This is a genomic window from Nocardioides pinisoli (genome assembly GCF_024199985.1).
Classification (GTDB): Bacteria; Actinomycetota; Actinomycetes; order Propionibacteriales; family Nocardioidaceae; genus Nocardioides; species Nocardioides pinisoli.
Map to the genome: position 1 here is coordinate 113751 of NZ_JANARS010000009.1, position 57671 is coordinate 171421.

The following is a 57671-nucleotide window of genomic DNA, read 5'->3' on the forward strand; positions in this document are numbered from 1 at the left end:
CGGGAAGGCGTAGAGCAGGTTGAAGGTGGCCGCCTTGCCGAGGAAGTGCACCGGCAGGGCGGAGAAGCCCCGCGTGCGCAGGAGCGGCACGAGGCCCCACAGGAAGAGGTCGCGCAGCGGCAGCGCGATGGCCACCCACCACGGGATGATGTCGCGCAGGTAGAGGCCGACCACGACCGCCAGGATGTAGAGCCGGTCGGCCACCGGGTCGAGGATCTCGCCCAGCGTGGAGTACTGGTCGAGCCGTCGCGCCAGCCACCCGTCGAGGAAGTCGGTGAAGCCGGCGACCATCAGCACCACGAGCGCGATGGCGTCGGCCTCCGGGCCGAGCACCAGCCAGAGGAAGAGGGGCACGCCGGCCAGCCGCACCACACTGATGATGTTGGGCACGGTCCAGACGCGAGAGGCTTCCTCGGACACGATCAGACCCTATCCAGCACTCAGTACGCCTCGGCGCCGGACACGTCGTGGTGCGCGGCGTCGCGGATCTCGCCGACGAGCTCCTCGAGCACGTCCTCGAGCGTCACCAGCCCGATGACGCTGCCGTCACGCTCCACCACCCGCGCCATGTGGGCGCCCTTGACCTGGAGGCTCTCCAGCGCGTCGTGGAGCAGGTCGTCGGGGTGGACCGACGCGAAGGGCCGGATCCACTTGTCCTCGATGACGCGCGAGCGCTTGTCGTCGTCTGACTCCAGGGCGTCCTTGATGTGGAGGTAGCCCAGCATCGTGCCGTCGTCGCCGGCGACCGGGAAGCGGCTGAAGCCGGTGGCGGCGCAGACTGCCTCGACGTCGGCGACGGTCGATCCCGGTGCCACCGTGGCGAGGGAGTCGGGCGTCATGACGATCGACGCCACCGATTTCTCGGTGAAGCCGAGAGCCCCCGCGAGCCTGTCGTACTCGTCGGCCTCGATCAGGCCCTCGCCGCGCGACTCCTCGACGAGGGCGGCGACCTCCTCGCGGGTGAAGCTCGAGTGGACCTCGTCCTTGGGCTCGATGCGCAGCAGCCGCAGCACGCCGTTGGCGGCCATGTTCATGCCGGCGATGACGGGTCGCAGCACGGTGACGATCGCCATCATCGGGGGGCTGAGGACCAGCGCGGCCCGGTCGGCACCGGCGAGCGCGATGTTCTTCGGCACCATCTCGCCGAGGACGACGTGCAGGTAGACCACGATCGACATCGCGACCACGAAGGACACCGGGTGCAGCAGGTCGTCGGGCATCCGGGCGGCGTGGAACACCGGCTCGAGCAGGTGGGCGACAGCGGGCTCGCCGATGGCACCCAGTCCGAGCGAGCAGACGGTGATGCCGAGCTGGGCGCCGGCCATGACGAGCGAGATGTTCTCCATCGCCCGCAGCGTGGTGCGGGCGGCTCGGGAACCCTCCTGCGCGCGCGGCTCGATCTGGCTGCGGCGGGCGGCGAGCAGGGCGAACTCCGAGCCGACGAAGAAGGCGTTGAGGGCCAGGAGCACGACGGCGAGGCCCACGCCGAAGAGGTCACTGTTCACGGTCGGCCTCCCCCACCAGCACCAGGTCGAGCCGGTCGATGCGCAGGCCGTCCATCCGCTGCACGGTCAGGGTGACGAGGCGCTCGCGCACCTCGTGGGGGTCGCTGCGGTCGGGAACCGGCAGCTCGACGCGGTCCCCGGGCTCGGGGATCTTGCCGAGCTCGCGCATGACGAGCCCGGCCACCGTGTCGTAGTCCTCGTGGTCAGGCAGCTCGATGTCGGTGACGTCCTCGACCTCGTCGGGTCGCAGGAGCCCCGACAGCGTCCAGCTGCCGTCGCGGCGCTGCCGGATCCGCGCGCCGAGCCGGTCGTGCTCGTCGGAGATGTCGCCGACGATCTCCTCGACGACGTCCTCGAGCGTGACGATGCCGGCGTGCCCGCCGTACTCGTCGAGCACGACGGCCATCTGGAAGCCGTCCTGGCGCAGCAGGGCCAGCAGCGGGTCGAGGCGCAGGCTGTCGGGTACGACGACGGGGCGGACCATGACGTGCTTGATGCGGGTCGTGGCGCGCTCGTGCACCGGCACGGCCACCGCGTGCTTGACGTGCACGGTGCCGACGACGGTGTCCTCGGCGTCGAGGACCGGGAAGCGCGAGTGCCCCGTCTGACGGGCCAGGTCGATCACCGCGGAGACGCGGTCACCGTCCTCGACGGTCGTGGTCCGCACACGGGGGGTCATGATCTCGCCGGCGGTGCGGGTGCCGAACTCGACCGAGCGCTCGACGAGCTCGGCGGTGTCGGCGTCGAGCGTGCCCTGGTCGGCCGACCGCTGGACGAGGGAGGACAGCTCCTGGGAGCTGCGGGCGGAGCGCAGCTCCTCCTGCGGCTCGATCCCGAGACGGCGCACGATCGCATTGGCCGAGCCGTTGAGCGCCCGGATCGGGCCCCGGGTGAGGGCGGTGAAGCCGCGCATGAAGCCCTGGGTGTTGCGCGCGGTCTGGAGCGGCCGGGCGATGGCGATGTTCTTCGGGACCATCTCGCCGAAGATCATCGTGACCACCGTGCCGAGCGCCAGGCCGAGCGCGAGGGAGAGCGGGGTCACGGCGCCGTCGGGCACGCCCGCGGACGCGAGGGGCCCGCTGATGAGGTCGGAGATCGCCGGCTCGGCGAGGAAGCCGATGGCGAGGTTGGTCACGGTGATGCCGACCTGGGCACCGGACAGCTGCGTCGACAGCGAGCGCAGCGCCAGCTGCACGCCGCGGGCGCCCTCGTCACCGGCGGCCGCGGCGCGCTCGACGCTGGGCCGGTCCACGGTGACGAAGGAGAACTCAGCGGCCACGAAGAGGCCGCAGGCGGCCACGAGGGCCACCGACACGAGCAGGAGCAGGAGGGGGGTCACGACGCGCACCCGAAGGTCAGTGCGGTCGTGCGGGGACTTTGACTCTCGTCCATGGTGGCTGCTGCGGGTTCCTTCGTCGGTGCGGTCGGGGCAGGCGCCGCGCCCCGTTGTGTCCGGCCGCGACGAGTCCACAGGGTAGCGGTCGGGTCCATTGTCACCCCAGTCGTCGTGTCGCCTTGGGGAGGAGGGTCCGGGCGCCCTACTCTTGCGCCGACACACGGGTGGACGAGCAGGACCCTCAGGGTCTCGGGCGAGGGGCAGCATGCGAGCGTGGGCACAGTCGATCACGGCTGCCCTCCTGGTCATCCTCGTCGCCACCCTGGCCACGGTCACCGCGACCAGCGGCACCGGTGAGGCCCGGGAGTCCGGTGCGGTGCGGATGGTGCAGGGCACGCAGTCCCCCGGCGCCGACGCCGACGAGCCGACCCGCCCCAACCTCGTGTTCGTCCTCACCGACGACATGCGCGACGACGACCTCGACCACATGCCGATCACCCGCCGCCTGCTGGCTGACCAGGGGGTCGAGTTCACCGATGCCATCTCGCCGCACCCGCTGTGCTGCCCGGCCCGCGCCCAGCTCGCCACCGGCCAGTACGCCCAGAACAACGGCGTCCAGCACAACCGTGGCGTCCACGGAGGCTTCGACGCGCTCGACCCGGCGCAGGAGGCGAGCGTCTGGTTCCGCGACGCCGGCTACCGCACCGCGTTCGCCGGCAAGTTCCTCAACGGCTACCACCCCGGCGACGTGCGCCCGGCCGGGTGGTCGCGCTGGGACGCCCTGACCCGCGGCGTCTACGACTACGTCGACTTCTCGATGACCGGCGACGGCGACCCGCGCCGCTACACCGACAGCTACGTCACCTCGGTGATCGAGGACCACACCAACGAGGCGGTCCGCGACTTCGCGCGCAGCGGCGAGCCGTTCGTCGTCTACGCGTGGCACCTCGCACCGCACTACCGGATCAGCCCCGAGGGCGGGCGCAGCCTCCCGCCCGCGGAGCCGCAGGATGAGAAGCTGTTCCTCGACCAGCGCCCGTCCGCCTTCGACGACCCCGCCTTCGACGAGGAGGACGTGTCGGACCAGCCCGTCTACCTCCGCCGCGGCGCACCGGTGTCCCGCGACGAGGTGGCCGCCGAGAACACGGCCCGCCTGCAGTCGCTGCAGTCCGTCGACCGTGCGGTCGGATCCCTGGTCGAGACCCTCGACGAGGAGGGTGTCCTCGACGACACCTACATCGTCTTCACGTCCGACAACGGCTACTCCCTCGGTGAGCACCGCTACGTCGGCAAGGACGTGCTCACCGACGAGGCCCTGCAGGTGCCGCTCCTCGTGCGGGGCCCCGACGTCGTCCGCGGCGCCACCTCGCCGCTCCCCGTCACGCTGGTCGACCTGCCCGTCACGTTCGCAGCGCTGGCCGGGGTCACCCCGCAGTGGCAGGTCGACGGCACCTCCCTGGCGCCGACCCTGCGCGGCGAGGACCAGCCGTTCCGCGACACGACCCTCATCCAGACCGGACGCACCCTCGGCGACGGCTGGTCGCACCGCGGGGTGCGCACCGAGCGCTACCTCTACGGCACCGACGGCGTCGACACCTTCCTCTACGACCGGCTGCTCGACCCCGACGAGATGGTCAACCTCGCCGACGACCCGGCCTACGCCGACGTGCTCTCCGCGCTCGAGACACGGCGCCGCGAGCTCGTCGACTGCGCGGGGTGGACCTGCAACCAGCAGTTCGGCCCCGTCCCCGAGCCGGCCACGGGCTCGGTCCGCGGGCCGTCCTCGTGACGACGTGAGCCAGGCCCTGGACGGCCTGCTCGACCCCGCCCTGGCGTCCGTCCTGGCCCAGGTGCTGCCCGTCGCGGTCTTCCTGCTCGCGATCACCGTCACCGCCGAGGTGGCACAGCTGGCCGGCGTCTTCGACGTGGCCGCCCACGCCCTCGCGCGCCGTGCCCGTCACCGCGTCCTGCTCCTGTGGCTGACGTTCGCCGCCCTGGCCGTGGCCTGCACGATCGTGCTGAGTCTCGACACCACCGCCGTCCTCCTCACGCCCGTCGGCCTCGCCATCGCGCGCCAGACCGGGGTCGCGCCGCTCCCCTTCGCGCTCACCACGCTCTGGATCGCCAACACCGGGTCGCTGCTGCTCCCCGTGTCCAACCTGACCAACCTGCTGGCCGTGCACCGCTTCGAGGACCTCGGGGCGGGCCACGGCGACTACGTGCGTACGGCGGCCGCGCCGGCCGTGACCGCGATCGTCCTCACCCTGGTCCTGATCGCCGTCCTCCAGCGGCGGGCGTTGCGTGGGACGTACGCCGTCGAGCCCCCGGCGGACCCGCACGACCGCGTGCTGCTCGTCCTCGGCTCCGTCGTGTGCGTCGTCATCGGGCCGCTGTTCGCCGTCGGCGTCGAACCCGCCGTCGTGGCGCTGGGGTCGGCGGCCGTCCTGCTCGCCGTCCTGGCGTGGCGGGCTCCGGGGCTGCTGCGCGAGGTACGTCCGCCGTGGCTGATGGCAGGCGGCTTCGTGCTCGTCGCCGGGCTGCTCCGCCTGGCGCAGGGCGAGGGCCTCCTCGACTGGCTGGCCCCCGCGGTCGGCTCCGGCACCCGCACGCTCGACCTGCTGCACCTCTCCGCCGCCTCCGCGGTCGCGGCCAACCTGGTCAACAACCTGCCGGCCTACCTCCTGGTGGAGCCTGCGGCGGCCGACGACGTACGACGCCTCGTCGCGACGCTCGTGGGGGTCAACGCCGGCGCCCTGGTCACCCCCTGGGCCTCGCTCGCCACGCTCCTGTGGCTGCAGCGCTGCCGGTCGGCGGGCCTGCGGGTCCCGCTGCTCCGGCTCGCCGCGTGGGGCGCGGTGTGCGCGACGTTGTGCGTGAGCGCCGCGACCCTCGCCATCCGCTGACCCACCACCGGCCTCACGGTCGACCAGACCGCCGTACGACGCAGCAGCGGCGCGGCCCCGGAGGGCCGCGCCGCTGTCCTGCGCGTTGTTCGGGTCGTCCCACCGACTCTGGGGGGATCCGTGCCTCGGCGGGAGGTCGGGGCACGGGTGAGCGGTGTTGGACCCGGCGGAACGCGGCCGCCTACTTGCTCAGCGCCGGGACGCTCCGGGGTGTTACGGGTCCACGCGACATTTTTCCGGCCCGGCTCGGACCGCTGCCACGCCCCTCGGTCGGCTCCTCAGTCGGACTCCCAGAACGGCCCCTTGCGGTAGGGGTCGCGCTCGATCGTCGTGACCGGCCGCCGGACGGTCCGCCACACGGTGCGCGGGGTGCCGTCCGCGTCGGTGACCGTCCGCGCGACGCGGAAGTTGACGTAGGTCGTGGTGTAGGCGTTGCGCGAGTTGCGCTTGTTCCGCCACTGGTAGTTGAAGTTCTTGACGTACTTCCGGGTCAGCTTCTTGCCACGGATCGTCATCCAGAGCTCGTCGTTGCCGGGGCTCAGGCTCGCCCAGTTGGAGGACCCCGTGACGGTCATGTGGGTGTCGGGGACACCGTTGTAGGTGCCCTGGATCGCGACGTACTTCTGGTGGCTGTAGACGCTGAGGATCAGGTCGTCCTTGCCGTCCTTGTTGAGGTCGTAGTCGTCGTACGGGTTGAAGTCGAGCCCGGTCGAGCGCAGCGGGATGCGCCCGCGGGCGGTCGGAGCACCGACGACGCGCTTGGTGTGGTAGCCGATGAGGCCGTACATCACTCGCACCTTGCACCCCTCGATCCACTTCTGCCGGATCGCCGACGCCAGGTAGTCGCCGCGCCTGCCGCGCATGGTGTGCATCGACACCGCGATGCGGCTTCGCTTCTGCCCGCCCGCGCCGTCGGGCGTCAGGCACTGCACCTTGCCGAGCAGGTCGAGGACGAGGTCGTTCTTCGGTCCCGACGGCTTGGGCCAGGCCCAGACCGTGTGCTTGTCGACGGAGTCGTCGCACGCGACGCCGTTGGCCGGGGTGCCGCAGAAGAACTGGGGCGGCTGGCGCGTGGCGTGGTCCTTGCGCATGTCGTTGAACAGCCGGACGAACTGGCGGAAGAGCCTGTGGTCGCCGGAGGTGAAGTAGAGGTCGTTCCACTGGTGCTTGTCCGCGTTGAGCATCAGGTTGGCCGACCCCACCGCCAGCACGTCCTTCGACCTGCCCGCCCGGGAGAACGAGTAGAACTTCGTGTGCATGTTGTTGTACTGGTTCTGCTTGCTCCGGCACCCGGCCGTGCACCGCGTGATGAAGCTCGAGCGGTAGCGCTTGGCCCCGATCTCCCGGCGGACCGCCCGCATCGCCTTCGTGTACTGGTGGTCGTTGAGGATCATCTGCACCTCGACGCCGCGCCGGTGGGCGGCGATGAGCGCCTTCGCGACGGGCATCCGGTCGAAGGAGTAGACGGCGATCCGGATCGTCGAGCCCCGGGGCGTGTGCTTGATCGTGTCGATGACCTTCCGCTCGATCCGGAACCAGCCCTTCTTGCGGCGCGGGTCGTTGAAGAACGGACCCTGTGGGGCCTTCCACCGCTTGCGATCGACTCGCGCCGTCCGGTCGGCGCCCACCGTCGCGACGCCCGTCGGGGCGACCGCCGAGGCGGCCACCGAGGTGGCGCCTCCGGCGACGGGTGGGGCGGCTGCGGTGGGTCCCGCCGCCAGTGGGGTGCCCACGACCAGGCACAGGGTGATGGCGACCAACAATCTCGGCACGAACTCGCCTTCCCGCCCCCACGCTCGGTGGGGACGTCACGCTCGGGCCCGTCCCGGCCCCCGGTGTCCCGGGTGCGGGCAGGCGTGTCGACCGGACCTGTGCGCACGACCGGTCCGGTCCCGTCCAAGAGGTGACGAGCCCCGGGCCGGCAAAGTTGTCGACCCCGGGGTCCGGATGCGGAGACGAGGCTCACACGAGCCCAGGTGCCGGTGCGATTGGCCGCGAGTGCTCGTCCCACACGTCGTCGAAGTGGTCGGCGTACGCGTCGTGGATGTCGTGCCGCGGGATCATCACCACCAGCTCGTCGTTGAGGAGGGACACGTCCGACCAGTTCTCCGAGCCGGTCCACACCGCTCGTGTGGCGGAGCCGCCCCAGGTGCCGTCGACCGACATCCACTTCTCGTGCAGGAAGTGCTCCCACCCCGAGTCCTCGAAGCCGGTGGCCACGTCGCCGTCGACGTCGAGGGATGCGCTCCGCACGCGGACGCCGGCGGCGACGAGGGTGGAGACGACGTCCGGGCCTGCGGCGCTCACCAGCGCCTGCACGCGACATCCGTCGCGGTGCAGCGCGGCCACCCGTCGGGCGAGGTCGGTTCCGCGCGCCCCGCGCCAGCCGTACATGCTGATCCGGACCACCGTCCGACCGCCCACGCCGCTGCCGGCCAGCGCGCGGCAGCCGACCCTCGCGAGCCGCTGGGCCACGGTGTCGTCATCGGCGGTCGCGGGCCGCCCGGGCGGCACGCTCGTCGTCACGTCCCCGTGGGCCAGGTCGACCGCCGGCACGGGCGAGAGGCGGTCGGCTGCGAGCTCGGCGAAGACCCGGCTGTAGTCGTCGTGGAGCGGCCGGTCGCCGGTGAGGGTGACCAGGTCGTTCCAGTGCACGCCCGCGGCGTACTCGGTGAGGTTGGCCGAGCCCAGCATGACGACCGTCTCGGCGCCGGCTCCCCCGGAGAACAGGTAGACCTTCATGTGCTGGTTGCCGCGGTCGCCGAGCCGGCAGCTGGCGTGGCAGACCTTGACGAAGCTCGGCTCGGTGCTGCTCCCCCGGGACTCGCCGCGCGCGTGGCAGGCGCCGCTGCTCGACGCCGCATCGCCACCGAGCAACCGCCGCAGGCGCCGCACGGGGGCGGAGACGTAGTTGTCGTTCAGGACGAGCTGCACCGTGACCTGTCGCTCGGTGCACGCGCGGCGGAGTGCGACCGCGATGTCGGGCCGGTCGAAGCTGTAGGCCGCCATGCGGATGGCGCCGTGTTCGGGAGTCGCCTCGATCGCCTGTCGGACGTGGTCGGCGATCCGGTCCTGGGCGGCCTCGTCCCCGGTGGGGTCGTTGAAGAGGACGTCGGCCGCGGGGGCCACGGATCCGACGTTCGAGAGCCGGGCAGTGCCGACAGCCGCGGCCGGCGACGGCGGTCCGCCCCCGGCTGCTGCGGTCAACGCGGGCGTCGCCATCGCCGTGGCCACGCCCAGCGCCACTGTCCCCACCAGGAGAGAGGTACGCATCTCGATCACCCGATCCCGTCCGGCGGGAGGGTTCCCGCCTCGTGGATCGACCGTCGCGCCGGCGACGTTCCGGGGGCACGGGCCGGTGATCTCGAGCCCGGCGGGACGCTCCGGACGACCCCGGGAAGGCGGTGCGCCGGGCAGTCGCGGGTGGCCGTGCGCGGTCCTCGCGTCCCGGTGTCCCGGTGACGACCGGGACTCCCGGCTCAGGCCGCGGGACTGGTGTCGCCGCCTGCTCATACGAATGGTCCAGACCACTGCGAGGAGACGCCGGGTGGGTACGTCCCCGGTCGACCGCGTGGACAGCGGACCGCTGTCCCTGGTCGGTCCAGAAGACCGCCGGCTGGAACTGAGGGGTCGTTCGCGCCCCCTGGGCTGCCCGCGGGGCCGGCTGGACAGGCCCCGCGGGCAGTTCCCGTCGCCTCGATGTCCCGTTCGACGGCGGCCCTGCGCCCGCAGCGATCGACGCTACGCCCGCGGCTCCCGGGTCGCCACGATGTCTAGCCCGCGACCCCTCCTCGCGTCCCACCCGTGACGCGGTGTCGGCACCGCTGCGCTCGTGGAAGTGTGGGAGTCATGGAGGACGCAGACTTCGACGCCCTGATGGAGCTGGTGGTCCACGGATTCGAGCTGGCCGGCGTCGTCGTCCTGGTGGTCGGGGCCCTGGCTGCCTTCGGGTACGCACTGGCGACGGCGAGACGCACCGGCATGACCGTGGCCTACGAACGGGTCCGACGTGGCGTGGGCCGGGCGATCCTCCTCGGCCTGGAGCTGCTGATCATCGCGGACATCGTGCTCACCATCACCGTCGACGCCACCCTGGAGAGCGCGCTGGCACTCGGGCTCATCGTCGTCGTACGCACGTTCCTCAGCTTCTCCCTCGAGGTCGAGCTGGAGGGCGCGCTGCCGTGGCGGCGCTCGCGGGAGGCCACGCGGGTCGACGGCTCGCACAGCGCTTGAGGCGCCTGTCGCCGGCGCGCCACCCGGCGTATCGTCGGTAGTCGGCAGGTGTCGCCCGAGCACGTCACGACGAGCTTCGAGCGCGGGGGGTGAGGATGTCACGCCGTGCGTCGGCTTGGACCCACCGCGCCAGCTTCGACGCGGACCCGTTCAGCGCGTCCCTCGCCCGATCCTTCATCACCGAGCGGCTCGTGCAGCACGAGCTGTCGCACCTCATCGACCCGGTGCGCCTGGTGACGAGCGAGCTCGCCACCAACGCCATCCTCCACGCCCGCACGACGTTCACCGTCACGCTGGAGCGCCTCGAGGACGTGCTCCTGCTGACGGTGAGCGACGAGTCACCCCGGGCACCGGTCCGCCGGACCACGGGAGCCACGGACCCCACCGGTCGCGGCCTGGACATCGTCGCCTCGGCGAGCCTGGACCGGGGCGTCGAGCTGGCCCGCGACGCCCCCAAGGCCGTGTGGGCGTCCTTCCCCGTCGACGGACGCACCTGGCCCGACGTCTAGACGTTCCCCAGCACCTCGACCCCGAGCACGTCCCGGAGGAGCGCCAACGACGCGGTCAGGTGCACCACCTGCACGTCCGCGCCGCCGCTCTCGGCGCGCGACGCGAAGTGCACGAGGGCACGTAGGCACGCCAGCCGGTCCGCACCACACACAGGTCACCCCAAAGGGTGGGATACTGCCGACTCGACGCCGCAGTCCGACCGTCAGGGCGATACTGACGCGATGGACGAGGGGGCGGGTCCCGAGACGACCACGTCCCGTGATGACGGCACAGCGGGCCACCCAGCGGCTCCTCGCGACCGGCTGCTCGTGGCAGCCATGCAGACGTCACCGGACGCCTTCGTCGTGCTCGACCACGAGGACCGGGTCGAGTGGTGGAACCGTGCGGCGGAGCGGCTCTTCGGTTGGTCCGTCGACGAGGCTGCCGGGCAGCTGCTCACCGACCTCGTCGTGCCCGAGCAGTACAAGGAGGCGCACCACGAGGGGCTCCGGCGCCGCGCGGCCGGGGGCACGGCGCATCTGGGAGCGGATCCGGTGCAGGTGGAGGCCCTGTGCCGCGACGGGAGCCGCATCCTCGTCGAGCTCAGCGTCGGCGAGCTGGAGTGGCAGGGGGGTCCACACTTCCACGCGTTCATCCGCGACGTCACCGACCGGGAGACCGCCCGCAGCGCGCTGGAGCTGAGCGAGAAGCGCGCCCGCACCGCATTCGAGAACGCGCCGGTCGGCATGCTCCTGACCGAGGTGGGCGACGGTGAGTTCGGTGCAGTGATCTCGGCCAACCCCGTCGCCGTCGACATGCTCGGCTGGTCCCTGGACGAGCTGCGGTCCATGTCCTGCAACGACATCACGCACCCCCACGACGCCCACCTGGACGCCGAGATGGTTCCGCGCCTCCTCAGCGGCGAGGTCGACAAGCTCCAGTACGAGAAGCGGTTCGTCAGGTCCGACGGCCGGCCCCTGTGGGTGGACTTCAGCGCGAGCGTCGTCGTGGACGTCGACGGCTCGTCCATGCACAGCATCCACCACCTCGTCGACATCACCGAGCGCCTCGCGGACGCCCAGCAGCTCGTCCGGCTCAACAGGGAGCTGCGGCAGGCCAACGATGAGCTTGCCGCGGCCAACGCCGAGCTCGACCGCTTCGCCGCCGCCGTCGCCCACGACCTGAAGTCGCCGCTCATGGCGATCCTGATGCACGCCGACCTGATGGCGGAGTCCTACGGCCCCGAGGACGTGCCCCGTGGCGCGGTGGCCATCTCCCGCGCCGCCAGGCGGCTGAACTCGCTCATCGAGGGCCTCCTCCTCTACTCGCGGGCCGAGAGTGCCGAGCTGCAGCGGGAGTGGGTCGACCTCGGCGTCATGGTCGACGACGTCGCGGAGGAGCTCGCCGTGGCGGCGGACCGTCCCGCCCGCGTCACCCACGACGGGTTGCCGTCGCTCCGCGTCGAGGCGGTCCTCTTCCGGCAGGTCGTCTCGAACCTGGTCGGCAACAGCCTCAAGTACGTCGCACCGGGGGTCGCCCCGCACGTGCACGTCACCGCCGAGCAGGATGCGGCCACCCGGGCGTGGACGCTCCACTTCACCGACAACGGGATCGGCATCCCACCGTCGTCGCGGGAGCGGGTCTTCGAGGTGTTCCACCGCGAGGCCACGGACTACCCCGGCAGCGGGATCGGTCTGGCGACCTGCCGGCGGATCGTCGAGCGTCACGGCGGGCGCATCTGGATCGAGGACGCGAACGACGGAGGCAGCGTCGTGTCGGTCCTGTTGCCCTGAGAAAGGCAGCTCTCGTCGACATGGGATCAGCACGTTCCTCCACGTGCCGGACCGTCATGGCTGCCCGCCCAAAGGGCGCGGTCCCGCGCAAGGCGCACCGGCGCGTCGCCCCGAGGAGTCGCGCCTGTCGCCCGGCGGGGACAGTGGGACGCACCTCCGCGTGCCTACCGTGCCGGCACGTCGGACCACGGCGGGCGCGCGCCACGTCGCGCTACGCATGACACGCGGTTTCGCGCCACGATAGGCACCGATGACGCTCGTTGCGGCCCCGGCACCCTGGGAGAGGAGAGCAGCGTGGAGACCCGACGCGGTGACCTCCTCCTCGCCGCCCTCGTGGCGGTCGTGCTGACCGCCGTCGTGACGGCCGCCGGCAGCACGTACGACGACGTCGAGCCCGCGGCCTACCTCTGGGCCGTCGGCTTCGGGCTGCTCATGCTCGTGCGCCGCGACCGCCCCCTCCTGGTGCTGGCGCTGACCACCGTCGGGTTCTTCTCCTACTACGCCTCCGGCTTCCCCCCGATCGGCGTGGGCGTGCCCATGGCGGCCGCGCTCTACTCCGCGGCGGAGGTGGGTGCCGTCCGGGCCGCGATCGCGACGGGCGTGGTCGTCCTGGGACTCTCCACCGCCTACCGGCTCGCGGTCGGGCAGGGGACCGCGTTCGTCCTGGGCTACGAGCTGGTCTACCACGCCTCGCTGATGGCGGCGGCCGTCGCGCTCGGGCACGTGGTCCGGGTGAGTCGCGCGCTCCGGCGCCGTACCGACCAGGTCACCGGCCTGCTGGTGCGCCAGGGCGAGCTCGACGCGTCGGCACGACTGCGGGAGGAGCGACTGAGCCTGGCCCGCGAGCTGCACGACTCGCTCGGGCACTCGCTCTCGGTGGCCGGTCTCTACGCCCAGGTCGCCCAGGAGGCCGGCAGCGACCGAACGGCCGGCACACAAGCGCTGGCGCTGGTGCGGGAGTCGGTGCTCGACGGCCTCGCCCACCTGCGCCGCACGGTCGCGGTACTGCGGAGCCCGCGCCCGGACGACGACCAGGCCCCCGGCCTGGCCGACGTCGCGGGCCTCATGACGGCGCCTCGGGCCGCGGGGTACGACACCACCGTCGAGGTCGCCGACGTCGACGTCCCGGAGTCGGTCGGTACGGCGGCCTACCGGGTCGTGCAGGAGGCCGTCACCAACGCGATCCGGCACTCCACCGGCAACCGCATCGAGGTGAGGGTCGCGGTCGACGGCGACGGGCCTCTCGAGGTGACCGTCCGCGACGACGGCCGCACCCCCGGGCGGCTCGAGGTCGAGCCGGGCCACGGGCTGGCCGGGATGCGCGAGCGGCTGCGGACACTGGGTGGCACCCTCGACGTGACGCCCGGCCACTCCGGCTGGACCGTGCGGGCCCGGATCCCACTACCCCGACCTGCCGACGTCAACACCGGAGGGGCATCGTGACCACCGTCCTGCTCGTCGACGACCAGACCCTGCTGCGGGCGGGCCTGAGGGCGATCCTGGAGAACTCCGAGGACCTGACCGTCGTGGGCGAGGCCGCGAACGGCCGGGAGGGGTTGCGCGAGGCGCGGCGGCTGCGGCCGTCCGTCATCCTGATGGACCTGCAGATGCCGGAGATGAACGGCGTCGAGGCGATCCGCGCCGTGCGGGCGGACCCGCTCCTGTCCCCCACGCCCGTGCTGGTCCTCACGACGTTCGACGACGCCGACGACGTGGTGGAGGCCTTGGCCGCCGGCGCGACGGGCTACCTGCTCAAGGACGTCGACGCCCCCGCCCTGCGGCAGTCCGTCCGCGAGGCCGCCGCCGGGAACGCGCAGATGTCGCCCGCGGTGCTGCGCCAGGTCATGGACCGCGTCGCCCAGCTGCCCACCGGGCGGGAGCGCCGGAAGGAGGTGGCTGGCCTCACCGAGCGGGAGCTGGAGATCCTCACCCACGTCGGGCGCGGGCTGACCAACGAGGAGATCGGACGGGCGCTCTTCCTCAGTCCCGAGACGGCCCGCACGTACGTCAGCCGGCTGCTCACCAAGCTCGACGCCCGCGACCGGGCGCAGCTCGTCGTGCTCGCCCACCGCGCCGGCCTCGTCGACTGAGACCACGGGTGAGCCGGCGGGTGTCGCCCGTCGCGGACCGCGTCGTCGCTCCCGGGCGCACGATCTCTCGCTCCTGACGGGACTCCTCGCGCGGCCAGCCCCGCCTAGCGTCGCGGCCGACCGGTGACGCCTGCCTGAGCGGAGAGACGACCATGAGAAGACTTGCCGAGACCTGCGCGCGGCTGAGGTACGTCGTCGTGGCGGCGTGGCTCGTCACGACGATCGGCCTCTCGGTGCTCGCGGGCGCCGTGGGCGGTCAGACCGAGGACGACTACTCGCTGCCGGGCTCGGAGAGCGAGCGGGCCAGCGAGATCCTCGCCGACGGCGGCTTCTCCTTCGGCGGCGGGACCCAGGCACAGCTCGTGCTCCAGCGCGACGGCGGGCTCGACGACCCCGAGACCCGCGCCGTGGTGGACGACCTCGTGGCGGAGGTGCAGGCGGCCGCCCCGGGGGCCCGCGTGACGAGCCCCTTCTCGCAGGAGGGCTCCTTCCAGATGTCCGAGGACGGCGAGATCGCCTACGTCGCGGTCGACCTGCCCGAGCAGGACCCCGAGGAGCTGGCCGACCTGTCCGAGGAGCTCGAGCAGACGCGCGAGCGCTACTCCGGCGACACGCTGACCGTCGAGCTGGGCGGCCTCGTCGTCGAGCAGGGCGAGTCCGGTCCACCCAGCGAGGTGATCGGCATCCTCGCCGCCGTGGTGATCCTGCTGTTCGCCTTCGGCTCGGTCTTCGCGATGGGGCTCCCCATCCTCGTCGGCGTCGTCGGCGCGGCCAGCGGCGTGGCGGTCGTGGGCCTCGGCGCCCGCTGGGTCGACATGCCCACCTTCGCCGCGCCCGTCGCGGCGATGATCGCCATCGGTGTCGGTATCGACTACGCCCTCCTGGTCGTCACCCGGTACCGCGAGGCGCTCGCGACGGGGTCCGCGACGAGGGAGGCGATCGTGGTCGCGCTGACGACGGCCGGCCGCTCGGTGCTCTTCGCCGGCGTCACGGTCGTCATCGCGTCGCTGGGCCTGGTGCTCATGGACCTCAAGCTGATCACCGGCGTCGCCCTGGGCATCGCCGGCTCGGTGCTCGTCACCATGCTCGCCGCGGTCACCCTGCTGCCCGCCCTGCTCGCCCTCGTCGGCCCGCGGATCGACCGGTTCTCGGTGCGCCGTCGGCACGAGGACCACGACGGCGGCCCGGCCCGGCGCTGGAGCCGGCAGGTACAGCGCCGTCCGCTGCCCTGGGCCGTCGCCGCCACCGCCGTCCTCGTCCTGCTCAGCCTCCCCGTGCTCGACATGCGGCTCGGGTTCTCCGACGCCGGCACCAAGCCGACGAGCGACACCTCGCGACGCGCGTACGACCTCCTCGCCGAGGGCTTCGGCGCGGGTACCAACGGCCCGCTCGTCGTCGCGGTCCGGGGCTCGGCCGACGCGGGCCCGGCGTACGAGGAGCTGGGCGACGCCCTCCGCGCGACCGACGGCGTCGCGCAGGTGAGCCCGCCCGTCGTGGCGCCCTCCGGGGACGTGGCCCTCCTGCAGGTCGTCCCGACCACCGGTCCGCGCGAGGAGGAGACGACCGACCTGGTGCACCGTCTGCGCGACGAGGTCCTCCCCGCCGCCGTGGAGGACCCGCTCACCGACGTCGCCGTGGGCGGCTCCACCGCTGCGGCGGTCGACTTCGCGGACTACAACGCCGAGCGGCTCCCCCTCTTCCTCACCGTGGTCCTCGGCCTGGCGCTGCTGCTCCTGATGGCCGTCTTCCGCGGCCTGCCGGTGGCGGTGCAGGCCGTGGTGGTCAACCTGCTGTCGATTGGCGCCTCCTTCGGAGCCACGGTGGCGGTCTTCCAGTGGGGCTGGGGCGTGGACCTGCTGGACCTCGGTGCCGCCGGGCCGTTCGAGGCGTGGGCGCCGATGATGCTCATCGCCATCGTCTTCGGCCTGTCGATGGACTACGAGGTGTTCCTGCTCTCGCGCATCCGCGAGGAGTACGAGCGCTCGGGCGACAACGCGGAGGCGGTCGCGGAGGGCCTGGCCCGCACCGCCCGGGTGATCACCGCCGCCGCTGCCATCATGGTGTGCGTGTTCGGCAGCTTCGTCCTCGGCACCAGCCGCGAGCTCCAGCTCTTCGGCTTCGGCCTGACGTTCGCCGTGCTGATCGACGCGACCGTGGTCCGGATGGTGCTGGTCCCGGCCGTCATGGAGCTCCTCGGCGACCGCAACTGGTGGCTGCCCCGGTGGCTGGACCGCTCGCTGCCGCACGTCACCATCGAGACGGCGCCCCGACCCGAGCCCGTCGATGCCTGAGGGGCTCGACCACGCGGGCCACGACCACGCAGTGACGGTCCGCGCCGACGGGACGGTGCTGCGCCGGCGCCGGCCCGGGTCCGGCAGCCTGGACGTGGCACGCGAGGCGACGCTGCTCGACGTCGTCGGGGCGTACGCCTCGCTGCCCGTGCCCCGGGTGCTGCGGACCTGGCCTGCCCGGGGACTCATGGAGATGGAGCGCGTCCCCGGCTCCGCGCTCCTCGAGCACCTGACCGGCCTCGGCCCACGTCGGACGCGCTCGCTCGCGGAGCGCCTGGGCGACTTCGTGGCGAGCGTGGCCGCGGTGCCGCCCGACCGGGTGGCCGGCCTCGTGCCGGAGGACGTGGCCCGCCCGGACCTGCTCCTGGCGGAGGCGGTCGAGGCCTGCGACCGGCCCGAGGTCCTGGCCCTGGTCCCGGCGGGCGCGCGCGAGGGGCTCGACGCCTTCCTCGCCGCCGACCCGCTCCTGGGACCCGCCCCGGGGCCTGCCCTGGTCCACGGCGATCTCGGCGCCGAGCACGTGTTCGTCGACGGCGACGAGATCACCGGAGTCATCGACTGGTCCGACGCCGTCCTCGGCGACCCAGCCCTCGACCTCGGCCTCGTGCTGCGCGACCTCGGCCCGGCCGCCGGCGAGGTAGCCGTGGCGCGTTTCGCCTCCCACGGGCTCGGGACGGAGGGGTTGCTGCCCCGGGCGTGGTTCTTCGGCCGCGTGCGCGCGCTGGAGGACCTGGCGTACGGCGTCGACGAGGGTCTGGCGCTCTACCGCGACAACGCCGTGCGCGCGGTCGCGCAGCTGTTCTGACGTGCGGGCTCAGTGACCCTCGTGGCCGGAGAGGTCGGCCGCGTCGCCGTCGTCCACCACGACGAACTGGCCCATCATGCCGTCGTCCTCGTGCAGCAGCAGGTGGCAGTGGAACATGTAGGGGTGCTCGGGGTCGGCGTGGTCGCCGAATCGCATGAGCAGGTCGTAGGAGACGTGCGGCTCGAGGTAGACGGTGTCCTTCAGCCCGGCCAGCAACGGCGGCGGCGGCGCGCCGTCCACGGCGACGACGCGGAACTGGACGTCGTGGACGTGGAAGTTGTGGGGGTAGGGATTGCGGCTGCGCACCGTCCACTGCTCCAGCGCGCCGGCGGTGACGGTGGCGTCGACCCGGTCCATGTCCATGCCCTGCCCGTTGATCTCGCGGCCCTCCAGCTCCCACTCCCGCCGCGCGTCGGCCGCGCTCGGGTCGAGCCGCTCGATGGAGGTGAGCACCTCCGGCACTGGCGGCGAGGGCTCCAGCCGGTCACGGGCCCGGATCTCCAGGACGTCGATGACGTCGTCCGCTCCGAAGACGGAGGGGATGACCACGTCGCCGAGCTCGGCGCCGTACGACACGAGCCGGACGCGTTCGGCCGGCGCGAGGCGTACGACGACCTCCGCCCGCTCGCCCGGCGACAGCCGGACGCGGGTGGTCGCGACCGGTCGCTCGAGCAGGCCGCCGTCGGTGGCGACGACGTCGAAGTCCCGGTCGTCGGAGAACCCGAGGCCGTAGGTCCGCGCGGTCGACCCGTTGAGCAACCGCAGCCGCAGCAGCTCGGTCGACGCCTCGACGTGACCGCCCCAGGTGCCGTTGGCCAGCACGCGGTCGCCGAGCAGGCCGATCTCCAGCCCCTGGTCGTCGAGGTCGAGCTCGCCGTCGTCGTCGAGGCGCTTGTCCTGGACCACCACCGGGACGTCGTCGACGCCGTAGCGGTGCGGGAGGCGGGTGTCGGGGCCCTCGTCGGGGTCGATCCAGAACATCCCCGCGAGGCCGCGGTAGACGTGCTCCTCCGTCGCTCCGTGCGGGTGCGGGTGGTACCACAGGCTCGCGGCCGGCTGGTCGATCGTCCAGACCGGCTCCCAGGTCCCGCCGGGCTCGATCATCTGGTGGGGGCCGCCGTCCATCACCGCCGGCAGGTGCATGCCGTGCCAGTGGACGGTCGTCTCCTCCGGCAGGTCGTTGGTGACCCGCACCCGAACGGTCTCGCCCGACCGGGCCCGCAGCGTGGGACCGAGGTGGTCGCCGTTGAATCCCCAGGTCGGGGTCGCGACACCGGTGCCCATGTCGTGGGTGCCCTCCCGGGCGGTGAGGGCGAACTCGCGGACGCCGGGCGAGACCATCGTGCCCTCGTCCAGGGGCGGCACGGCCAGTGGTGTGCTGAAGTCGTCGGGCGGCGTGACCGGCCTGCGGGCCCCGCCACCCGTTCCGGAGCAGGACGACATGGCGGGCACCGTCATGGTGGCCAGACCCGCGACGAGGAGGGTGCGGCGGGAGACGTGCCGGGAAGGGAGCATGGCACGGACGCTAGGCACTCCCGCGTCCCGTCACCGCCGCTCCAGGGCGCGACGGCTGTCTCCCCCGAGCGACGAGCAGCACTGCGCCGACGGCGCCGTCTCCGCACGTTCAGGACCGTTGGTCCACCTGTGGCACGCTCGTTCAGCTGGTGTGCCAGTGCTGAGCAATGTCCTCGCGTACCTTCGGACCAGAACCGCTCACGGACCCGAGACCGTGGGCGGTTCTGCTTCTCCCCCCGGGTACCTACCAAAGGGCGGTGTCGGTGGGTAACCTTTGGAGAAGGTCAGCAGGGCGGTCGCGACTTCCCGGTGGGCTAGGCCCGGAAGGTCCAGAAGGCGGCCTCCGGGCCGCCGCCCTCCTTGCCCCCAGCTACTGAGGCCTGTGTGGCTGGCGGCGACCCGGGTCTCCCCCGACTCCGACCCCTATGTCACTGCGATGCGCAGCTACCAGGCTCCTTCCTGGCTTTGCAGCTGGTTCGTCACGGTCCCGACTCTGTCTGGTGCATTGCTGCTTGCTGGCTGCTCAGCTACTGGCCGGCGAGAACAGCTGGGCGTACCGCTCCGAGGGCCCAAGCGTCAGTCCCGACTTCACGAACTTCGCCCAGTCGTCAGCCAGCACCTCGTCGAGACCCGACTCGACGGCGTCCAGTGCCGCAGCGGCCAAGGCCGTCGGGGAGATCTTCGGCGCCTCCATAGCCGCGGCCATGTCCGTGTCGACCAAGCCCATGTGCACGCCCACCACGTGCGTGCCCTGGCTCGCGAGCTCGAGTCGCGCGCTGTCGGTGAGGCTCCAGGCCGCCGTCTTCGAAGCGGCGTAGGCGCCAGCGCCCGGTGCGGTGAACCACGACAGCGCCGAGACGATGTTGACGATGGCACCCCCACCGTTGGCCTTGAGGATCGGAGCGAAAGCCCGCGTCAGGAGAAGCGGACCGAAGAAGTTCGTGTCCATCTCTCGCCTGATCTCGGCCACGTCACCGGACACCAGGGACGTGCCCGTGGAGATGCCTGCGTTGTTGATCAGGACCTGGACGTCGCTGGCCTGGGCGGCGACCTCCTGGATGCGTGCCGGGTCGGTGACGTCGAGCTGGATCGGCTCGACGCCGTCGAGATCGACGTAGCTCGCGCGGCGCGAAGCGGCATAGATCTTCGCCGCTCCGCGCTGCTTCAGCTCCTCGACGAAGGCGGCGCCGATCCCTCGGTTCGCTCCGGTGACGAGCACCACGGCGTTGTCGAGCTGCATGAGATTCCCCTTTTGTAGCGGTCGCTATGAATTCCTGCGGAACCGTAGCACATTCCATAGCGGTCACTACGCTATGATCTGAGCCGTGGTGGGCAGACCGAGGAGCTTCGACCGTGACACCGCGTTGGCTGCAGCAGTCGAGCAGTTCTGGCGCACCGGCTACGAAGAGACCAGCATCGCCATGCTGACGAAGGCGATGGGCGTGACGCCGCCCAGCCTGTACGCGGCATTCGGCGACAAGGAGAGGTTGTTCGAGGAAGTCTCTGACCTCTACTTCCGTCGGACGTGTGAGGCCGTCGACCAGGCGGCCACTCGCCCGACGGCCCGCGAAGCCATCGCCACCATGCTCGACGACACAGCCCGCGCACACACCAGCCCGGACACGCCGCTCGGCTGCCTGATGCTGACCGAGCCACGCCTGTCTGCACAACGGGGGGTCCTCCACGGCCGCCTTGCGAACCGGATCGCTCGAGGCGTCACCGATGGCGACCTACCCGCCACCGTTCAGCCGGACGAGCTGGCTTCGTTCCTGGTGGCTGTCATGCGCGGCATGTCGGGGCGCGCCAGGGACGGAGGCTCGACGCAAGAGCTCCTTGCCATCGCCAAGTCTGCTCTGGCCGCCATACCGTCACCGCCTCCCGCTCCCTGACGCCCCATCGCGATGTCGCACTGGGGGGATCGACCGGTCTGCCACTCCCCCGACGTCGCCGGATGACGCACCAGGGGTGCCGTGCCGTTCCAGGACGCGAGGTGGGCCTGACGACTGTGCAGGTCAATTGCCCCTGCAGGCCCGGTGGCACGAGCCCCATGCTGGAGTCGTGAGCGACAAGCCCGGCGTCACCGACAGGGTGCACATCCCGTGGGCACGCCTTCTGATCATCGCCGGCGCCGCGACCATGGTGATCTCCGCAGCGGTGGGCTATGCCTGGCTCAAGCGCATGCCGGAGCTGCAGCCAGTGGACTTCGGGCAGCAGGCGCAGATCCGCGCAACGGAGTCCACGTCAGCGACCATCTTCGCGTCCACAGGTTTGTCCCAGGCACCGTCATGCGCGGTGACCTCCGGAGGCGGCGATCCGGTCACCGTGGGCAACGCACAGCGCTATCACCAGGCGGAGGGCCTCGAGTCCGCCTTCAGCTTCCCAGTGACGGCGGGAACCAGGTACACGGTCACGTGCAGCGGTGCGTCCGAGGATGGGCGCTTCGCGGTCGCGCGGGATCCTGCTGTCCCCGAGGGCATCTTCATCGCGGCGGGATCACTGGGGCTCGTCATGTGCGTCGTGGGGGGTCTCCTCGCCTTCCGTCAGCGGCAACGGAGGTCGCCACCGAGGTCATCCGCACCCGCATCATCCCCACATCAGCGACCAACCACTCCGCATGAGTAGAGGCCCGGGCTGCGGACGTGTCCTCCTGGGGGGCGAACTCGCCACGCAGTCGGCGGTGAGGCACTGGGAGGCTGGGTCCTGCAGCACCGTGGTGCCGCTGGCGAGAAGCCTAGGGGTGCGCGACGGGCGTGTCTGGGGAACGCCGAACTGGGTCCGCCCTCGACAGGGCGACGTGGGCTGCCTGCGCCGGGGGTTCGGGGAGGTCGCCGGTGTCGACGACGTACTGGGCGATCCGGGCGACCTTTACGTTGTGGTGTGAGGACAAGCGCTTGAGGACGTCGAACGCACGGGCGGAGGTCAGATCGAATCGCTCGCGCAGCATTCCGGTGGCTTCGCCGATGACTTGGCGGTTGCGCATCGCCTGGTTCATCTGGTCGCGGTTGGTGGTGCCGGCCAGGGTGACGGCGGCCTGCGCGGCCACGGCGAGGCCGTCGACGACGTCGTCGTGGTCGAAGGAATCCGGCTTCCGGGCGTACAAGGTCATCGCGGCGAGCTGGTGGCCGTCGGTGAAGAGGTGGAAGGCGAGCGCAGAGCGGATGTCGAACTTCTGACCGATGGCCGGTCCCCACCTCCCCCAGCGGGTGTCGGTGGTGACGTCGCCGACGCGGATCACATCGGTCTCCCGCAGGGCGCTGAGGCACGGACCCTCGCCGAGCTCGTGCTGGAGCTGCTCGATGTGTCGCAGGTCCTCGTGGGTGGCGGCAGGCGTGTGCACTCCGCCGGGAGTAAACACTGACAAGCCGGCGAGGTCGGCGCTGCCGACGAGCTCGAGCGCCGTCTGCACCGCACGTTCGAGGGTGTCGTCGCTGTCGTTCGCCTCCGCGGTGGCGCGTGCGGCGTCGGCGAGCTGACGGTTGAACTCATAGCGGTCCACGCCGCAGCCTCCCTCGGTGGCCCCGCGCACAGCGTAGAAGGGTAGTCAGGGGTTGTACAGCCGACGACGGTTCGCGCCCAGCTGGGACTTTGTCGCGGTAGAGCGCCTCAAGTACGGCAGGCGGTTCGCTACTTGACGACCGCGTCGATGGTCTTCTTCAGAGCGCTCGGTGCGGCTGGGGTGCGTGGCGCCTTGGCTTTGGCCTCGGTCATCTCCGCACCGATCTCCTGGAGCTGCTTGCGTCCCAGGCCCTCACGTACTTGGGGAAACCACTCCTTCTCTTCCTCCTCGATGTGATGACGCACGTTCTCGATGAGCACCGTGGTCTTGGCGGTGAAGCGCTCGGCATCAGGCTTCATCGCGACCAGCTCCATGACAAGGACATCGGCGACGTGATGCTCCTCGTAGGACTCGAGCACATCGTCCTCGAGCTCGGGCAGCAGTTCCCGCACCCGGGGGTACATGACCTCGTTCTCGATGTACGTGTGGACGGTCAGGAGCTCGATCATGCGGCTGACCAACTGGCCCTTGCGAACATGCGCGTCCGGACCAAGCTTCTCGAAGTCCCTGAACGTCTTGAGAATTTCTTTGTGGTCGTTCTTCAACAGCACGATTGCGTCGGTGGACATGTGAGCCTCTCGAATCGGTCAGCAAGGCGGCTGCTCAGCCGGTTCCAGTGTCTCTGGACTTCGGATGTGCCGCCCCACCCGCAAGGACCACGGCGCGCTCGACTTACGAACAGACGGTGGTGATCGGGGCCGCGAGCGCCCGGCTGGCCGCCTGCTTCGGTCCTCGAGCAGCCGGTGTCGAGGCCCCCGTGACACTGAGGCGTTCTTGAGCGACGCCCCGTCACGGTGACCAGCGGGCCGCAGACCGGTAATGAGGCACACCAGAACAGCTGGTGGGCAGCCGCATGGAGAGCTGCCCGCCGACCACCTGGACCGAGTCTGGCCAGACATTCGGTCTATACGAATCATCCAATGGCTGCCTGTCGGCCCCGGCTCACGAGTTCTGCACGGGCCTCGCACCATCAGCACATCGGCCGGTCTTGGCAAGAGGCTGTTGCCAGCACGGTATGAACATGCGGCTCGCACAGGTGGGTACGACGGGTCAGGCCGCTTGGGCAGCCTGCAGGAACCTGAGCGGCCCAGGCCCGGGTGCTCAAGAAGCGGGCACCCGGGCCGGCACCCAGCGGCCTGCCGTGCCGACCAATCACCCTGCCGCAGCCCAGCACCGACCTCCCCGCGCCCGACGGATCGACTGCCAGCCCACGACTGCCACCACTGGGTGTGCGCTGCATCTTGCGCCTGCAACAAGCCACCGCAGCGTCGCGGCGGCGGGAGCGTGTCCCATGCCGCGCTAGACTGGCGCTACTACTGCAGGCGGTAGGCCGATGCCTCGGCTACGGGGCGCACGGGCACTGGCGCTTGTAGCGATGGCAGGTGGTGACGCGATGATCTCGCGCCCCAGCACGGCACTATCGCCCGCGTATTCAGGGCTTGCGTTCGCCTCTGGCCCGGTGTGATCTCGTTCGTGTGGTCGCCCGGTGAAGCGTTGCCGGCGGGCACCGGAGGCTCAGAGAACTTCACGGTCGGCCAGGTCCGCGAGCTGATCAGGCGCGGCGTGGACGCGCGCGTGGTGACGGTGGGTGCCGGGCTGTCCGACGGGCGCGACGAGTTCGACGATGTGCCGTTCCACTCCGTCGAGATCCTCGACGACCTGAGTCGCCTCGACGACACAGTGGTCTTCGTGAGCGAGGCCCCTCCCGTGCGTACGCAGCATCCCGCCTACCAGATCCTCCATGTTCCTCCGCCTCTGCGTGGACACGAACGGCTGGCCGTGACCGCCGGGACCCGCGATCGGACGCTGATCGCCACCAGCCGCTTCGCCGCGCGCCTGTGGTCGGACTTCCTCGACGTCAGCCTCGAGACCGTGCACGTGGTGTATCCGTTCGCCGAGCCGGCGTTCGCCGTCCAGTCCCGCCCGGAGCACACCGGCCCGACGAGGGTGCTCTACGCGGGCCGGCTGACGCCGGAGAAGGGGATCTTCACCCTGCTCTCCATGCTCCACACCGATCTGTTCGAGGGCCCCCAGATGTCGGTCACCGTCACGAGCGCGGGATCCGACAAGCCACACGGCGCGCTGATCGAGCGAATGCTCGCCACCAACCCGCGCCTCGACCTCGTCGCGGCACGACGTACGCCGGCCGGCATGGCTGCGCTCCTCGCAGAGCACGACGTCGTGGTCATGCCCTCCAACAGCCAGTACTGGCACGAGACCTTCGGCATCCTCTCCATCGAGGCCCAGCACGCCGGGTGCCGCGTCATCGCCTCCGACGACGGCGGACTACCCGAGACCGACTGCGGCGCACTCGCACTCATTGCCCCGGACGACGCCGAGGCGCTGGCCCGCGGCATCCTCGCCGCGCAACTCCTGGGACCGATTCCGCCTCATGTTCGGAAGCAGGCGACGCAATCGTTCACGGTCGCCGATTCAGTCGACAGCCTGCTCCAAGTCCTCCGCGCGACGCCCGCCTCCACCCCGTGGGCCGTCCTTCAGGACCTCGAAACCCTGGCGGCGCTGCCATCCCTCGCCCCTCCGCACGAACGATCGAGCCCTGACGACCTTCCGATGGGGGTCTAGCCCTGAACCCGCGCCTGCCCGTCCCATGAGCCTCCACCACCCCTAGGGAAGACACCATGCCCGAATCCCCTCCCGCGTCCAGCAACGCATCGACATCCCCCGGAAGCACCCCAGGAGACGCCCCCGGGACAGTCTCAGCGACGACCTCTGCCGTGGCTTCCTGGGTGAGGCGGCGCGATGGCAACGCGGCGGATGTCCACTACCTCGAGGAGGCGCGCGCCGCACTCGGGCCGATCATGGCCGCGAGCAGGGACATCGCCGCCTCCGGGCGCAGCCACCACGTGCGGGCACTAGGTCGACTGGCGCTTGCCGAGCAGGCTGACCAACTCGCCGCGATCGCGGCAGCACTGAGCGCGTGGGGGCAACTGGACGCCCGCAGCGCTTCCAGTTCCACGCCGTTCCCCGACGCGATTCCCGAGCGGCACAGCACGGATCAGGACCGGAACTTCGCCGACCACCTGGCAGCGCACGCCCACGCCTCGCTTGCATCGGCTCGCGCCGAGATGATCACCGGCGCCAGCCCCACGGCCCGGTCCATCGCTGAGCAGGCCATCCACGTACACGACCGGCGTCTGGCCGCGATCATCCTCCTCTTCCCGCCAACAACACCGCGACCCTGACCACACCCAATGAGTCGCACAGTCGCCACCTCACCGCGCGGCCCGGGCGAGCCGACCCTCCCGTCTCACACTTGGCAACTCGTGAAGATCGACGAACCTCGAAACGTGCGGGCAGGTCCATGGCAGAGACAGCTCGGAGCTTCGCGCCAGCTCGCCATTCCGGCGGGCCTCGACCCCCTCACCTGCATGTGCGACCTACCCGAGTTTCGCCACCGGCGCGATCCGATCAGAAGTCAGTCCAGTGGGCAGTGCGCGCTGGGCGCGATGTGACGAGGTGCCGCCCGCCTCCTGGTGGGGCTGCCCGCGCTGTAAGGGGCAACCAACCCAGACCGACCCCCGTGAGGCCAGCTGTACCGCCTCGGGACCTCGCGGGACATCCACCCGGGGGAACAGTGCACTCCCCAGGCCCACAGGGGCCTTCAGTGTCGTCATGGCGACCCAGTAACGATTCGCTGGCCAAGGCAGGCCAAATTGGAGCAACGTTCTTGAGGAGCCGGACCCGGCGCTCCGCCGTGGACGCCTGGATGACCAAGAAGCGTTCTGGTCCCAGGCCGAATTCGGACATGCCTGAGATCATCGACCTACTCCTCGCCACCGGATGCCGTATCGGGGAAGTACTTGCCCTCCGCTGGACAGACATCGACCTGTCTGCGACGCCCCCGACGGTCTCGATCAGCGGGACGATCAAGACGGAGACCGGGAAGGGCACCTTCCGGAAGGCGAAGCCCGAATCCGACGCTTCCAAGCGCACGATCGCCCTGCCGCCGTTCGCTGTCGCCGTACGCAGGGCTCGCCAGACCGAGGCAAAGCCGGTCATGCGACAGAGTTTTCGGGACATGAACGTGGCACGAGGCGATTCGGCTCGAAACGCAAGTAGCCCCTGACCAGCGTTTCCGCTGGTCAGGGGCTACTTCTCGGTCGGGCTGACAGGATTTGAACCTGCGACCCCTTGACCCCCAGTCAAGTGCGCTACCAAGCTGCGCCACAGCCCGAGTGCCTCCGGCGCGAGGCCTGCGAAGCGAGGGGAACACTACCGCAGCCCCTCCACCGCCACGGAATCGACCCGCCATCCAGGCCGTCGGCCGGCCTCGCACCGCTCATGTGCGGCAGGCCTCCTAGTCCGAGTGGGCCATTTGTGCCGAAACCCCCGAGCCCCTCCCGCCTGCCGTCCGACCATGGACCGTCGACCTGTGGGGGTTCCTGATGCCAGCACTGAAGCGTGCAGGCCTGCTGGTCGCCGCGATCGCGGCGGCTGTCGGGCTGGGTCTCGTCGCGCCCGCCCACGCGGCGCCCGAGACCGTCGTGCACCAGGACGCGCGCACGGCCGAGGCGGTCGCCGAGGCGATGGCGCTCGCCGAGCAGGTCGCGGAGCGCCAGCAGACGCTCGTGGCGCTCAACCGTCGCGCCGCCGCCCGCGACCGGGAGCTCATCGGTCACCGTGAGGTGCTGGCGACCTACGGCTACCACGGCGACCCCGACGCGGTGCGCGCCGTCCTGCCGCTGGCGTCGTACGACCTGTCGGCCGGCTTCGGGCTGACCGGCCCGCTCTGGGAGGCAGAGCACGGCGGCCAGGACTTCAGCGCCTACGCCGGTGAGCCGCTGGTCGCGGTCGCCGACGGCGTCGTCACCGAGGTGGCGTACGCCGGCCCCTACGGCCTGCGCACGATCCTCACGCTCCCCGACGGCACCGAGGTCTGGTACTGCCACCAGACCGACGCGACCGTCGTCGTCGGCCAGGAGGTCGCCCTCACGGACGTCATCGGCAGCGTCGGCTCCACCGGCAACTCCACCGGGCCGCACCTCCACCTCGAGGTGCGCCCGGCCGCGGGCAGCCCGGTCGACCCGATGGAGTGGCTGCGCGACCGGGGCCTCGAGCCCTGAGTCGAGCCGTCAGCGCTTGCGCTTCTCCCGCGGCTTCTGCTGGATGATGATCGGCGTGCCGACGAAGCCGAACTCCTCGCGCAGGCGTCGCTCGATGAACCGCTCGTAGGCGGCGTCGAGCTTGCCGCTGGTGAAGAGCACGAACGTCGGCGGGGCCACGGACGGCTGGGTCGCGAAGAGGATCTTGGGCTGCTTGCCGCTGCGCACGGGGTGGGGGTGCTCGGCGACGAGGCGACCCAGGAACGTGTTGAGGGCGCCAGTTCCGATGCGCGTCTCCCACCCCTCGAGGGCCTTGTCGATCGCCGGGACGAGGCGGTCGACGTGCCAGCCGGTGCGCGCGGTGAAGTTGATCCGCGGCGCCCACTTCAGCTGCACGAGGTCGCGCTCGATCTCGCGCTCGAGGTAGTAGCGACGCTCCTCGTCGACGAGGTCCCACTTGTTGAAGGCGATCACCATGGCTCGGCCCGCGTCGCGGATCGTCTGGATGATGCGCATGTCCTGCTCGGAGACGGTCTCGCTGGCGTCGAGCACCAGGACCGCCACCTCGGCGCGGTCGATCGCGGTCGTGGTGCGCAGGGAGGCGTAGTACTCGTGGCCCGACGCCTGGTTGACCCGCTTGCGGATGCCGGCGGTGTCGATGAAGCGCCAGGTGCGGTCGCCGAGCTGGATCAGCTCGTCGACCGGGTCGACGGTGGTGCCGGCCGCGTTGTCGACGACGACGCGGTCCTCCTTCGCGAGCATGTTGAGCAGGGAAGATTTGCCGACGTTGGGCTTGCCGACGATGGCGATGCGGCGCGGACCGCCGACCTCCTCGAAGCTCTCCTGCGGCGTCTCGGGCAGGGCCGCCAGGATCGCGTCGAGCATGTCGCCGGAGCCGCGCCCGTGCAGCGCGGAGACGGCGAAGGGCTCGCCGAGGCCGAGGTTCCACAGGCCGTAGGCCTCGGCCTCGGTGCGGGCGTCGTCGACCTTGTTGGCCGCCAGCACGACCGGCTTGCCCGACTTGCGCAGGATGCGGACGACCGCCTCGTCGGCGTCGGTGATCCCGACGGTGGCGTCGACGACGAACAGCACGGCGTCGGCCAGCGTGACGGCCACCTCGGCCTGCCCGGCGATGCGCTCGGCGAGCCCGCGGGCGTCGGGGTCCCAGCCGCCGGTGTCGACGACGGTGAAGGCGCGACCACTCCAGTTGGCGTCGTAGGAGACACGGTCACGGGTCACGCCCGGACGGTCCTCCACGACGGCCTCGCGGCGCCCGATGATCCGGTTGACGAGGGTCGACTTGCCCACGTTGGGTCGGCCCACCACTGCCAGGACCGGGGTGGGGCCGGTCGGCTCGTCGGTGGACGCGGACGCGAGGTCGGCGTCGTTCTCAGTCATTCGTGATCACAGCTCTCTGGATGGCTCGGCGAGCCCGGTGTCGGGGTCGTCCTCGGATTGTCCCGCAGGAAGCGGCCCGGGCAAGGATCGGCGCGTGTCGGCGAGCGCGGTGGCCAGCTCGGACAGCAGGTGCCCTCGGAGCAACACCGACGTGGCCGCCACGTGTTCCCGGGTCCGGGGCCACGACCGCTGTGTCGTCCGCCACGGCGCTCCGAAGACGACGTCGACGGTGTCGCCGCGTCCCGGCAGGGCGTTGGCCCCGCCGCCGGACGGCCGGGTGCCGAGCATCGTGACGGGCACCACGGGCGCGCCGGTGACGAGCGCGAGGTAGGCGGCGCCGTGGTGGAAGCGGTGCAGCTCGCCGGAGCCGCGGGTGCCCTCGGGGAAGATGCCGGCCACTCCCCCGTCCCGGAGCACCCGCAGGCACGACCGGATCGCACCCGGATCGGCGCTGAACCGGTCGAGCGGGATCTGGCCCGACGCCCGCAGGAAGCGCCCGAGCCGCCCCTCGAACATCTCCTGCTTGGTCAGCGCGTGCACGGGGCGGGGCGAGAAGACGGCGAGCAGCGGGCCGTCGATGATCCCCACGTGGTTGCTCGCGAGGATGACGCCGCCCGTCGCGGGCACGCGGTCGGCGTGGTGCACTTCGACCGGCCAGCGCGTGCGGACCAGCCGCGCCGCCCCGGGGCGGAGCAGGCGCAGCAGCCGGGTCGGAGGATGCTCGGCGGCGCTGGCCGGGAGGTCCGCCCGGGTCACGCTCGTCGTGCCCGGGTGGCCAGCGCGACGATGCGGTCGATCACCTCGGCGAGGGTGAGGTGGGTGCTGTCGACGTGGACCGCGCCCTCGGCCATGGTCAGCGGCGCGGTGGCCCGTCCGGAGTCGATGCGGTCGCGCTCGAGGAGGGACTGCTGGGTGCGGGCGACGTCGGTGCCGCCCTGCTCGGCAGTACGACGCTGCGCGCGGGCGTCGGGGTCGGCGCTGAGGTAGACCTTCACCTCGGCCTGCGGCCACACGACGGAGCCGATGTCGCGGCCCTCGACCACGATGCCGCCCTCGCCGATGGCCTTGCGCTGCAGCTCGAGCAGGCGTGCGCGCACCTCCGGCACGGCGCTGACCGGGCTGACCGCGGCGTTGACCTCGTCGGCGCGGATCGCCACCGAGACGTCGGTGCCGTCGACCGTGATCGTCGGGGCCAGCGGGTCGGTGCCGGACTCGATGGTCGGGCGGCCCGCGGCGGCCGCGACCGCAGCCTCGTCGCGTACGTCGATGCCCTCGCGCAGCAGCCACCAGGTCATCGCCCGGAACATCGCGCCGGTGTCGAGGTAGCGCAGGCCCAGCCGCTCGGCCACGCCACGCGACGTGCTCGACTTGCCCGAGCCCGACGTGCCGTCGACGGCGATGACGAGGGACCCGGACGGGGAGGTGCTGTCGACGGTGCTCACGGGCGAGAAGGCTACCGGTGGGTCGTCCACCCGCGGGATTCGAGAGCCGCGAGGAGCCGCTCGGCGCTGCCCCGCTCGACGACGAGCTCGGTGAGGCCGACCGGGCGTCCCGGGTCGTGGTCGATGTGCACGTCCTCGATGTTGACGCCGATCTCCCCCGCGTCGCCGAAGAGCCGGGCCAGCTCGCCCGGGTGGTCGGGCACCGCGACGAACACCGAGCGGGTCGGACGCGCCGGGCCGCCGTGCTTGCCGGGGATCGCGGCCGTGCCGGCGTTGCCGCGGGCGAGGATCTCGACGAGGTCCGGTCCGGCGTCTGAGGCGACCGCGGTCATCAGGGCGTCGAGGTCGGCGCGGACCTCGGCCAGGAGGTCGAGCACCGCCTCGGAGTTGGCCTCGAGGATCTGCTGCCACAGCGCCGGGTCGCTCGCCGCGACGCGGGTGACGTCGCGCACGCCCTGGCCCGACAGCGCGAGGTGCTCGGCCGGGGCGGCTGCGAGTCGCCCGGCGACGAGCACCGCGGCGAGGTGCGGCAGGTGGGAGATCCGGGCGACCGCACGGTCGTGCTCCTCGGGCTCCATGACCAGCGGGGAGGCCCCGCACTCGAGCACCAGGGCCTCCACGAGGCGTACGGCGTCGGGGCGCGCCTGCGGGTGCGGCGTCACCGCCCACGGCCTGCCGTCGAACAGCGCGGCGCTGGCGGCGAGGGGTCCGGACCGCTCGCTGCCCGCCATCGGGTGTGAGCCGACGTAGCGCGCCAGGTCGTCGGGACCGACCCGGGCGGCGACCTCCTCGAGGGGCGCGGCCTTCACGCTGCCGACGTCGGTGACCACGGCACCGGTGCGGGCCAGGGCGTCGACGATCGCGTCGCCGACCGAGGCGGGCGGCACCGCCACCACGACCAGCTGCGGGTGGTCGCCCGGGCGCGCCGCGCGGCCCGCGCCGAGGCCGTGCGCGGTGCGGACGTGCTCGTCGGAGGTGTCGCGCAGCACGACCTCGATGCCGAGGCGGCTGCACACCAGGGCGATCGACGTACCGATCAGGCCGGCCCCGACGACCTCCACCGGCCCGGTCAGGGCCGGCAGGCCCACCTCGGACCGGGGGTCAGTCATGGCTGGTGGTGCGCGCCAGGTCGCGCCGCAGGTTGGCCGCCCCGTGGAGGTAGACGTGGGTGACCTCCGCTCGCGGCAGGTCGGTCTCGACGTGGGCCATCAGCCGGACGACCCGCGGCATCGAGCCCGCGATCTCAAGCTCGCGGGCACAGACCAGCGGGACGTCGGAGAAGCCCAGCTGGCGAGCGGCGTAGGCCGGGAACTCGCTGGTGAGGTCGCTGGTCGCGGTGAAGATGATCGAGATGAAGTCGTCGACCTCGAGCCGGTTGGCCTCCATCACGTCGGTCACGAGCTCCGCCACCCGGTCCAGCATGTGCTCGCGGGTGTCCTCCTCGAGCTGGGTCGCCCCACGCACTGCTCTCACTGCCACGCGAGGAGCCTAGCCGCGCCCGGGCTCAGAGCTGCGCGCTGTCCATCAGCTCGCCGAGCTCGGCGACCGTCAGCTCGCGCATCTCCCCCGACCGCAGCCGGGACAGCGTCACCGGGCCGATCTGGGTGCGGGTCAGCCGGGTCACGGGGTGCCCGACGTGGGCGAGGAGGCGCCGCACGATGCGGTTGCGCCCCTCGTGGATCGTGAGCTCGACGATGGAGCGCTTGCTGCCCTCCCGCCGGGGGTCGCCGCCGACCACCCGGGCGTGCGTGACGGTCACGGGGCCGTCGTCGAGCGTCACCCCGGCGAGCAGCTCGCGGACCGTGCGCACGTGCACCTCGCCCTCGACCTCGGCGACGTAGGTCTTGTCCACCTCGTGCGAGGGGTGGGCGAGGTGCTGGGCGAAGTCGCCGTCGTTGGTGAGGATGATCAGGCCCTCGGTGTCGGTGTCGAGGCGACCGACGTGGAAGAGCCGCTCGGGACGGTCGGCGACGAGGTCGCCGAGCGTGCGCCGGCCCTCGGGGTCCGACATCGTCGAGACCACGCCGCGTGGCTTGTTGAGCACCAGGTAGACCTTGTCGCTGATCGGGGGCAGCCGCTTGCCCTCGACCCGGATGACGGCCGTGCGGGGGTCGACCTTCGTGCCGAGCCGGGTGACGACCTCGCCGTCGACCTCGACGAGCCCGTCGAGCATCAGCTCCTCGCACTTGCGGCGGCTGGCGACGCCGGACTGGGCGAGCAGCTTCTGCAGGCGGATCAGGCCGTCCTCGTCGGTCGCCGGGCGCTGGGAGGCGGGCTGGTCGTTGTCGGGTGCGTCGTGGGGCTTCATCGGGTCCTCATCAGCTTTTCGGGGTCCCCGCGAAAGCGCGAGCGAAGCGAGTGGTTTCGTGGGGTGTTCATGAGATCTCGGTCCCGCCGTCGGGCTCGGTGCCCGCTCCGGAGTGGGGCGAGGGGTGGTGGTGCGGCACGGACGGGGTCGGCTCGGGCGCAGGGGCCGGCTCGGGCTCGGGCTCGGGCTCCGGGGTGGGCTCGGGTGCCGGCTCGGCGGGGCCGTCCAGGCCGGCGACGCTGGCGAGCTCGTCCTCGAGGTCGTCCATGTCGGGCAGGTAGGGCGCGAGCTCGGGCAGCTCGTCGAGCGAGGTGATGCCGATGCGCTCGAGGAAGTAGGAGGTGGTGCGGTAGAGGTTGGCGCCGCTCTGCTCGTCCTGACCGGCCTCCTCGACCAGCCCGCGGGTGAGGAGGGTGCGCATGACGCCGTCGACGTTGACCCCGCGGATCGCCGACACCCGGGCGCGCGAGACCGGCTGCTTGTAGGCGACCACCGACAGCGTCTCCAGCGCGGCCTGGGTGAGCCGCGCCTGCTGGCCCTCGAGGACGAACGACTCCACGACCCCGGCCATCTCCGGACGCGAGTAGAAGCGCCAGCCTCCCGCCACCGAGCGCAGATCGAAGCCGCGGCCCTGCTCGGTGTACTCGGCTGCCAAGGCCTCCAGCGCCGCCTCGACCTCCTCGACCGGGTGCCCGACCACCGAGGCCAGGCGGACGGTGGCGAGCGGCTCGTCGGAGACCATCAGGATCGCTTCGAGCGCCGGACGCAGCTCGGCGACCGCCACGTCGAGCGTGTCGTCGGCAGGACGGTCCGCGGCGTCACCCTGGGTGCTGTCGGGCTGCTGGCTCACTGGTCCTCCTCGGGCTCGTCGGCGGCGGCCGGCGGCATGGTGTCATCATCGTCGCCCGGCGGGGCGCCGTCGAACTCGTCGTGGATGTCCACCTCGCCGTCCTCCGCCCCGGTCCAGCGCACGGTCAGCTCCCCCAGAGGCGTCACCTGGTCGAAGGACACCGCGCCCTCGCGGAAGAGCTCGAGGAGCGATAGGAAGCGGGCCACCGTGGTGAGCCGGTCGGGCGAGTCGCCGCACAGGGCCCGGAACGTCATCGTGCCGCTGCGGCGCAGCCGGTCGACGACGAGGTGGGCCTGCTCGCGCACGCTGACCTTGGCGGCGTGGATGTGGTGCAGTGACACCTCGAGGACGGGCTTGGGCTCCAAGGCGCGCGCCGCGAGGCGGGCGAACTCGTCGAGGCCGATGCCGATCAGCACCTCGGGCAGCAGGGTCGCGAAGCGCTCCTCGAGCCCGACCGCACGCGGGTGCCGGAGCGACTCCGAGGCCAGGCGCTCCTCCAGCACTGAGGCCACCAGCTTGAAGGCGCGGTACTGCATGAGCCGCGCGAATAGCAGGTCCCGTGCCTCGAGGAGGGCGAGGTCCTCCTCGTCCTCCACGTCGCCCTGCGGGAGCAACCGGGCGGCCTTCAGGTCGAGCAGGGTCGCCGCGACGACGAGGAAGGACGTGGTCTGCTCGAGGTCCCAGGCGCCGCCGAGGTTCTTCACGTGGGCGATGAACTCGTCGGTGACCTGCGACAGCGCGACCTCGGTGATGTCGAGCTTGTGCTTGGCGATGAGGCCGAGCAGGAGGTCGAAGGGCCCCTCGAAGTTGTCCAGGCGTACGGCGAACGCCGGGGCCTCGCTGCCCGGCTCGAGCGCGCCTCCGGCCGAGGGGTCCGGGGCCGCGGGGCGGTTGCTCACTCGTCGAGCAGCCGTCGCACCAGCGCGCTGTCGGCGCCCTGGGCCTCGAGGTCGGCGAGCACGAGCGCCAGCGCCTCCCGGACGAGGCGGCCCCGGTCGACGGCGAGGCCGTGCTCGCGTCGCAGCGTCAGGCGGGCGTGCTCGATGTCGAGGAGCTCGTCGGAGGTGACGTAGACCGTCATCTTCTCGTCGTGCCGCACCCGCCCGCTGGGCTTGCGCGGACCGGCGGGCTCGGCGTCGTCGGCCACGGCTCGTACGCGGCGCGGGCGCTGCCCCGGAGCGGGCTCAGCGGCGGCGGCGTCGGAGGTCGGCCGGAACAGGTCGTCCGCGGCCGGCATGCTCACTCGGCGGGCCACCGGGTCACCACCTCCTTGGCCAGCTGGCGGTAGGCGTCGGCGCCGGTCGACGACGAGGCGTAGGACGTGATCGGCTCGCCCGCGACCGTGGCGTCGGAGAACTTCACCGTGCGGCGGATGACCGTGTGGAAGACCTTGTCGCCCCACGCCGACACCAGGCGCTCCATGACCTCGCGGCTGTGCAGCGTGCGCCCGTCGAACATGGTGCCCAGCACGCCGTCGATCTCGAGCTTGGGGTTGAGCCGCTCGCGCACCTTGTCGATGGTCGTCTTCAGCAGCGCCACGCCGCGCAGCGCGAAGTACTCGCACTCCAGCGGCACGATGACGCCGTCGGAGGCGGTCAGCGCGTTGACGGTCAGCAGGCCGAGCGACGGCTGGCAGTCGATGAGGATGACGTCGTAGTGCTCGAGCGCCGGGGCGAGCACGCGCTGCAGCGTCTGCTCGCGCGCCACCTCGTGCACCAGCTGGACCTCGGCGGCGGAGAGGTCGATGTTGGAGGGCAGCAGGTCCATGCCCTCGATGCCGGACGGGACCACGACCTCGTCGAGCGTGGTCTCGCGGTCCATCAGCAGGTTGTAGATGGTCAGGTCCATCTCGTGCGGGTTGAGCCCGAGGCCGACGGACAGCGAGCCCTGCGGGTCGAAGTCGACGAGCAGCACCTTGCGCCCGAACTCGGCGAGCGATGCGCCGAGGTTGATCGTGGTGGTGGTCTTGCCGACCCCGCCCTTCTGGTTGCACATGGAGACGACGCGGGCGCGGCCGTGCTCGGTGACCGCCGGCGGGTCGGGGAACACGGGCATCGGACGCCCGGTCGGTCCGAGGGGCTTCTCGGCCTCGAGGGTGGTCGTGGCACGCGTCTCGATCGGACGCTCGAAGGGGATCGGCTGGGTCACGGTCTGCTCGTCTCGCGGGGTGGGGCCGGGCTGGGGGGTCTGCGGGTGCGGTGGTCGGACGAGGGGCGGCATCTCGGGGGCACTGCTGCCCGTGTGCTGACCGGGGAATCCCGCACCGCTCATGACTGCTCCTCGTCGCATCTGTCGTGCATCGCCGCGCATCGGCCTGGACCTCGATTGGACCACGCCGGACGCCTCGGACTTTGTCGACACGTCGACAGTTCCTGCACGGGTTCAACACGCACGACGGGCCCGCCCGGGGCCCGGCCTGCGCTGCACCGCGCGGGACTCTACGCGCCTGGTCGTGGCCGCGCCGGAGCGGCCGTCCTCACGCGTCCCCGAGCCGCCGCATCCCGGTGGTCGCGAGCACCAGCTCACCGGCACTGTCGGTCGCGTCGCAGTCGACGACCGCGTCGATGACCCAGTCGTGGTGGCCCTCGGGGTCGTGGATCGTCTGGCGTACGTCGCGCAGCCGCGCGGTCGTGCCCTCCTCCGCGCCGACCGGCTCGCCGGTGCGCTCCTCCCCCACGACCAGCAGGTCGGGACCGCGGGCGTCGCCGTCGGTGAGCACGCGGTCGTGCTCGGCGTAGTAGTCCTCCAGCGCCGCGTCCCACACCGACCGCCCGACGACGACCTGCCGGGGCGGGTCGGTGCGGTCGGCGGCGGCGCGCTCCAGGCGCACCAGCCCGTCGAGGTCGTCGCGCGAGACCGCGTCCACGCGGGCCCACATCGCGTTGCGCACCATCACGCGGAAGGGGCGCTCCTGCTTCGAGAGGGGCCGCGGCGGGGGCGGCGGCTCGTGGTGCGCGACGGCGGAGGACGCGTGGTCCGGGTCCGAGAGCGCCTCCCACTCGTCGAGCAGCGAGGAGTCGGTCTGGCGCACGGTCTCGCCCAGCCACTCGATGACGTCCTCGACCTCGGGGGCGCGGTGCGTCTCAGGGACGGTCTGGCGGAGCGTGCGGTAGGCGTCGGTGAGGTAGCGCAGCACCAGGCCCTCGGACCGCGCGAGCTGGTAGCGGCTGACGAAGTCGGTGAACCCCATCCCCTGCTCCCACATCTCGCGCACCACCGACTTGGGGCCGAGCGCGTCGTCGGGCAGCCAGGGGTGGGTCTGCCGGTAGGTCTCGTAGAGGGCCTCGAGGAGCTCGCGCAGCGGCTGCGGCCAGGTGATCTCCTCCAGCAGCGCCATCCGCTCGTCGTACTCGATGCCGTCGGCCTTCATCTCCCCGATCGCGACGCCCCGGGCGGCGTGCTGCTGCGCCATCAGGATCTGCCGGGGTGCCTCGAGGACCGCCTCGACGATCGAGACCACGTCGAGGCCGTAGGTCTCCGACTCCGGGTCGAGCACGTCGAAGGCGGCCAGCGCGAAGTGGGCGAGCGGCTGGTTGAGCGCGAAGTCGACGGGCAGGTCGACGGTCAGCACGAAGCGGCGACCGTGCTCGTCGGGCTCGTCGAGGCGGGTGACGATGCCGGTGCGCACGAGCGAGCGCGACAGCCGCAGCGCCCGCCGGGCCAGGCGCAGCTGTCCCCGCCGCTCCTCGTGGTTGTCGGTGACCAGCCGACGCACCACCGCGACGGCGTCCTCCTCGCGGGACACGACGTTGATCAGCATCGCGTTGTCGACCTTCATCCGGCTCGTCAGCCGCTCGGGCACGCCGGCCACGAGCTTGTCGAAGGTCTGCTCGGTCCACACGACGGTGCCCTCGGGCGCCTTCTTGAGCTGCGCCTTCGACTTCTTCTTCCCCGCAGCCTGCCGGGCGGCGATCTTGGCCTTCTGCTGCTCGTTCTCGATCACGTGCTCCGGCGCCTGTACGACGACGTAACCGGCGGTGTCGTAGCCCGCCCGGCCGGCGCGGCCGGCGATCTGCTGGAACTCCCTCGTGCGGAGCACCCGCTGCCGGTTGCCGTCGAACTTGGCGAGCCCGGTGAACAGCACGGTGCGGATCGGCACGTTGATGCCGACCCCGAGGGTGTCGGTGCCGCAGATGACGCGCAGCAGGCCCGCCTGGGCCAGCGTCTCCACCAGCCGCCGGTACTTCGGCAGCATCCCGGCGTGGTGCACGCCGATGCCGTTGCGGACCAGGCGCGACAGCGTCTTGCCGAAGCCCGCACCGAAGCGGAAGGCGCCGATCCGCTCGGCGATCGCGTCCTTGTCCACCTTGGCCGGCGGCCGGCGCAGCAGGTTGGTCGCGTGCTCGACGGCGGCGGCCTGGGTGAAGTGGACGACGTAGACCGGGTCCTGGCCGGTGCTCACCAGCTCCTCGAGCGTGTCGTCGAGGGGCTCCATCGACCACCGGAAGCTCAGCGGAACCGGGCGTTCGGCGTCGTCGACCACAGCGGTGTCGCGACCGGTCCGCCGCTTCAGGTCCTCCACGAAGAAGGACACGTCGCCCAGCGTCGCCGACATGAGCAGGAACTGGGCGTCGACGAGCTCGAGGAGCGGCACCTGCCAGGCCCAGCCGCGGTCGCCCTCGGAGTAGAAGTGGAACTCGTCCATCACCACGAGCCCCACGTCGGCCGAGCGGCCCTCCCGCAGCGCGATGTTGGCCAGCACCTCGGCGGTGCAGCAGATGATCGGGGCGTCCGGGTTGACCGCGGCGTCGCCGGTGAGCATCCCGACGTTGTCGGCGCCGAACACCTCGATGAGCGCGAAGAACTTCTCGCTCACCAGCGCCTTGATCGGCGCGGTGTAGAAGCTGACCTCGTCGCGTGCAAGCGCCGCCACGTGGGCGCCGATGGCGACCAGCGACTTCCCGGACCCGGTCGGGGTGGCGAGGACGACGTGGTTGCCGCCGAGCAGCTCGATCACGGCCTCGTCCTGGTGCGGGTAGAGGTCGAGCCCCTGGTCGGCCACCCAGCCGGTGAAGGCGTCGTAGACCGCGTCGGGGTCGGCGCCCGTCGGCACCCGCGTGTCGAGGCGCACTGGATCCGGCATGCGTCGATCCAACCACCCGCCGGTTTCGCGTCCACCGGCGCCACGCAACCACCGTGAAACCGGGCGGGCGCACGCTTCGGGACATGACCACACATGACACCGACCTCGCCGTCAGGGCCACCGGGCTCGTCAAGCAGTTCGGCGACCAGCGGGCCGTCGACCACGTCGACCTCGAGGTCCGCCGGGGGGAGGTCTTCGGCGTCCTGGGCCCCAACGGCGCCGGCAAGACCACCACGCTCCGGATGCTCGCCACCCTCCTCCACATCGACGCGGGCGAGGCAACGATCTTCGGCCACGACGTCCGTGCCGAGCCCCACGCCGTACGCCGGCTGCTGGGCGTCACTGGCCAGTACGCCTCGGTCGACGAGAACCTCACCGCGTCGGAGAACCTCTGGCTGTTCGCGCGGCTCCAGGGCCTCGGCCGCACCGAGGCGCGCGCCCGCGGCGCCGAGCTGCTCGAGCAGTTCGACCTGGCCGAGGCGGCGAGAAAGCCGATCTCGGCCTTCTCCGGCGGCATGCGGCGGCGGCTCGACCTGGCCGCCAGCCTGCTCACCCGGCCGCCGCTGATCTTCCTCGACGAGCCGACCACCGGCCTCGACCCGCGCACCCGCGGACAGATGTGGGACACCATCCGCGACCTCGTCCGCACCGGGTGCACGGTGCTGCTCACCACGCAGTACCTCGACGAGGCCGACCAGCTCGCCGACCGGATCGCCGTGATCGACCGGGGCCGCAAGGTCGCGGAGGGCACCGCCGACGAGCTCAAGTCGTCGGTCGGCCAGTCCGCGCTGCAGCTCCAGCTCGCCGACCCCGCCGACCTGCCCCTGGTGGAGCAGGAGGTACGACGACTGCTCGGCGAGGAGGCCGTCCTCACCCCGGAGGCGCGACGCGTCAACGTGCCGCTCACCCGCACCGACCAGTCGGTCGACGTGCTCGTCGCCCTCCGGGACCACGACGTGGTGATCGAGTCGGTCACGGTCCAGAAGCCGTCGCTCGACGAGGTGTTCCTCGCCCTGACCGGCCACGACACCCACGACGCCGAGCGCGACGACGTCGCACCGCCCGCCCAGGCCGACCAGGCCGACCACACCGACCACACCGACCCGCAGATGGAGGCAGCCCGATGAGCAGCCTGACCGTGTCCGACCCCACCGCCGACCTTCCCACCCGTCCAGGGCTCGGCGACACCGTGAGCCAGACCGTGACCCTCGCCTGGCGGGCGACCATGAAGATGCGTCGCAGCCTGGAGGTGATGTTCGACGTCACCATCCAGCCGCTCGTCTTCACCGGGATGTTCGCCTACATCTTCGGGGGCGCCATCTCCGGTGACGTCGACAGCTACCTCCCCCTCATCATCCCCGGGCTGATCGGCCAGACGGTGCTGACCGCCTGCGTCGCCACCGGTGTCCAGCTGCGCACCGACATGGACACCGGCGTCTTCGACCGCTTCAAGGTGCTGCCGATCTCGCGCATCGCCCCGCTCGCCGGGCCGATGGTCGCCGACCTGCTCCGCTACTTCATCGCGTCGGTGCTGACCTTCGCGGTGGGCATCGCGATCGGCTACCGCCCCGGCGGTGGCGTCCCGGGCGTCGCCGGCGCCGTGCTGCTCGCGATGCTGGCGGGCTGGTCCCTGGCGTGGATCTTCACGCTGTTCGGCATCGTGGGTCGCAACGCCCAGGCCGTGCAGGGCATCTCGCTTCTCGTCATGTTCCCGCTGACGTTCCTGTCCAACGCGTTCGTGCCGACCGAGACGATGCCGGGACCGCTGCGCGCCTTCGCCGAGGTCAACCCGGTGTCGCTGGTGATCACCGCCATCCGCGACCTGGCCAACGACGGTGCCGTCACCGGCGACGTCGGCTGGGCCCTGCTCGGGTGCGGCGTCGTCATCGCGGTCTTCGCCCCGCTGTCCGTGCGGGCCTTCAACCGGAAGATGTGACCCACTCCTGCCGCAGCCGGTCCACCGTCGCGGCAGCGTCCGGCACCAGCTCCGCGCCCGGGCGGTCGGCCAGCTCCTCGACGAGCCGGCCGACCCGCCCGGGCAGCACCGCGTCGGCGAGGTGCGCCAGGGGCTCCCACGCCATGACCGGGATGCTGCGGTTGTAGGCCCAGCGGTGCGCGACCGCCAGCAGGTGCACCGCGTCGGCGTGCTGGTGGCCGGAGCCGTGGCGCAGCACCCACGACGCCAGCGCGACCAGCAGCACGCCGTTGAGCGGCAGGTCGGTGAACCACAGCGTGCCGACCGGGCCGCTTCCACCGTCGCCGGCGACCAGGTCGCGCAGCTCCTCGGCCCGTGGGTCGGGCCCGGGACCTCCGTGCCGGACCCGGGCCACCAGCGCGGCGGACGCAGCGATCGCCAGCCACGGCGACGCGACCGGCCCTCCCTCGACGTCGGCGACCAGCTCGACGGCCGCGTCGTAGCGCGCGATGGCCTCCCCGTGGTCGCCCTTCGCGAGGGCGAGCTCGGCCTGGGCCACGCACCACGTCAGGCGGGCGCCCATCTGCGCCGAGTCACCGTCCGGCGGGCCGAACGTCTCGAGCAGCCGCTCAGCCTCCGCGACGTCACCGTCGAGCAGCGGCGCGATCGCGGTCGCGACCTGGAGGCTGTAGGCGTCGGTGACCGAGTGGATCCGCTCGAGGAGCGGCCACGCGACCTCCGCGTGCCGCGCCGCCCGGTGGTGGTCGCCCGACGTCATCGCGAGCTGGCTGAGCTCGGCGTGCAGGGACGCGCTCAGGTAGGGCGGGAGCGGCCCGCGCAGCGCTTCCTCCGCATAGCGGCGCGCGGTGTCGACGTCGCCGCCGTTCTCCGCGACGATCGCGGCCCACAGCAGCAGCGCACCGGCCATCGCCGGTCGCGTCTGCCGGGCGGCGACCTCGGCGAGCCTGGCCGGGGTGCCGCCTTCGGCGACGTGGACGGTGTGGGCGATCAGGCCCCACGTGCCCGTCGGAGGCTCGCCCTGCACCAGGAGGGCACGCAGGCCGCCCAGGTCGACCCCAGGCATCCAGCTGAGGTGGATCATCAGGACGCCTGCGGCCTCCTGCGCGTGGGTGTGCAGGCCGTCGGGGACCTCCCAGCCCGCGAGCAGGTCGGCGGCCGCGTCGCAGATCGCGAAGATCCTGGGTTGGTCGCCGGTGATCGTCCAGACGCTGCCCAGCAGCGACACCAGTGTGGCCACCAGCTCGCGGTCACCCGTCGCCAAGGAGTGGCGCAGCACGTCGGTGAGGTTGTTCTGCTCGCGCACGAGCGCGTCCACCAGGGCGACCTGGTCGTCGGCGAGCACGAGGTCCGCGGACCGGTCGGCGAGCTCGCGCGCCCACTGCCGCTGCGCCTCCCCCGCCGCCTCGACCTCGCCGCGGCGCGCGAGCTGCGTCGCGGCGTACTCCCGGATCGTCTCGAGCGCTCGGAACCGCGCGGACCCGCCCTCCTCGGTGATCACCAGGAGCGACTGCTCGACGAGCGAGTCGACCAGGTCGAGCGCGGCCGCGCCGAGCACCGCCGCGGCGGTGGCGCGGTCGAAGCCGTCCTGGAAGACCGAGAGCCAGGCCAGCGCCCTCTGCTCGTCGTCGGTGAGCAGGTCCCACGACCAGGCGATGACCGCCTCGAGGGTCCGGTGCCGGTCCGGGGTGCTCCGGTCCCGGCTGCGCAACGTGGCGAAGCGGTCGTCGAGGGCGGCGGCGACCTCGGCCGCCGTCATCGTCCGGACCCTGGCTGCCGCCAGCTCGACGGCGAGCGGCAGGCCGTCGAGGCGGTCGACCACCGCGTGCACGGCCTCGGGCTCCAGGCGCGCGTCGGGCCGGGTGGCCGACGCGCGTCGCACGAAGAGCTCCTCCGCGTCGGGGGTCGAGAGCTGGCTCAGCGGCACCGCGCGCTCGGCGCCGAGACGGAGCGGGGCACGGCTCGTGGCGAGCACCCGCAGGTCGCGGGTGGTGGCGAGCAGGAACGCCACGAGCGCCGCCACGGGCTCGAGCACGTGCTCGCAGTTGTCGAGCACCAGCAGCGTCGGCCCGGCGTCCAGCTCCTGCGCGAGCCGGCTGCGGACGTCGGCCTGCTGGGCGGGGGTGAGCGCGCGGCGGGCGGTCACCGACCCCCGGACGCCGAGCGCCCCACCGATCGCGACGACCACGTCTTCGCCCGCCCCGACACCGACGAGCTCGACGACGTGGACGCGGGGCAGGGTCGACTCCCGGGCGAGCACCTGCGCGACGCTGGTCTTGCCGATGCCGCCGGGGCCGAGCACCGTCACCAGGCGTGACGAGGCGAGCGCCGCGCGCAGCCGTGCCAGGTCCTGCTCGCGGCCGAGCAGCCCGGCACCGTCGTAGCGCAGGCCGGTGCGCACCGGGTCGTCGGCGGCGAGCAGCTCGCGGTGCAGGTGCTGGAGCTCGGGGGGCGGGTCGACCCCGAGGCGGTCGGCGAGGTCGAGCCGGTAGGCCTCGTAGCGCCCGAGCGCGACCGCCGGCCCGCCGATCGCCGCCATGGTGCGCAGCAGGTCGCCCAGCACGGTCACGTCGTCGCGCCAGCGGTCGGCCGCGGCCTCGAGGAGCGGGAGCGCCTCGGCGTGCCTGCCCTGCCGTGCCAGCGCGCGACCGAGCAGGTCGTCGGCGGCCTCGAGCGTCCGGGACGCCAGCAGCCGCAGGCGCGCCAGCGGGCCCGACGCGTCGTCGACGGCGGGCTCGGGCCACGCGCGCGCCAGCTCGGCCTGCTCCGCCGCCGCGACCGCGTCGCCTGCCGCCAGCGACTCGCGGGCGCCGGCCACGTGGAGTCCCAGCGCGAGCACGTCGACCTCGTCCGGCTCGAGCCCGAGCCGGTAGCCGGTCTCGGTGAGCTCGACGACGTCCGCCGCGGTCGCGGAGCGGGCCCGGGAGACGATCACCTGCAGCGCCTTGCCGGGCGTCGCCGGCGGCTCGTCCTCCCAGATCTGCTCCACGAGCTGCGCGACGGTGAGGCCGCGCGGCTCCAGCACGAGAGCGGCCAGCAACGCGTGGAGCCGGGCGCCCGCGATCGGCGTAGCGTCCCAGGCGGGCGTGCCGAGCAGCTCGAGCCTGGTCGTCACTCGCGGGCTCGCGGATGGGCCGTGGCGAAGACCTCCCGCAGGTTGTCGACGGTGACGAGCGTGTAGACCTGCGTCGTCGTGACGGAGGCGTGCCCGAGGAGCTCCTGGACGACGCGCACGTCGGCGCCGCCGTCGAGCAGGTGGGTGGCGAAGGAGTGCCGCAGCGTGTGAGGTGACACCGACGCCGTCACGCCGGCTCGCTCGGCGGCCTTCACCAGCACCGCCCAGGCGCTCTGCCGCGACAGCCGGCCGCCCCGCGAGTTGAGGAACATGGCCGGTCCGCCCTTGCCGGCGCCGACCAGCTCGGGGCGTGCGCGCGTCAGGTAGGCGGCCACCGCGTCGCGGGCGTAGCCGCCGACCGGGACCAGCCGTTCCTTGCCGCCCTTGCCCTGCAGCAGCACCGTGCCGTCGACCTGGTCGAGGTCGTCGACGTCGAGCCCGACGGCCTCGGAGATCCGCGCACCGGTGCCGTAGAGCAGCTCCAGCAGGGCCCGGTCCCGCAGCGCGAGCACCGTGTCGGGGGCACCGGCCGCCTCGAGGATGGCCTCGACGTCGGACAGCGGCAGCGCCTTGGGCAGCCGCTTGGCGGGCGTCGGTGGCTTGACGGCAGCCGCCGGGTCGGCCTGGGCGAGCCCGTCGGACACGGCGAACTTGTGGAAGCCGCGCACCGCCACCACCGTCCGCGCCGCCGAGGTCGCGCTCAACGGGGGGTGGTCCTCGCTGCCCTCGCGCAGGCTGACGAGGAACGCCGCGACCGTCGCCTCGGTGACCGCGTCGAGGTCGTCGATGCCCTGGCCGGACAGGAACTCGTCGTAGCGAGCCAGGTCACGCCGGTAGGAGCTCAGCGTGTTGGTCGCCAGTCCGCGCTCGACCGCCAGGTGGTCGAGGTAGGTGCGGACCGCGCGGTCCAGCCTCGCCCCGGAGCTCACCCGAGGACGGTATCGAGTTCCACCGACTCGATGCCCACCGCAGCGCCCACCGGCGCGTTGGTCAGCTGGCCCGCGTGGGTGTTGAGGCCGAGGGCGAGGCTCCGGTCGTCGCGCAGCGCCTGCTGCCAGCCCTTGTCGGCCAGCGCCACCGCGTAGGGAAGCGTCGCGTTCGTCAGGGCGTACGTCGACGTGTTGGGCACCGCGCCCGGCATGTTGGCCACGCAGTAGAAGACCGAGTCGTGCACCTCGTAGGTCGGGTCGTCGTGCGTCGTGGCGTGCGAGTCCTCGAAGCACCCGCCCTGGTCGATGGCGATGTCGACGAGCACGGAGCCGGGCTTCATCCGCGAGACCAGCTCGTTGCTGACCAGCTTGGGCGCGGCCGCGCCCGGGATCAGGACGGCGCCGATCACCATGTCGGCCTCCATCACCTGCTGCTCGATGGCGAGCTTGGACGAGGCCAGGCCGTGGACGCGGTTGTTGTAGCGCCAGAACGACATCCGCAGCTTGTCGAGGTCGGTGTCGAGCAGCGTCACGTCGGCGCCCATGCCGAGCGCGATGTTGGCGGCGTTCTGGCCCGACACGCCGGCACCGATGATGACGACCTTGGCGTTGGCCACGCCGCCGACGCCACCCATGAGCACGCCGCGGCCGCCGTTGGCCTTGAGCAGCGCGTGCGCACCGACCTGCGGGGCGAGGCAGCCGGCGACCTCGGACATCGGGTAGAGCAGCGGCAGCCCGCCCGAGGGCAGCTGCACGGTCTCGTACGCGATCGCGGTGACCTTGCGCTGCATCAGCTCCTCGGTCAACGGCTTGTCAGCAGCCAGGTGGAGGTAGGTGAAGAGGGTCTGGCCCTCCCGCATCCGCTCGTACTCCTCGGCGACCGGCTCCTTGACCTTGAGGACCATCTCGGCCTCGCCCCACACGTCGTCGGCCGTGTCGAGCATGGTCGCGCCCGCGGCGACGTACTCCTCGTCGAGGATCTGCGAGCCCTCGCCCGCGGTCTTCTGGACCACGACCTCGTGGCCGTGCTGGACCAGCTCGTGCACGCCGATGGGGGTCAGAGCCACGCGGTACTCGCGGTTCTTGACTTCCTTGGGTACGCCGACCTTCATCGCCTTGCTCCTCAGGATCAGAGAGGGGCCACGGGTGTGGCTCGCCTCACAGCGGGAGCGAGACTACTCCGAGACGGAGCCGGGCGTGTCCAGGGTCCCCCGCCTCTTGTGCACCTCGTAGGCGAGCACCGCCTGCACCAGCGGACCCTGCCGCACCCGCCCCTCCAGCACCGCGTCGAGGAGGTCGGCCATCGGCACCCAGAAGGTCTCCATCTCGGCCTCCTCGTGGTGCATCTCGAAGTCGCCGCGCGAGGCGTGGCTGAGCCCGCGCGCGAGGAAGATCTCGTGCACCTCGTCGCTGATGCCCGCGCTGCCGTAGGTGCTGAGCAGCTGCCGCCACTCCGAGGCCTCGAGCTCGACCTCCTCGCGCAGCTCCCGCTTCGCGGTCTCGACCGGCGGCTCGTCCCCCGCGTCGCGCAGACCGGCGGGCAGCTCGACGAACTCGTACCCGCTCGTGTGGCGGTACTGGCGCAGACACATCACCCGCTCGTCGTCGTCCACTGCCAGGACGATCACCGCCCCCGGGTGCTCCAGGCTGATCCGGCTGAACTCCTCGGAGTGGCCGGGCCGGGTGATCCGGTCCTCGCGCAGCGCCACCACCCAGTCGTCGCGGTGCAGGTCCTTGCTCGACACCACCGGCCACGACATCGGGCGGTCGGCGAGCTGGTGCGGATCGTCCCCGCGCGCGTCGGTCATGCCCCGACGCTAGCCGAGGCGCCGAGCCTGCCCGAAAGGACCTGCGTCCGGCTGGTCAGGGTGGGTTAGGTTCGCCCCCATGACGTTGTCGACCCTCACCAAGCACGAAGCGAAGACCCGGTCGGACCTGCTCGCGGTCCATCGCTACGACATCGACGTGGACATGACCGGTCTGCTCGAGGGAGAGGAGTGGCGCTCCACCAGCACCATCTCCTTCACCTGCTCCGAGCCCGGCGCGACCACCTTCGTCGACGTCGCCATGGACGTCACCCGCGCGACCCTCAACGGCGAGGACGTCGACGTGTCCGCCGCGGCCGACGGCCGCCTGCCGCTGCCGGCGCTCGCGGCCGACAACGTCCTGGTCGTCGAGGCCGGCACCACCAACACGGGCACGGGCGAGGGCATCCTCCGCACGGTCGACCCGACCGACGGGCTCGTCTACGTCTGGACCAGCCTCGAGCCCGACGAGGCCCGCCGCGTCTGGGCCTGCTTCGACCAGCCCGACCTCAAGGCGCCGCACCGCTTCGTCGTCACCGCACCCTCGTCGTGGCTGGTGACGTCCAACGGGGCACCCGAGTCGGTCGAGGACGCCGCGACCGACGACGCCCGCGTCTGGACCTTCCCCGACACGCTCCGCCTGTCGACCTACGTCGTCGTCGTCAACGCCGGCCCCTTCCACGAGGTGCGCCAGCAGCACGACGGACACGACCTCGGGTTCTACTGCCGCCAGTCGCTCGTGCCGATCCTCGAGCGCGACCTCGACGAGCTGGTCACCCTCACCCGGCAGGGCCTCGCGTTCTTCGGCGAGCGGTTCGGCTACCCGTTCCCGCAGGAGCGCTACGACCAGGTGTTCGTGCCCAACCTCGGCGGCGCGATGGAGAACTGGGGCTGCGTCACCTACGGCGACGGCCAGCTCTTCCGCACTCCCCCGACGCACGCGCAGCGCGCCGTCCGCGCGGAGTTCGTCTTCCACGAGATGGCGCACATGTGGTTCGGCGACCTCGTGACCATGCAGTGGTGGGACGACCTGTGGCTCAACGAGGCCTTCGCGTCATGGGCCGCCAACTGGGGCATGGCCAACGCCAGCGAGTTCACCGACCAGTGGGCGACCTTCCTCGCCGCCTTCAAGCGCACCGCCTACGAGATGGACATGAGCCCCGCGCGCCACCCCATCCGCAGCGACGTGCCCGACGTCTCCTCGGCGATGTCCAACTTCGACGCCATCACCTACGTCAAGGGCCAGAGCGTCCTGCACCAGCTCGTGGCCTACATCGGCGAGGACGCGTTCGTCGAGGGCCTGCGTGACTACTTCAGCCGCTACGCCTTCTCCAACACCCGGCTCGACGACCTGATGGACTGCTACTCACGGGCCTCCGGGCGCGACCTGTCTGCCTGGACCAAGGCCTGGCTCGACGAGGCCGGCACCGACGTGATCTCGCTCGTCGACGGCGAGCTCGTGGTGGAGACGACCGACGACCAGGAGCCCCGTCCCCACCGGCTCGACATCGCCGTCTTCGACGCCTCGGGCGACGTGCTGGCCCCCGTCGGCCGGTCCTCCCACGAGGTCACCGGCACGCGTACGCCGGTCGAGCTCCCCGCCGGCGACCTCAGGATGCTCAACGCCGGCGACTACACGTTCGCCGCCGTCAAGCCCGACCCGACCTCGTTGCGGCTGATGCTCGAGCGCGTCCAGCAGCTCGACGACCCGCTCGACCGCGCGCTCGTCGCGGCGACCGCCGGTCAGCTGCTGCTGCTCGGCGACGTCGCCCCCCGTGACGTGTCGGCCGCCCTGACGCGCGCGCTGTCCACCGAGACCAGCCCGGCGCTCGTCGAGCCCTTCCTCAGCCAGGCGCTCCTGGTCGCCGACCGCTGGGCACCGGCGGAGGAGTCCCCCGGTCTCCTGGCCGCGCTCGCCGACGCGGTGCTCGGGCTCGTCGACGTCCCGGACGCCCGCCAGGCGGCGCTGCGCACCCTCGCCGCCTCGGCCTCCACCGACGAGCACTGGTCGGTGCTGCAGGCTGCCGCCGACGAGGCCACCGACCTCGACCTGGCCTGGCGGATGGCCGTGCGCCGCGCCGAGCTCGGTGACTACGACGAGGACGCCGTGGGCCGCCTGCTCGAGTCCGACCCCGACCCCGACGCCGGCATGCGACGGCTCGCGGTGCTCGCTGCCCGTCCCGACGTCGAGGCCAAGGAGGAGGTCTGGCGGGCGTTCTTCGTCGACTACGCCGTGCCCGCCAGTCGCGAGACGCTCGTGCTCGGCTCGACGTTCTGGCGTCCCGGCCAGGCCGAGCTGCTCGCGCCGTTCGCGCACCGCTACCTCGAGGAGCTGCACACGCTGAAGGGCGGCCTGCTCAACCAGGGGCTCACCATCCGCGCGATGTATCCCCTCGGTGCCGGCGACGAGTCGTTCCTCGCCGCCGCCGAGGCCGCCGCCGACGACACCAGCCTGATGGCCTACGCGCGCAACCAGCTCCGGTCGAACTCGTTCGTCCTGGGCCGGATCCTGCACGCCCGCCGCCTCTGACCGACCGGGCACTTCCTCGCGCTCAGGAGCGCCGACCGGGCACTTCCTCGCGCCCGTCCGGCGTCAGGACCCGCTGACCTCGTCCTTGCGACGGAGTCCCGACTCGTCGAGCGGGAACCGCTCCGAGCGCTGGCGCTCGATGGCGGCACCGATGAGCCCGGCGAACAGCGGGTGCGGTCGCGTCGGCCGCGAGCGGAGCTCGGGGTGCGCCTGGGTGGCGACGTAGTAGGGGTGGACGTCGGCGGGGAGCTCGACGAACTCGACCAGCCCGAGCTCGGGGTTGACGCCCGAGAAGACCAGGCCCGCCTGCGCGAGGGTGTCGCGATAGGTGTCGTTGAACTCGTAGCGGTGGCGGTGGCGCTCCTCGACGGTGGCCGAGCCGTAGGTCGCCCGCACGACGCTGCCCTCGAGGAGGTCGGCCTTCTGCAGGCCGAGCCGCATGGTGCCGCCGAGGTCGCCGGCGCCCTCGACGTACTTCTTCTGCTCCTCGATCGTGGCGATGACCGGCTCCACCGTGTCGGGGTCGAACTCGGTCGAGCCCGCCTTGGTGAGGCCCGCCACGTTGCGGGCGTACTCGATCACCATGCACTGCAAGCCGAGGCAGAGCCCGAGGGTGGGGATCCCGTGCGTGCGGGTGTAGTGCAGCGCGCCGAGCTTGCCCTCGATGCCCCGTACGCCGAAGCCGCCGGGCACCAGCACCGCGTCGACGTCGGAGAGGTGCTTGGCGGCACCGGCCTCGGTCTGGCACTCGTCGGAGGCGACCCAGCGGATGTGGACCTTCGCGTCGTGGGCGAAGCCGCCGGCACGCAGCGCCTCGCTGACCGAGAGGTAGGCGTCGGGTAGGTCGATGTACTTGCCCACCAGCGCGATCGTGACCTCCTCGGACGGGTGGTGCACGCGGCGCAGGAGGTCGTCCCAGTCGGTCCAGTCGACGTCGCGGAACGGCAGGTCGAGGCGGCGCACGACGTAGGCGTCGAGGCCCTCGCGGTGCAGCACCTTCGGGATGTCGTAGATCGACGGGGCGTCGGCCGCGGTGACCACGGCCTCGTCGTCGACGTCGCACATGAGGGCGATCTTGCGCTTGATGCCCTCGGGCAGCTCGCGGTCGGCCCGGCACACGATGGCGTCGGGCTGGATGCCGATCGAGCGCAGGGCGGCGACCGAGTGCTGCGTGGGCTTGGTCTTCAGCTCGCCGGACGGGCCGATGTAGGGCACCAGGGAGACGTGGATGAAGAAGCAGTTGTCGCGGCCGATCTCGTGCCGCGTCTGGCGGGCCGCCTCGAGGAACGGCAGCGACTCGATGTCGCCCACGGTGCCGCCGACCTCGGTGATGACGACGTCGATGTCGGCGCCGCCCATCGCGAGGATGCGGTCCTTGATCTCGTTGGTGATGTGCGGGATGACCTGGACGGTGTCGCCGAGGTAGTCGCCGCGGCGCTCCTTGGCGATGACGGTCGAGTAGACCTGCCCGGTCGTCACGTTGGCGATCTGGTTGAGGTCGGTGTCGAGGAACCGCTCGTAGTGACCGATGTCGAGATCGGTCTCCGCACCGTCGTTGGTCACGAAGACCTCGCCGTGCTGGAAGGGGTTCATCGTGCCGGGATCCACGTTGAGGTAGGGATCCAGCTTCTGCATCGTGACGCGCAGACCGCGCGCCTTCAGCAGGTTGCCCAGGCTGGAGGCGGTGAGCCCCTTGCCGAGGGAGGAGGCGACGCCTCCGGTCACGAATACGTGCTTGGTCGGCGTCCGGCTCTTCACGGGCTTCGATCCTACCCGAGGGGGACGGGTCCGTCGGCACCCGACGCACCGAACGCGCCGCCGGGTGTCGTCAGCGAGCGCTGGAGGGTGAGGATCGTCGCGACCCGGCCGGCCGCCGTGTCCACGCCGTCCAGGGTCGCCACGGCTGCCGAGGCCGGGTCGGCCCGCAACCGGCCCAGCTGGCCCTCGCCGCCGTCGGCCGTGGTGCCTGCCACGACCACGCCGACCGCCTGGACGGCCAGGCCCTGGGCGAGCCCGGCGAGGATCGCGTCGGAGCCCTCGTCGGCGGCGTCGGTCCCGAGCACGAGCAGCACCAGCGGGGAGCGCTGGGAGACCTCGCCCGGCTTGGCCATCAGGCCCGCGCCGGTGACGGCGTCGGCGATGGCGCGCGCCTTGCCGCTGACGTCCTGCCCCTCGGCCTCCTTCGTCGCCACGGCGATGCCGAGCAGCTGGCCGATCCGGTCGTACGTCGATGCCTCGGCGGCGACGTCTCCCTCGGCCTGCTGGGTCAGCAGCTGGCTGCCGAGCGTGTCGACCAGCGACTTCTGGCCGGGGTCCACGAGGTCCTCGGACAGGTCGTAGCGGGCGCTGACCGTGCCGCCGGCGGCCGACACCTGCTCGGCGAGGGCGGTGACGACCTGCTCGTCGGCGCCGGGCACCGTGACGAGCGCGACCGACCGCTCGGCCAGACGGCCACCCACGGTGGCCGGCCCGAGCGCGGAGACCACGCTCTCGGTGTAGTCGGCCTGTGTGCGGTCCTCCGCCGGGGCGGCCTCCGTGCGCTCCGAGGAGGTTGCGACGGTCGGTCCGACGTCGGAGAGCGGACCGCCGCCGAGGACGATCCCGGCTGCCAGCGCGAGGAAGACGGCGACGATGGTGAGCAGGTGGTGGCGCAGGGTGATCACGGGAGGATTCCTCGAACGTTGTCGATCAGGTCGGACGTGGTGCTGGTGACGCCGGGGGACAGCTCGTCGACCCACTGCTGCCCGACCGGCGTGACGCTCACGGCCGCGGCCAGGGCGAGCACTCCGGCGGCGATGGCGCCGACGAGGTGGCGCGGCCGGACCGCGCCGTCGTAGAGCCGCGGCAGGGCCGCAGCGTCCACGAGGTCGGGACCGAGCTTGAGGCGGGTCAGGAACGTGCTGGCCAGGCCGCTGCGGCGCCGGTCGAGGAACTCGTCGAGCGTGGCGTGCATGCCGACCCCGACGATCAGCGCCGCCTCGTGGGCCGAGGCGAGCAGCAGGGCCGCGTCCTCGGTCGTGGCGGTGGTCTCGAAGCGCAGGGGGCGGATGCCGAGCCGCTCGAAGGGCTCGGTGGCGCTGCGCGGCGCTCCGCGCTCGACGAGGACGACGACGTCGCGCGCGCGGCGCAGGACCGCGGCCGTGGGCAGGTCGTCGGAGCTCCCGGTCACCACCACGACGTCAGGTCGGTGCCCGGCGCTGGCCAGGGCGTCGGCCCCGTGGTCGACGCCGACCAGGACGGGGCGCTGCTCGCGCACGAAGGGCTTGATGCCACGCAGCTCCTGCTCCCAGCCGTGGGAGCGCACGGCCACCACGACGGGGCGTCCGGCCATCTCGGTGGCGGTGCGCGGCACGCCGTGGCCGTGGAGCAGCAGGTCCTGCTCGCGCCGCAGGAACTCGGTGCTGTTGTGGGTGAAGCTCTCGAGCTGGGACGTCAGGCCCGATCGGGCCCGGTCCATCTCCGAGGCGACGAGCTCGGTGGTCAGCTCGCGGCCCTCGCAGATCTGCTCGTCCCCCAGGTGGACCGCTCCCCCGTCGACCCGCAGCGCGGCGCCGTCGCGGACACGCTCGAAGATCTCCGGGCCGACGCTGTCGACCACGGCCAGGCCGGCGTCGACGAGCTGGGCGGGCCCGAGGTTGGGGAAGCGGCCCGAGATCATCGGGCTGGCGTTGACCACCGCGACGACACCGGCGTCGACCAGCGCCTGGGCTGTCGCGCGGTCCATGTCGAGGTGGTCGAGGACGACGACGTCGCCTGCGTGCAGGCGACCGAGGACGCTGGCCGTACGACGATGGACCCGGGCGGGGCCGTGCACGCCGGGCAGGGCCTGGGCTTGGCGGGAGCGGACTGCGAACTTCATGACCGCGCCATGGTGTCAGCCGCGAGTGGGCCTCTCGGGGAGGCACGCCCGCTCGGGCGCGGCGGCCTCGAGGAGCTCGCGGGCGTGGGCCCGAGCGCTGTCGGAGTCCTCGACCCCGGCGAGCATGCGCGACAGCTCGCGCTCGCGGTCGTCGTCAGTGAGCGAGACCAGTCCGGAGGTCGTGACCGTGCCGTCGCTGGACTTGTGCACGACCACGTGCCGGTCGGCGTAGGCCGCGACCTGCGGCAGGTGCGTCACGACCAGGACCTGGGAGGAGCGGGCGAGGGCGGCCAGCCGACGCCCGACCTCGATGGCGGCCTTGCCGCCGACCCCTGCGTCGACCTCGTCGAAGACGAACGTCGGCACCGAGCCGGTCTCGGCCAGGGAGACCTCGAGGGCCAGCATCACCCGCGACAGCTCGCCGCCGGAGGCGCCCTTGTGCAGCGGACGCGCCTCGGCGCCGGTGTTGGCGGCGAGCAGGAACTCCACGTCGTCGATGCCGTGGACCCCGGCGCGCACCCAGCGACCGTCGACGAGCAGCTGGGGACCGGCAGGCGTCTCCGGAGGGGGTGTGTCCTGCTGGGTCACGGCGATCGTGACGGTGGCGTGCGGCATCGCCAGGGACGTGAGCTCGTCGCTGACCGCCACGCCGAGCCGGTCCGCGGCGTCGCGACGCTGGGCGCTGAGCGTGCCGGCGAGGACACCGAGCTCGCTGCGGATGCGGTCACGCCGCGCCTCCAGCTCGGCGATCTGGCCGTCGGTGTCCTCGAGGTCGAGGAGACGCTTGGCGCCGTCCTCGGCCCAGGCGAGCACCTCGTCGATCGTCTCGCCGTACTTCCGCGTCAGCGCCGTCAGCGACGCCCGTCGCTCCGACACCGCGGCCAGTCGGGCCGGGTCGGTGTCGAGGGAGGCGGCGTAGGACGCGACGTCCCCGGCGACGTCGACCAGCAGGTGGCCCAGCTCGGTGAGCCGGTCGGCCAGCTCACCCGCGGCGGGGTCGTGCTCGCGCACCCCCTCGAGGGCGTGCCGCGCGGTGCTCGTCGTGGCGAGCGCGTCGGGTGCGCCGTCCTCGCTGGACAGCGCCTCCCGCGCCGTCTCGGCCGCGGTCCGGAGCGTGTCGGCGAACCCGAGGCGGGTCTCCTCCGCCGCGAGCTCGGCGTCCTCCCCCGGCTGAGGGTCGACGGCCTCGACCTCGCCGAGCCCGAACCTCAGCTGGTCGGCCTCCCGGGCGCGCTCGCGCGCGGAGCCCACGACCTCGGCCAGCGTCCGCTCGGTCGCGACCAGCTCGGCCCACAGGGCGGCGTAGGACGACGCGGTCTCGGCCAGTGCCTCGCCGCCGAAGCGGTCGAGCGAGGCACGCTGGGCGGCCGGGCGGAGCAGCCGGTGCTGGTCGGACTGGCCATGCACGGCCACGAGCGGCTCGGCGACCTCGGCCAGCGTGGTCACCGGCACGGAGGCGCCGCCGACCCAGGCTCGCGAGCGTCCCTGCGCGGCCACGTTGCGGGCGAGGACGACCTGGTCGTCCTCGACCTCGCCGCCGGCGTCCTCCACGCGGGTGCGGAAGCCGTCGAGGTCACTGGCCGCGACGACACCCTCGACGCGGGCCTGCTTGGCGCCCGAGCGTACGGCGCCGGGGTCGGCCCGGCCGCCCAGCAAGAGCCCGAGGGCGGTCACGACCATCGTCTTGCCCGCGCCCGTCTCGCCGGTGATGACGGTCAGGCCGGGGCCGAGCTCGAGCGTCGAGGAGTCGATGACGCCGAGCTGGCTGATCCTCAGCTCCTCAAGCATCGGTGTCCCCGTTGTCGCGGCGCCGGCGCTCGGCGGCGCCGCGCCAGCCCTCGACGGGCAGGTCGAACTTGGCGACCAGCCGGTCGGTGAACGGTGCGTGGTGCAGCCGGACCAGCCGCACCGGCCGGGCGCCGCGGCGCACCTCGATACGGGCGCCGGGAGGCAGGTCGACCGTACGCCGTCCGTCGCACCACAGGACGCCCGAGCCCTCGGTGTTGGACAGCACCTCGACGGCGAGCACCGACGAGGGCGCCACCACCATCGGACGCGCGAACAGCGCGTGCGCGCTGAGCGGGACCATGAGCAGGGCCTCGACCTCGGGCCACACCACGGGCCCGCCGGCGCTGAAGTTGTAGGCGGTCGACCCTGTCGGGGTGGCACAGACGACGCCGTCACAGCCCCAGCGCGACAGCGGGCGTCCGTCGACCTCGACGACGACCTCGAGCATGCGCTCGCGTGCAGCCTTCTCGACGCTCGCCTCGTTGAGGGCGAAGGTGGAGAAGCGCACCTCCTTGCCCACGAGCACGCAGACGTCCAGCGTGAGGCGGTCCTCGGCGGTGTAGTCGCGGGCGACGATGGCGGCGATGGTGGACTCGACGTCCTCCTGCTCCGCCTCGGCGAGGAAGCCGACGTGGCCCAGGTTGACCCCGAGCAGCGGGGTGCTCGTCGCGTGGGTCAGCTCGGCAGCGCGGAGGATCGACCCGTCACCGCCGATGACCAGCACCAGCTCGCACCCCTCCCCCGGCACGTCGTCGGGCTGCGTGGTCTCGACGAGGCCGTCGACGTCCGTCAGCCCGAGGTCGGCTGCCTCGTCCGCGAGGAGTCGTACGGCGATCCCGTGCGCGGTCAGGCTCTGGACGCAGGCCCGGGCCACCTCTCGCACCTCGGCGCGGCCGGTGTGGGCGAGCACCAGGACGCGGCGCTGGGGGCTGGGGGGACTCACGGGTCCACCCTCTCACCCGCCACCCCCAGCGACCCGGCGCGCTCGACCTCGGCGCGGATGTCGTCCGCTCCGATCGAGGCCGGACCACGGCGCAGCAGGAGGAAGAACTCGACGTTGCCGGACGGCCCCGGCAGGGGGCTCACCGTGACGGCCACGGCGCCCCAGCCGCGCTCACGGGCGAGGTCGGCGATCGTGGTGACCGCCTCGGCCCGCAGCCCGAGGTCGCGGACGACGCCGCCCTTGCCCACGCGCTCCTTGCCGACCTCGAACTGCGGCTTCACCATCAGCGCCAGCTCGCCGTCCTCGCGCGTCACCGACAGCAGGGGGTCGAGCACCAGGGCGAGGGAGATGAACGACAGGTCACCCACCACGAGGTCGACCGGCTCACCGATGACGTCGAGGGTGAGCTCACGGATGTTGGTGCGGTCGTGCACCTGCACCCGCTCGTCGCTCTGCAGCGACCACGCCAGCTGCCCGTAGCCGACGTCCACGGCCACCACCTCGCGCGCACCGGCGCGCAGCAGCACGTCGGTGAAGCCGCCGGTGGATGCACCCGCGTCCAGGCACCGCTTGCCCCGGACGTCGACACCGTGGCGGGCGAACGCCGACAGCGCGCCCGCCAGCTTGTGGCCTCCCCGGGACACGTAGTCCACCGAGGTGGGGTCGTCCTTGACCACGATCGCCACGTCGGTCGTCACGCCCGTCGCCGGCTTGGTGGCGGGCGCGCCGGAGACAGTGACGCGGCCGGCAGCCACCAGCTCGCTGGCGTGCTCGCGCGACCGGGCCAGGCCGCGCCGCACGAGCTCCTGGTCCAGTCGCAGACGTCTCGGGGGCACGGTCGTTCAGGCGCCCCGGTGGTCGCCGGGCGCGTCGGGGCGGGCGTCGAGGGCACGCCGCAGCTGCTCGTGGGCGCGCTCGAAGACCGCGACGTGCTCGGGCACCGGCGCATCAGCCAGGGCCGCAACCTCCGCGAGCACGCGGTCGACCGCCTCGACGCCGGTCGGCTCGTGGTCGGGCAGCTCACTCATGGCCGAGACCCTACTCGGCACCCAGCTGCCGGACCGGCCCGGGAGGCAACGTGTCGGAGACGTCGGCCACGCTCCCGGTGTCGTCCAGGTGGCGCCAGCACGCCGTCGCGGCGACGCGCCACCAGTCGGCATCGCTGCCCTTGCCCTCGACGACGAGTCGACCGTCGGCGACGCTCGCTGCCCAGCCGGCGAGCTCCACCGCGGCCTCGGTGATCTCGGGCGCCGGGTGCGGGGCGAACAGCCCGGCGAGCGTCGGGGAGACGTAGGTCGGCCGCAACCCGGGCGGCGCCGCGGCGAGCTCCTCCAGCCAGGTCACCCCGGTCAGCACGAGCAGCGACGGCGCCTCGATCGCGTGCGCGCCCTCGATGTCGGTGTCGAGACGGTCTCCGACCATCAGCGGCCGGTCGCCGCCCACACGCAGGACCGTCTCCTCCATGAGCGGCCTCTCAGGCTTGCCCGCGATCGTGGCGTCGACCCCGGCGAAGCCGGTGATCGTCCGCACCAGGACGCCGTGACCGGGTGCGAGCCCGTAGGGCGTCGGGATGGTCAGGTCGGCGTTGCTCGCCACCCAGGGCAGTCCGTCGCGCACCAGCACCGAGGCACACATGATGTCCCGCCATCGCACGTCCGGCCCGTAGCCGCTCGCCACCGCGACCGCGCCCTCAGGGTCCTCGACAGGATCCAGGCCCGCCTCCTGCAGCGCCACCCGCAGGCCCTCTCCCCCGAGGAGCAGCACACGGGCACCCGCGCCGTGCTCCTCGGCCAGCAGGCGTGCTGCGGCCTGGGCGGACGTCACCACGTCTCCCGGCTCCGCGGCGACGCCGATCGCGGTGAGCTTGGCGGCCACCTGCTGGGGAGTGCGGGAGGCGTTGTTGGTGACGAAGGCGACGTGGCGTCCCGACGCTCGCACCCGGTCGATCGACTCGGCGACGCCGTCGATGGCCTCACCCCCGACGTAGACCACGCCGTCGAGGTCGAGCATGACCAGGTCGTGGGCCTCCACGAGAGGGGTCGTCGACTCCTCGAGCACGGTCCACCCCTTTCCGGATTGTGACGAGCGTCCCCCTACGATGCTCCGATG

51 protein-coding genes and 1 tRNA gene (2 of these 52 cut by a window edge) are annotated in these 57671 nt (G+C 72.2%); 19 read left to right on the forward strand and 33 right to left on the reverse strand.

Going from position 1 to position 57671, the window contains the following annotated elements; genetic code table 11:
- The 3 genes in view from clsA to NCI01_RS18645 are tightly spaced (at most 20 nt apart) and all read right to left on the reverse strand, a layout consistent with a single transcriptional unit that may run on beyond the window.
- Positions 1 to 420 carry the 5' portion of a cardiolipin synthase ClsA gene (clsA, locus tag NCI01_RS18635; protein WP_372495208.1) on the reverse strand. It extends 180 nt beyond the left edge of the window, so only the first 420 of its 600 coding nucleotides appear in the window; it begins with the start codon at positions 418 to 420; the stop codon falls past the left edge of the window.
- Positions 421 to 440: 20 nt separating this feature from the next.
- Complete coding sequence (locus tag NCI01_RS22850) at positions 441 to 1505, reverse strand: hemolysin family protein (protein ID WP_254182987.1); 1065 nt, start codon at positions 1503 to 1505, stop codon at positions 441 to 443.
- A complete protein-coding gene (locus tag NCI01_RS18645) occupies positions 1495 to 2844 on the reverse strand; it encodes a hemolysin family protein (RefSeq protein WP_254182988.1) in 1350 nt (449 codons plus the stop codon). The genes NCI01_RS22850 and NCI01_RS18645 overlap by 11 nt, the downstream gene beginning before the upstream one ends.
- A 262-nt stretch (positions 2845 to 3106) precedes the next feature.
- On the opposite strand from NCI01_RS18645, the gene NCI01_RS18650 reads away from it, so the two are divergent.
- Together NCI01_RS18650 and NCI01_RS18655 are read left to right on the forward strand one after the other, a co-directional pair.
- Positions 3107 to 4630: a sulfatase family protein gene (locus tag NCI01_RS18650; protein ID WP_254182989.1), complete on the forward strand. Its 1524-nt coding sequence runs from the start codon at positions 3107 to 3109 to the stop codon at positions 4628 to 4630.
- Positions 4631 to 4634: 4 nt separating this feature from the next.
- Positions 4635 to 5744, forward strand: a complete 1110-nt coding sequence (locus NCI01_RS18655; protein WP_254182990.1) for an ArsB/NhaD family transporter — start codon at positions 4635 to 4637, stop codon at positions 5742 to 5744.
- A gap of 278 nt (positions 5745 to 6022) precedes the next feature.
- On the opposite strand, the gene NCI01_RS18660 is transcribed toward NCI01_RS18655, so the two are convergent.
- Both NCI01_RS18660 and NCI01_RS18665 read right to left on the reverse strand, forming a co-directional pair.
- Entirely contained in the window at positions 6023 to 7516 is a 1494-nt protein-coding gene (locus tag NCI01_RS18660) for a phospholipase D-like domain-containing protein (protein ID WP_254182991.1), read from the reverse strand.
- Positions 7517 to 7706: 190 nt separating this feature from the next.
- Entirely contained in the window at positions 7707 to 9017 is a 1311-nt protein-coding gene (locus NCI01_RS18665) for a phospholipase D-like domain-containing protein (protein WP_254182992.1), read from the reverse strand.
- Positions 9018 to 9593: 576 nt separating this feature from the next.
- On the opposite strand from NCI01_RS18665, the gene NCI01_RS18670 reads away from it, so the two are divergent.
- The 7 genes from NCI01_RS18670 (at position 9594) to NCI01_RS18700 (ending at position 17445) form a co-directional block, all read left to right on the forward strand.
- Positions 9594 to 9977 (forward strand): DUF1622 domain-containing protein, encoded by a 384-nt coding sequence (locus NCI01_RS18670; RefSeq protein WP_254182993.1) that lies wholly within the window; start codon positions 9594 to 9596, stop codon positions 9975 to 9977.
- A gap of 95 nt (positions 9978 to 10072) precedes the next feature.
- Complete coding sequence (locus NCI01_RS18675; RefSeq protein ID WP_254182994.1) at positions 10073 to 10486, forward strand: ATP-binding protein; 414 nt, start codon at positions 10073 to 10075, stop codon at positions 10484 to 10486.
- A 222-nt stretch (positions 10487 to 10708) separates the two neighbouring features.
- On the forward strand, positions 10709 to 12259 hold the full coding sequence (locus NCI01_RS18680) for a sensor histidine kinase (RefSeq protein ID WP_254182995.1): 1551 nt from the start codon (positions 10709 to 10711) through the stop codon (positions 12257 to 12259).
- 294 nt (positions 12260 to 12553) lie between these two features.
- A complete protein-coding gene (locus NCI01_RS18685; RefSeq protein ID WP_254182996.1) occupies positions 12554 to 13702 on the forward strand; it encodes a sensor histidine kinase in 1149 nt (382 codons plus the stop codon).
- Positions 13699 to 14349: a response regulator gene (locus NCI01_RS18690; RefSeq protein ID WP_254182997.1), complete on the forward strand. Its 651-nt coding sequence runs from the start codon at positions 13699 to 13701 to the stop codon at positions 14347 to 14349. Before NCI01_RS18685 ends, NCI01_RS18690 begins: the two co-directional genes overlap by 4 nt.
- A gap of 152 nt (positions 14350 to 14501) precedes the next feature.
- Entirely contained in the window at positions 14502 to 16640 is a 2139-nt protein-coding gene (locus NCI01_RS18695; protein ID WP_254182998.1) for an MMPL family transporter, read from the forward strand.
- The gene (locus tag NCI01_RS18700) at positions 16633 to 17445 is read left to right on the forward strand and encodes a phosphotransferase family protein (RefSeq protein ID WP_254182999.1); all 813 of its coding nucleotides are present in this window, start codon (positions 16633 to 16635) and stop codon (positions 17443 to 17445) included. The genes NCI01_RS18695 and NCI01_RS18700 overlap by 8 nt, the downstream gene beginning before the upstream one ends.
- 9 nt (positions 17446 to 17454) lie before the next feature.
- On the opposite strand, the gene NCI01_RS18705 is transcribed toward NCI01_RS18700, so the two are convergent.
- Positions 17455 to 18960 carry a multicopper oxidase family protein gene (locus NCI01_RS18705; RefSeq protein ID WP_254183000.1) on the reverse strand — a complete coding sequence of 502 codons (1506 nt, stop codon included), beginning with the start codon at positions 18958 to 18960 and terminating at the stop codon, positions 17455 to 17457.
- Positions 18961 to 19483: 523 nt separating this feature from the next.
- Positions 19484 to 20200 (reverse strand): SDR family oxidoreductase, encoded by a 717-nt coding sequence (locus NCI01_RS18710; protein ID WP_254183001.1) that lies wholly within the window; start codon positions 20198 to 20200, stop codon positions 19484 to 19486.
- Positions 20201 to 20285: 85 nt separating this feature from the next.
- Here NCI01_RS18710 and NCI01_RS18715 point away from each other — a divergent pair, with 85 nt between their 5' ends.
- Positions 20286 to 20849 carry a TetR/AcrR family transcriptional regulator gene (locus NCI01_RS18715; protein WP_254183002.1) on the forward strand — a complete coding sequence of 188 codons (564 nt, stop codon included), beginning with the start codon at positions 20286 to 20288 and terminating at the stop codon, positions 20847 to 20849.
- Between the two features lie 169 nt (positions 20850 to 21018).
- The gene (locus tag NCI01_RS18720; RefSeq protein ID WP_254183003.1) at positions 21019 to 21582 is read left to right on the forward strand and encodes a hypothetical protein; all 564 of its coding nucleotides are present in this window, start codon (positions 21019 to 21021) and stop codon (positions 21580 to 21582) included.
- Positions 21583 to 21691: 109 nt separating this feature from the next.
- Here NCI01_RS18720 and NCI01_RS22855 read toward each other — a convergent pair whose 3' ends face one another.
- The gene (locus NCI01_RS22855; protein WP_254183004.1) at positions 21692 to 22456 is read right to left on the reverse strand and encodes a GAF and ANTAR domain-containing protein; all 765 of its coding nucleotides are present in this window, start codon (positions 22454 to 22456) and stop codon (positions 21692 to 21694) included.
- Between the two features lie 128 nt (positions 22457 to 22584).
- Complete coding sequence (locus NCI01_RS18730; RefSeq protein WP_254183005.1) at positions 22585 to 23085, reverse strand: hemerythrin domain-containing protein; 501 nt, start codon at positions 23083 to 23085, stop codon at positions 22585 to 22587.
- An 892-nt stretch (positions 23086 to 23977) separates the two neighbouring features.
- Between NCI01_RS18730 and NCI01_RS18735 the strand changes: the two genes are divergently transcribed.
- From NCI01_RS18735 to NCI01_RS18745, 3 genes are all read left to right on the forward strand, one after another.
- Positions 23978 to 25099, forward strand: coding sequence for a glycosyltransferase family 4 protein (locus tag NCI01_RS18735; RefSeq protein WP_254183006.1), 1122 nt, complete (start codon positions 23978 to 23980; stop codon positions 25097 to 25099).
- A 152-nt stretch (positions 25100 to 25251) separates the two neighbouring features.
- A complete protein-coding gene (locus NCI01_RS18740) occupies positions 25252 to 25719 on the forward strand; it encodes a hypothetical protein (RefSeq protein WP_254183007.1) in 468 nt (155 codons plus the stop codon).
- Between the two features lie 563 nt (positions 25720 to 26282).
- Positions 26283 to 26603 carry a site-specific integrase gene (locus NCI01_RS18745; protein WP_254183008.1) on the forward strand — a complete coding sequence of 107 codons (321 nt, stop codon included), beginning with the start codon at positions 26283 to 26285 and terminating at the stop codon, positions 26601 to 26603.
- A 34-nt stretch (positions 26604 to 26637) separates the two neighbouring features.
- On the opposite strand, the gene NCI01_RS18750 is transcribed toward NCI01_RS18745, so the two are convergent.
- Positions 26638 to 26711, reverse strand: a tRNA-Pro gene (locus NCI01_RS18750).
- A 211-nt stretch (positions 26712 to 26922) separates the two neighbouring features.
- Between NCI01_RS18750 and NCI01_RS18755 the strand changes: the two genes are divergently transcribed.
- Complete coding sequence (locus NCI01_RS18755; protein WP_302182278.1) at positions 26923 to 27600, forward strand: M23 family metallopeptidase; 678 nt, start codon at positions 26923 to 26925, stop codon at positions 27598 to 27600.
- 9 nt (positions 27601 to 27609) lie between these two features.
- Here the strand turns inward: NCI01_RS18755 and der are convergent, their stop codons facing one another.
- The 11 genes from der to NCI01_RS18810 all read right to left on the reverse strand — a co-directional run bounded on the left by der (position 27610) and on the right by NCI01_RS18810 (position 38660).
- Positions 27610 to 28977: a ribosome biogenesis GTPase Der gene (gene der / locus NCI01_RS18760; RefSeq protein WP_254183009.1), complete on the reverse strand. Its 1368-nt coding sequence runs from the start codon at positions 28975 to 28977 to the stop codon at positions 27610 to 27612.
- Between the two features lie 6 nt (positions 28978 to 28983).
- The gene (locus tag NCI01_RS18765) at positions 28984 to 29733 is read right to left on the reverse strand and encodes a lysophospholipid acyltransferase family protein (protein ID WP_254183010.1); all 750 of its coding nucleotides are present in this window, start codon (positions 29731 to 29733) and stop codon (positions 28984 to 28986) included.
- Positions 29730 to 30419, reverse strand: a complete 690-nt coding sequence (gene cmk / locus NCI01_RS18770) for a (d)CMP kinase (RefSeq protein WP_254183011.1) — start codon at positions 30417 to 30419, stop codon at positions 29730 to 29732. Before cmk ends, NCI01_RS18765 begins: the two co-directional genes overlap by 4 nt.
- 11 nt (positions 30420 to 30430) lie before the next feature.
- Positions 30431 to 31528, reverse strand: coding sequence for a prephenate dehydrogenase (locus tag NCI01_RS18775; protein ID WP_254183012.1), 1098 nt, complete (start codon positions 31526 to 31528; stop codon positions 30431 to 30433).
- On the reverse strand, positions 31521 to 31898 hold the full coding sequence (aroH, locus tag NCI01_RS18780) for a chorismate mutase (RefSeq protein WP_254183013.1): 378 nt from the start codon (positions 31896 to 31898) through the stop codon (positions 31521 to 31523). The genes NCI01_RS18775 and aroH overlap by 8 nt, the downstream gene beginning before the upstream one ends.
- A 25-nt stretch (positions 31899 to 31923) precedes the next feature.
- Positions 31924 to 32727: a pseudouridine synthase gene (locus NCI01_RS18785; protein WP_254183014.1), complete on the reverse strand. Its 804-nt coding sequence runs from the start codon at positions 32725 to 32727 to the stop codon at positions 31924 to 31926.
- A 67-nt stretch (positions 32728 to 32794) separates the two neighbouring features.
- Positions 32795 to 33577 (reverse strand): SMC-Scp complex subunit ScpB, encoded by a 783-nt coding sequence (scpB, locus tag NCI01_RS18790; RefSeq protein WP_254183015.1) that lies wholly within the window; start codon positions 33575 to 33577, stop codon positions 32795 to 32797.
- Entirely contained in the window at positions 33574 to 34476 is a 903-nt protein-coding gene (locus tag NCI01_RS18795) for a segregation and condensation protein A (protein WP_372495210.1), read from the reverse strand. Before NCI01_RS18795 ends, scpB begins: the two co-directional genes overlap by 4 nt.
- Positions 34473 to 34832 (reverse strand): hypothetical protein, encoded by a 360-nt coding sequence (locus NCI01_RS18800; RefSeq protein ID WP_254183016.1) that lies wholly within the window; start codon positions 34830 to 34832, stop codon positions 34473 to 34475. Before NCI01_RS18800 ends, NCI01_RS18795 begins: the two co-directional genes overlap by 4 nt.
- Positions 34817 to 35848: a ParA family protein gene (locus NCI01_RS18805; protein WP_302182279.1), complete on the reverse strand. Its 1032-nt coding sequence runs from the start codon at positions 35846 to 35848 to the stop codon at positions 34817 to 34819. The genes NCI01_RS18800 and NCI01_RS18805 overlap by 16 nt, the downstream gene beginning before the upstream one ends.
- Before the next feature lie 205 nt (positions 35849 to 36053).
- A complete protein-coding gene (locus tag NCI01_RS18810) occupies positions 36054 to 38660 on the reverse strand; it encodes a DEAD/DEAH box helicase (protein ID WP_254183017.1) in 2607 nt (868 codons plus the stop codon).
- Positions 38661 to 38743: 83 nt separating this feature from the next.
- Here NCI01_RS18810 and NCI01_RS18815 point away from each other — a divergent pair, with 83 nt between their 5' ends.
- A complete protein-coding gene (locus NCI01_RS18815; RefSeq protein WP_254183018.1) occupies positions 38744 to 39787 on the forward strand; it encodes an ATP-binding cassette domain-containing protein in 1044 nt (347 codons plus the stop codon).
- Positions 39784 to 40596 (forward strand): ABC transporter permease, encoded by an 813-nt coding sequence (locus NCI01_RS18820; RefSeq protein ID WP_254183019.1) that lies wholly within the window; start codon positions 39784 to 39786, stop codon positions 40594 to 40596. The genes NCI01_RS18815 and NCI01_RS18820 overlap by 4 nt, the downstream gene beginning before the upstream one ends.
- Here the strand turns inward: NCI01_RS18820 and NCI01_RS18825 are convergent.
- From NCI01_RS18825 to NCI01_RS18840, 4 genes are all read right to left on the reverse strand, one after another.
- Positions 40580 to 43708 carry an ATP-binding protein gene (locus tag NCI01_RS18825; RefSeq protein WP_254183020.1) on the reverse strand — a complete coding sequence of 1043 codons (3129 nt, stop codon included), beginning with the start codon at positions 43706 to 43708 and terminating at the stop codon, positions 40580 to 40582. The two genes, NCI01_RS18820 and NCI01_RS18825, sit on opposite strands and share 17 nt — an antisense overlap.
- The gene (gene xerD / locus NCI01_RS18830; protein ID WP_254183021.1) at positions 43705 to 44637 is read right to left on the reverse strand and encodes a site-specific tyrosine recombinase XerD; all 933 of its coding nucleotides are present in this window, start codon (positions 44635 to 44637) and stop codon (positions 43705 to 43707) included. The genes NCI01_RS18825 and xerD overlap by 4 nt, the downstream gene beginning before the upstream one ends.
- A complete protein-coding gene (ald, locus tag NCI01_RS18835) occupies positions 44634 to 45749 on the reverse strand; it encodes an alanine dehydrogenase (RefSeq protein WP_254183022.1) in 1116 nt (371 codons plus the stop codon). The genes xerD and ald overlap by 4 nt, the downstream gene beginning before the upstream one ends.
- 63 nt (positions 45750 to 45812) lie before the next feature.
- On the reverse strand, positions 45813 to 46445 hold the full coding sequence (locus NCI01_RS18840; protein WP_254183023.1) for an NUDIX domain-containing protein: 633 nt from the start codon (positions 46443 to 46445) through the stop codon (positions 45813 to 45815).
- A gap of 79 nt (positions 46446 to 46524) precedes the next feature.
- Here NCI01_RS18840 and pepN point away from each other — a divergent pair, with 79 nt between their 5' ends.
- Positions 46525 to 48972 carry an aminopeptidase N gene (gene pepN / locus NCI01_RS18845; protein ID WP_254183024.1) on the forward strand — a complete coding sequence of 816 codons (2448 nt, stop codon included), beginning with the start codon at positions 46525 to 46527 and terminating at the stop codon, positions 48970 to 48972.
- Between the two features lie 63 nt (positions 48973 to 49035).
- Here pepN and pyrG read toward each other — a convergent pair whose 3' ends face one another.
- The 8 genes from pyrG to NCI01_RS18885 are packed head-to-tail and all read right to left on the reverse strand — an operon-like array spanning position 49036 to position 57620.
- Positions 49036 to 50730: a CTP synthase gene (pyrG, locus tag NCI01_RS18850; RefSeq protein ID WP_254183025.1), complete on the reverse strand. Its 1695-nt coding sequence runs from the start codon at positions 50728 to 50730 to the stop codon at positions 49036 to 49038.
- A gap of 11 nt (positions 50731 to 50741) precedes the next feature.
- A complete protein-coding gene (locus tag NCI01_RS18855) occupies positions 50742 to 51635 on the reverse strand; it encodes a copper transporter (RefSeq protein WP_254183026.1) in 894 nt (297 codons plus the stop codon).
- Positions 51632 to 52831, reverse strand: a complete 1200-nt coding sequence (steA, locus tag NCI01_RS18860) for a putative cytokinetic ring protein SteA (protein WP_254183027.1) — start codon at positions 52829 to 52831, stop codon at positions 51632 to 51634. The genes NCI01_RS18855 and steA overlap by 4 nt, the downstream gene beginning before the upstream one ends.
- A 15-nt stretch (positions 52832 to 52846) precedes the next feature.
- On the reverse strand, positions 52847 to 54619 hold the full coding sequence (recN, locus tag NCI01_RS18865) for a DNA repair protein RecN (protein ID WP_254183028.1): 1773 nt from the start codon (positions 54617 to 54619) through the stop codon (positions 52847 to 52849).
- Positions 54612 to 55562: an NAD kinase gene (locus NCI01_RS18870; RefSeq protein ID WP_254183029.1), complete on the reverse strand. Its 951-nt coding sequence runs from the start codon at positions 55560 to 55562 to the stop codon at positions 54612 to 54614. The genes recN and NCI01_RS18870 overlap by 8 nt, the downstream gene beginning before the upstream one ends.
- On the reverse strand, positions 55559 to 56398 hold the full coding sequence (locus tag NCI01_RS18875) for a TlyA family RNA methyltransferase (RefSeq protein ID WP_254183030.1): 840 nt from the start codon (positions 56396 to 56398) through the stop codon (positions 55559 to 55561). The genes NCI01_RS18870 and NCI01_RS18875 overlap by 4 nt, the downstream gene beginning before the upstream one ends.
- A gap of 6 nt (positions 56399 to 56404) precedes the next feature.
- On the reverse strand, positions 56405 to 56590 hold the full coding sequence (locus NCI01_RS18880; RefSeq protein WP_254183031.1) for a hypothetical protein: 186 nt from the start codon (positions 56588 to 56590) through the stop codon (positions 56405 to 56407).
- A gap of 10 nt (positions 56591 to 56600) precedes the next feature.
- Positions 56601 to 57620: an HAD-IIA family hydrolase gene (locus tag NCI01_RS18885; RefSeq protein ID WP_254183032.1), complete on the reverse strand. Its 1020-nt coding sequence runs from the start codon at positions 57618 to 57620 to the stop codon at positions 56601 to 56603.
- A gap of 48 nt (positions 57621 to 57668) precedes the next feature.
- Between NCI01_RS18885 and NCI01_RS18890 the strand changes: the two genes are divergently transcribed.
- Positions 57669 to 57671, forward strand: partial view of a DUF1015 family protein gene (locus NCI01_RS18890; RefSeq protein WP_254183033.1) — the start only. 1113 nt of this gene lie beyond the right edge of the window; 3 of the gene's 1116 nt are visible here — the first part of the coding sequence; the start codon lies at positions 57669 to 57671; the stop codon falls past the right edge of the window.

What these genes read in the sequence shown, in the direction of transcription:
- NCI01_RS18705 (WP_254183000.1), bottom strand. Translation starts at nt 18,960, where the DNA reads ATGCTCCCTTCCCGGCACGTCTCCCGCCGCACCCTCCTCGTCGCGGGT.
- NCI01_RS18745 (WP_254183008.1), top strand. Translation starts at nt 26,283, where the DNA reads ATGCCTGAGATCATCGACCTACTCCTCGCCACCGGATGCCGTATCGGG.
- der (WP_254183009.1), bottom strand. Translation starts at nt 28,977, where the DNA reads ATGACTGAGAACGACGCCGACCTCGCGTCCGCGTCCACCGACGAGCCG.
- NCI01_RS18700 (WP_254182999.1), top strand. Translation starts at nt 16,633, where the DNA reads ATGCCTGAGGGGCTCGACCACGCGGGCCACGACCACGCAGTGACGGTC.
- NCI01_RS18775 (WP_254183012.1), bottom strand. Translation starts at nt 31,528, where the DNA reads ATGACTGACCCCCGGTCCGAGGTGGGCCTGCCGGCCCTGACCGGGCCG.
- NCI01_RS18670 (WP_254182993.1), top strand. Translation starts at nt 9,594, where the DNA reads ATGGAGGACGCAGACTTCGACGCCCTGATGGAGCTGGTGGTCCACGGA.
- NCI01_RS18840 (WP_254183023.1), bottom strand. Translation starts at nt 46,445, where the DNA reads ATGACCGACGCGCGCGGGGACGATCCGCACCAGCTCGCCGACCGCCCG.
- NCI01_RS18665 (WP_254182992.1), bottom strand. Translation starts at nt 9,017, where the DNA reads ATGCGTACCTCTCTCCTGGTGGGGACAGTGGCGCTGGGCGTGGCCACG.
- ald (WP_254183022.1), bottom strand. Translation starts at nt 45,749, where the DNA reads ATGAAGGTCGGCGTACCCAAGGAAGTCAAGAACCGCGAGTACCGCGTG.
- NCI01_RS18650 (WP_254182989.1), top strand. Translation starts at nt 3,107, where the DNA reads ATGCGAGCGTGGGCACAGTCGATCACGGCTGCCCTCCTGGTCATCCTC.
- NCI01_RS18755 (WP_302182278.1), top strand. Translation starts at nt 26,923, where the DNA reads ATGCCAGCACTGAAGCGTGCAGGCCTGCTGGTCGCCGCGATCGCGGCG.
- NCI01_RS18675 (WP_254182994.1), top strand. Translation starts at nt 10,073, where the DNA reads ATGTCACGCCGTGCGTCGGCTTGGACCCACCGCGCCAGCTTCGACGCG.
- NCI01_RS18810 (WP_254183017.1), bottom strand. Translation starts at nt 38,660, where the DNA reads ATGCCGGATCCAGTGCGCCTCGACACGCGGGTGCCGACGGGCGCCGAC.
- NCI01_RS18785 (WP_254183014.1), bottom strand. Translation starts at nt 32,727, where the DNA reads ATGAAGCCCCACGACGCACCCGACAACGACCAGCCCGCCTCCCAGCGC.
- recN (WP_254183028.1), bottom strand. Translation starts at nt 54,619, where the DNA reads ATGCTTGAGGAGCTGAGGATCAGCCAGCTCGGCGTCATCGACTCCTCG.
- NCI01_RS18730 (WP_254183005.1), bottom strand. Translation starts at nt 23,085, where the DNA reads ATGTCCACCGACGCAATCGTGCTGTTGAAGAACGACCACAAAGAAATT.
- NCI01_RS18820 (WP_254183019.1), top strand. Translation starts at nt 39,784, where the DNA reads ATGAGCAGCCTGACCGTGTCCGACCCCACCGCCGACCTTCCCACCCGT.
- NCI01_RS18710 (WP_254183001.1), bottom strand. Translation starts at nt 20,200, where the DNA reads ATGCAGCTCGACAACGCCGTGGTGCTCGTCACCGGAGCGAACCGAGGG.
- NCI01_RS18815 (WP_254183018.1), top strand. Translation starts at nt 38,744, where the DNA reads ATGACCACACATGACACCGACCTCGCCGTCAGGGCCACCGGGCTCGTC.
- NCI01_RS18695 (WP_254182998.1), top strand. Translation starts at nt 14,502, where the DNA reads ATGAGAAGACTTGCCGAGACCTGCGCGCGGCTGAGGTACGTCGTCGTG.
- NCI01_RS18880 (WP_254183031.1), bottom strand. Translation starts at nt 56,590, where the DNA reads ATGAGTGAGCTGCCCGACCACGAGCCGACCGGCGTCGAGGCGGTCGAC.
- steA (WP_254183027.1), bottom strand. Translation starts at nt 52,831, where the DNA reads ATGAAGTTCGCAGTCCGCTCCCGCCAAGCCCAGGCCCTGCCCGGCGTG.
- pepN (WP_254183024.1), top strand. Translation starts at nt 46,525, where the DNA reads ATGACGTTGTCGACCCTCACCAAGCACGAAGCGAAGACCCGGTCGGAC.
- NCI01_RS18680 (WP_254182995.1), top strand. Translation starts at nt 10,709, where the DNA reads ATGGACGAGGGGGCGGGTCCCGAGACGACCACGTCCCGTGATGACGGC.
- NCI01_RS18805 (WP_302182279.1), bottom strand. Translation starts at nt 35,848, where the DNA reads ATGAGCGGTGCGGGATTCCCCGGTCAGCACACGGGCAGCAGTGCCCCC.